This window comes from Streptomyces sp. NPDC022910 (assembly GCF_055561075.1).
Map to the genome: position 1 here is coordinate 57672 of NZ_JBVHHL010000020.1, position 55682 is coordinate 113353.

Annotated in this window: 56 protein-coding genes and 2 pseudogenes (1 of these 58 only partly in view); 39 read left to right on the top strand and 19 right to left on the bottom strand. The window is 70.4% G+C overall.

What is annotated here, in order from left to right:
- Positions 1–50 precede the first annotated feature (50 nt).
- From rpmE to ACZ3TS_RS20515, 17 genes are all read left to right on the top strand, one after another.
- Positions 51–272, top strand: coding sequence for a 50S ribosomal protein L31 (gene rpmE / locus ACZ3TS_RS20435; protein WP_103838593.1), 222 nt, complete (start codon positions 51–53; stop codon positions 270–272).
- 146 nt (positions 273–418) lie between these two features.
- The gene (prfA, locus tag ACZ3TS_RS20440; RefSeq protein WP_467619735.1) at positions 419–1486 is read left to right on the top strand and encodes a peptide chain release factor 1; all 1068 of its coding nucleotides are present in this window, start codon (positions 419–421) and stop codon (positions 1484–1486) included.
- Positions 1487–1512: 26 nt separating this feature from the next.
- Positions 1513–2358 carry a peptide chain release factor N(5)-glutamine methyltransferase gene (gene prmC / locus ACZ3TS_RS20445; RefSeq protein WP_467619736.1) on the top strand — a complete coding sequence of 282 codons (846 nt, stop codon included), beginning with the start codon at positions 1513–1515 and terminating at the stop codon, positions 2356–2358.
- Between the two features lie 55 nt (positions 2359–2413).
- Positions 2414–3061: an L-threonylcarbamoyladenylate synthase gene (locus tag ACZ3TS_RS20450; RefSeq protein WP_467619737.1), complete on the top strand. Its 648-nt coding sequence runs from the start codon at positions 2414–2416 to the stop codon at positions 3059–3061.
- Positions 3058–3726 carry an arsenate reductase/protein-tyrosine-phosphatase family protein gene (locus tag ACZ3TS_RS20455; RefSeq protein ID WP_467619740.1) on the top strand — a complete coding sequence of 223 codons (669 nt, stop codon included), beginning with the start codon at positions 3058–3060 and terminating at the stop codon, positions 3724–3726. Before ACZ3TS_RS20450 ends, ACZ3TS_RS20455 begins: the two co-directional genes overlap by 4 nt.
- Before the next feature lie 299 nt (positions 3727–4025).
- A complete protein-coding gene (locus tag ACZ3TS_RS20460) occupies positions 4026–5267 on the top strand; it encodes a serine hydroxymethyltransferase (RefSeq protein WP_467619741.1) in 1242 nt (413 codons plus the stop codon).
- Positions 5268–5394: 127 nt separating this feature from the next.
- On the top strand, positions 5395–6753 hold the full coding sequence (locus ACZ3TS_RS20465; RefSeq protein ID WP_467619742.1) for an MraY family glycosyltransferase: 1359 nt from the start codon (positions 5395–5397) through the stop codon (positions 6751–6753).
- Positions 6754–7051: 298 nt separating this feature from the next.
- On the top strand, positions 7052–7489 hold the full coding sequence (locus ACZ3TS_RS20470) for a hypothetical protein (protein WP_467619745.1): 438 nt from the start codon (positions 7052–7054) through the stop codon (positions 7487–7489).
- 273 nt (positions 7490–7762) lie between these two features.
- The gene (atpB, locus tag ACZ3TS_RS20475; protein WP_467619879.1) at positions 7763–8533 is read left to right on the top strand and encodes a F0F1 ATP synthase subunit A; all 771 of its coding nucleotides are present in this window, start codon (positions 7763–7765) and stop codon (positions 8531–8533) included.
- Between the two features lie 77 nt (positions 8534–8610).
- The gene (atpE, locus tag ACZ3TS_RS20480; RefSeq protein WP_046591560.1) at positions 8611–8850 is read left to right on the top strand and encodes an ATP synthase F0 subunit C; all 240 of its coding nucleotides are present in this window, start codon (positions 8611–8613) and stop codon (positions 8848–8850) included.
- Between the two features lie 39 nt (positions 8851–8889).
- Positions 8890–9438 carry a F0F1 ATP synthase subunit B gene (locus tag ACZ3TS_RS20485; RefSeq protein ID WP_467619747.1) on the top strand — a complete coding sequence of 183 codons (549 nt, stop codon included), beginning with the start codon at positions 8890–8892 and terminating at the stop codon, positions 9436–9438.
- Positions 9435–10250: a F0F1 ATP synthase subunit delta gene (locus tag ACZ3TS_RS20490; protein WP_467619749.1), complete on the top strand. Its 816-nt coding sequence runs from the start codon at positions 9435–9437 to the stop codon at positions 10248–10250. The genes ACZ3TS_RS20485 and ACZ3TS_RS20490 overlap by 4 nt, the downstream gene beginning before the upstream one ends.
- A gap of 115 nt (positions 10251–10365) precedes the next feature.
- The gene (atpA, locus tag ACZ3TS_RS20495) at positions 10366–11958 is read left to right on the top strand and encodes a F0F1 ATP synthase subunit alpha (RefSeq protein WP_467619751.1); all 1593 of its coding nucleotides are present in this window, start codon (positions 10366–10368) and stop codon (positions 11956–11958) included.
- Positions 11959–11979: 21 nt separating this feature from the next.
- A complete protein-coding gene (locus tag ACZ3TS_RS20500) occupies positions 11980–12897 on the top strand; it encodes a F0F1 ATP synthase subunit gamma (RefSeq protein WP_467619753.1) in 918 nt (305 codons plus the stop codon).
- On the top strand, positions 12897–14333 hold the full coding sequence (gene atpD / locus ACZ3TS_RS20505; RefSeq protein ID WP_467619754.1) for a F0F1 ATP synthase subunit beta: 1437 nt from the start codon (positions 12897–12899) through the stop codon (positions 14331–14333). The genes ACZ3TS_RS20500 and atpD overlap by 1 nt, the downstream gene beginning before the upstream one ends.
- Positions 14334–14465: 132 nt before the next feature.
- Positions 14466–14840 (top strand): F0F1 ATP synthase subunit epsilon, encoded by a 375-nt coding sequence (locus ACZ3TS_RS20510; RefSeq protein ID WP_467619756.1) that lies wholly within the window; start codon positions 14466–14468, stop codon positions 14838–14840.
- Between the two features lie 128 nt (positions 14841–14968).
- Positions 14969–15415: a DUF2550 domain-containing protein gene (locus ACZ3TS_RS20515; protein ID WP_467619757.1), complete on the top strand. Its 447-nt coding sequence runs from the start codon at positions 14969–14971 to the stop codon at positions 15413–15415.
- 25 nt (positions 15416–15440) lie between these two features.
- Here the strand turns inward: ACZ3TS_RS20515 and ACZ3TS_RS20520 are convergent, their stop codons facing one another.
- Positions 15441–17264, bottom strand: coding sequence for a glycosyl hydrolase family 18 protein (locus ACZ3TS_RS20520; protein ID WP_467619760.1), 1824 nt, complete (start codon positions 17262–17264; stop codon positions 15441–15443).
- 259 nt (positions 17265–17523) lie between these two features.
- Here ACZ3TS_RS20520 and ACZ3TS_RS20525 point away from each other — a divergent pair, with 259 nt between their 5' ends.
- The 4 genes from ACZ3TS_RS20525 to ACZ3TS_RS20540 are packed head-to-tail and all read left to right on the top strand — an operon-like array spanning position 17524 to position 20341.
- On the top strand, positions 17524–18219 hold the full coding sequence (locus ACZ3TS_RS20525; RefSeq protein ID WP_467619762.1) for a response regulator transcription factor: 696 nt from the start codon (positions 17524–17526) through the stop codon (positions 18217–18219).
- Positions 18216–19679 (top strand): sensor histidine kinase, encoded by a 1464-nt coding sequence (locus ACZ3TS_RS20530; RefSeq protein WP_467619764.1) that lies wholly within the window; start codon positions 18216–18218, stop codon positions 19677–19679. The genes ACZ3TS_RS20525 and ACZ3TS_RS20530 overlap by 4 nt, the downstream gene beginning before the upstream one ends.
- 51 nt (positions 19680–19730) lie before the next feature.
- The gene (locus ACZ3TS_RS20535; RefSeq protein ID WP_467619766.1) at positions 19731–20132 is read left to right on the top strand and encodes a hypothetical protein; all 402 of its coding nucleotides are present in this window, start codon (positions 19731–19733) and stop codon (positions 20130–20132) included.
- Positions 20132–20341, top strand: coding sequence for a hypothetical protein (locus ACZ3TS_RS20540; protein ID WP_467619767.1), 210 nt, complete (start codon positions 20132–20134; stop codon positions 20339–20341). The genes ACZ3TS_RS20535 and ACZ3TS_RS20540 overlap by 1 nt, the downstream gene beginning before the upstream one ends.
- A gap of 126 nt (positions 20342–20467) precedes the next feature.
- On the opposite strand, the gene ACZ3TS_RS20545 is transcribed toward ACZ3TS_RS20540, so the two are convergent.
- Together ACZ3TS_RS20545 and ACZ3TS_RS20550 are read right to left on the bottom strand one after the other, a co-directional pair.
- Entirely contained in the window at positions 20468–21040 is a 573-nt protein-coding gene (locus tag ACZ3TS_RS20545) for a cob(I)yrinic acid a,c-diamide adenosyltransferase (RefSeq protein WP_467619769.1), read from the bottom strand.
- Positions 21041–21053: 13 nt separating this feature from the next.
- Positions 21054–21500, bottom strand: a pseudogene (locus tag ACZ3TS_RS20550) (ABC transporter permease); the annotation flags it as partial.
- On the opposite strand from ACZ3TS_RS20550, the pseudogene ACZ3TS_RS20555 reads away from it, so the two are divergent.
- The 4 genes and pseudogenes from ACZ3TS_RS20555 to ACZ3TS_RS20570 form a co-directional block, all read left to right on the top strand.
- Positions 21498–21882: pseudogene (locus tag ACZ3TS_RS20555) on the top strand (TetR/AcrR family transcriptional regulator); the annotation flags it as partial. The pseudogenes ACZ3TS_RS20550 and ACZ3TS_RS20555 overlap by 3 nt on opposite strands.
- A gap of 145 nt (positions 21883–22027) precedes the next feature.
- Entirely contained in the window at positions 22028–22876 is an 849-nt protein-coding gene (locus ACZ3TS_RS20560) for a 3-hydroxyacyl-CoA dehydrogenase family protein (RefSeq protein ID WP_467619771.1), read from the top strand.
- Between the two features lie 144 nt (positions 22877–23020).
- Complete coding sequence (locus ACZ3TS_RS20565; RefSeq protein ID WP_467619773.1) at positions 23021–23344, top strand: STAS domain-containing protein; 324 nt, start codon at positions 23021–23023, stop codon at positions 23342–23344.
- Between the two features lie 242 nt (positions 23345–23586).
- Positions 23587–26133, top strand: a complete 2547-nt coding sequence (locus ACZ3TS_RS20570; protein WP_467619774.1) for an ATP-binding protein — start codon at positions 23587–23589, stop codon at positions 26131–26133.
- Positions 26134–26207: 74 nt separating this feature from the next.
- Here ACZ3TS_RS20570 and nucS read toward each other — a convergent pair whose 3' ends face one another.
- Positions 26208–26879 carry an endonuclease NucS gene (gene nucS, locus ACZ3TS_RS20575; RefSeq protein ID WP_467619775.1) on the bottom strand — a complete coding sequence of 224 codons (672 nt, stop codon included), beginning with the start codon at positions 26877–26879 and terminating at the stop codon, positions 26208–26210.
- A 529-nt stretch (positions 26880–27408) separates the two neighbouring features.
- Here nucS and ACZ3TS_RS20580 point away from each other — a divergent pair.
- Positions 27409–27801 (top strand): SCO5389 family protein, encoded by a 393-nt coding sequence (locus ACZ3TS_RS20580; RefSeq protein WP_467619777.1) that lies wholly within the window; start codon positions 27409–27411, stop codon positions 27799–27801.
- 107 nt (positions 27802–27908) lie between these two features.
- Here the strand turns inward: ACZ3TS_RS20580 and ACZ3TS_RS20585 are convergent, their stop codons facing one another.
- Positions 27909–28937 carry an LLM class flavin-dependent oxidoreductase gene (locus ACZ3TS_RS20585; protein ID WP_467619779.1) on the bottom strand — a complete coding sequence of 343 codons (1029 nt, stop codon included), beginning with the start codon at positions 28935–28937 and terminating at the stop codon, positions 27909–27911.
- A gap of 221 nt (positions 28938–29158) precedes the next feature.
- Here ACZ3TS_RS20585 and ACZ3TS_RS20590 point away from each other — a divergent pair, with 221 nt between their 5' ends.
- The gene (locus ACZ3TS_RS20590) at positions 29159–29488 is read left to right on the top strand and encodes an ATP/GTP-binding protein (RefSeq protein ID WP_467619781.1); all 330 of its coding nucleotides are present in this window, start codon (positions 29159–29161) and stop codon (positions 29486–29488) included.
- A 7-nt stretch (positions 29489–29495) separates the two neighbouring features.
- On the opposite strand, the gene ACZ3TS_RS20595 is transcribed toward ACZ3TS_RS20590, so the two are convergent.
- The 7 genes from ACZ3TS_RS20595 to mce form a co-directional block, all read right to left on the bottom strand.
- Entirely contained in the window at positions 29496–30365 is an 870-nt protein-coding gene (locus tag ACZ3TS_RS20595) for an ABC transporter permease (RefSeq protein ID WP_467619783.1), read from the bottom strand.
- Entirely contained in the window at positions 30362–31624 is a 1263-nt protein-coding gene (locus ACZ3TS_RS20600) for an ABC transporter ATP-binding protein (protein WP_467619785.1), read from the bottom strand. Before ACZ3TS_RS20600 ends, ACZ3TS_RS20595 begins: the two co-directional genes overlap by 4 nt.
- Positions 31625–31810: 186 nt before the next feature.
- Complete coding sequence (locus ACZ3TS_RS20605) at positions 31811–32581, bottom strand: ABC transporter permease (protein WP_467619787.1); 771 nt, start codon at positions 32579–32581, stop codon at positions 31811–31813.
- A 3-nt stretch (positions 32582–32584) separates the two neighbouring features.
- Entirely contained in the window at positions 32585–33562 is a 978-nt protein-coding gene (locus ACZ3TS_RS20610) for an ABC transporter ATP-binding protein (protein ID WP_467619789.1), read from the bottom strand.
- Between the two features lie 84 nt (positions 33563–33646).
- Positions 33647–34582, bottom strand: a complete 936-nt coding sequence (locus tag ACZ3TS_RS20615) for a cellulose-binding protein (RefSeq protein WP_467619792.1) — start codon at positions 34580–34582, stop codon at positions 33647–33649.
- 181 nt (positions 34583–34763) lie between these two features.
- Positions 34764–38612 (bottom strand): polarized growth protein Scy, encoded by a 3849-nt coding sequence (gene scy, locus ACZ3TS_RS20620; protein ID WP_467619794.1) that lies wholly within the window; start codon positions 38610–38612, stop codon positions 34764–34766.
- A gap of 257 nt (positions 38613–38869) precedes the next feature.
- Complete coding sequence (mce, locus tag ACZ3TS_RS20625; protein WP_467619796.1) at positions 38870–39310, bottom strand: methylmalonyl-CoA epimerase; 441 nt, start codon at positions 39308–39310, stop codon at positions 38870–38872.
- Between the two features lie 148 nt (positions 39311–39458).
- On the opposite strand from mce, the gene ACZ3TS_RS20630 reads away from it, so the two are divergent.
- The 3 genes from ACZ3TS_RS20630 to ACZ3TS_RS20640 all read left to right on the top strand — a co-directional run bounded on the left by ACZ3TS_RS20630 (position 39459) and on the right by ACZ3TS_RS20640 (position 43164).
- Positions 39459–40661: an acetyl-CoA C-acetyltransferase gene (locus tag ACZ3TS_RS20630; RefSeq protein WP_467619798.1), complete on the top strand. Its 1203-nt coding sequence runs from the start codon at positions 39459–39461 to the stop codon at positions 40659–40661.
- 77 nt (positions 40662–40738) lie between these two features.
- Positions 40739–41695 carry a methylmalonyl Co-A mutase-associated GTPase MeaB gene (meaB, locus tag ACZ3TS_RS20635; RefSeq protein ID WP_467619801.1) on the top strand — a complete coding sequence of 319 codons (957 nt, stop codon included), beginning with the start codon at positions 40739–40741 and terminating at the stop codon, positions 41693–41695.
- 182 nt (positions 41696–41877) lie between these two features.
- Positions 41878–43164 carry an MFS transporter gene (locus tag ACZ3TS_RS20640; protein WP_467619803.1) on the top strand — a complete coding sequence of 429 codons (1287 nt, stop codon included), beginning with the start codon at positions 41878–41880 and terminating at the stop codon, positions 43162–43164.
- A 30-nt stretch (positions 43165–43194) separates the two neighbouring features.
- Here ACZ3TS_RS20640 and ACZ3TS_RS20645 read toward each other — a convergent pair whose 3' ends face one another.
- The 4 genes from ACZ3TS_RS20645 to ACZ3TS_RS20660 all read right to left on the bottom strand — a co-directional run bounded on the left by ACZ3TS_RS20645 (position 43195) and on the right by ACZ3TS_RS20660 (position 45839).
- Positions 43195–43671 carry a MarR family winged helix-turn-helix transcriptional regulator gene (locus ACZ3TS_RS20645; protein WP_467619805.1) on the bottom strand — a complete coding sequence of 159 codons (477 nt, stop codon included), beginning with the start codon at positions 43669–43671 and terminating at the stop codon, positions 43195–43197.
- Between the two features lie 92 nt (positions 43672–43763).
- Positions 43764–44558: an AIM24 family protein gene (locus ACZ3TS_RS20650; RefSeq protein WP_467619807.1), complete on the bottom strand. Its 795-nt coding sequence runs from the start codon at positions 44556–44558 to the stop codon at positions 43764–43766.
- Positions 44555–45205 (bottom strand): AIM24 family protein, encoded by a 651-nt coding sequence (locus tag ACZ3TS_RS20655; protein WP_467619809.1) that lies wholly within the window; start codon positions 45203–45205, stop codon positions 44555–44557. Before ACZ3TS_RS20655 ends, ACZ3TS_RS20650 begins: the two co-directional genes overlap by 4 nt.
- 1 nt (position 45206) lies before the next feature.
- A complete protein-coding gene (locus ACZ3TS_RS20660) occupies positions 45207–45839 on the bottom strand; it encodes an AIM24 family protein (protein WP_467619881.1) in 633 nt (210 codons plus the stop codon).
- A 250-nt stretch (positions 45840–46089) separates the two neighbouring features.
- Between ACZ3TS_RS20660 and ACZ3TS_RS20665 the strand changes: the two genes are divergently transcribed.
- From ACZ3TS_RS20665 to ACZ3TS_RS20685, 5 genes are all read left to right on the top strand, one after another.
- Positions 46090–46434, top strand: a complete 345-nt coding sequence (locus ACZ3TS_RS20665; RefSeq protein WP_467619811.1) for a DUF3817 domain-containing protein — start codon at positions 46090–46092, stop codon at positions 46432–46434.
- Positions 46431–46727 (top strand): MTH1187 family thiamine-binding protein, encoded by a 297-nt coding sequence (locus ACZ3TS_RS20670; protein ID WP_467619814.1) that lies wholly within the window; start codon positions 46431–46433, stop codon positions 46725–46727. The genes ACZ3TS_RS20665 and ACZ3TS_RS20670 overlap by 4 nt, the downstream gene beginning before the upstream one ends.
- Before the next feature lie 147 nt (positions 46728–46874).
- Entirely contained in the window at positions 46875–47627 is a 753-nt protein-coding gene (locus tag ACZ3TS_RS20675) for a hypothetical protein (protein WP_467619816.1), read from the top strand.
- Complete coding sequence (locus tag ACZ3TS_RS20680) at positions 47624–48304, top strand: DUF4166 domain-containing protein (protein ID WP_467619818.1); 681 nt, start codon at positions 47624–47626, stop codon at positions 48302–48304. The genes ACZ3TS_RS20675 and ACZ3TS_RS20680 overlap by 4 nt, the downstream gene beginning before the upstream one ends.
- A complete protein-coding gene (locus ACZ3TS_RS20685; protein WP_467619820.1) occupies positions 48301–48933 on the top strand; it encodes a TetR/AcrR family transcriptional regulator in 633 nt (210 codons plus the stop codon). Before ACZ3TS_RS20680 ends, ACZ3TS_RS20685 begins: the two co-directional genes overlap by 4 nt.
- 562 nt (positions 48934–49495) lie before the next feature.
- On the opposite strand, the gene ACZ3TS_RS20690 is transcribed toward ACZ3TS_RS20685, so the two are convergent.
- A complete protein-coding gene (locus ACZ3TS_RS20690; RefSeq protein ID WP_467619822.1) occupies positions 49496–49927 on the bottom strand; it encodes an SRPBCC family protein in 432 nt (143 codons plus the stop codon).
- Between the two features lie 123 nt (positions 49928–50050).
- On the opposite strand from ACZ3TS_RS20690, the gene ACZ3TS_RS20695 reads away from it, so the two are divergent.
- The 3 genes from ACZ3TS_RS20695 (at position 50051) to ACZ3TS_RS20705 (ending at position 52792) form a co-directional block, all read left to right on the top strand.
- A complete protein-coding gene (locus ACZ3TS_RS20695) occupies positions 50051–50560 on the top strand; it encodes a MarR family winged helix-turn-helix transcriptional regulator (protein ID WP_467619824.1) in 510 nt (169 codons plus the stop codon).
- A 65-nt stretch (positions 50561–50625) separates the two neighbouring features.
- Positions 50626–50964 carry a DUF3817 domain-containing protein gene (locus ACZ3TS_RS20700; RefSeq protein WP_467619827.1) on the top strand — a complete coding sequence of 113 codons (339 nt, stop codon included), beginning with the start codon at positions 50626–50628 and terminating at the stop codon, positions 50962–50964.
- 127 nt (positions 50965–51091) lie between these two features.
- Entirely contained in the window at positions 51092–52792 is a 1701-nt protein-coding gene (locus ACZ3TS_RS20705) for an acyl-CoA mutase large subunit family protein (RefSeq protein ID WP_467619829.1), read from the top strand.
- A gap of 72 nt (positions 52793–52864) precedes the next feature.
- On the opposite strand, the gene ACZ3TS_RS20710 is transcribed toward ACZ3TS_RS20705, so the two are convergent.
- Entirely contained in the window at positions 52865–54016 is a 1152-nt protein-coding gene (locus ACZ3TS_RS20710) for a DUF3103 family protein (RefSeq protein WP_467619831.1), read from the bottom strand.
- A 217-nt stretch (positions 54017–54233) separates the two neighbouring features.
- Positions 54234–54848, bottom strand: coding sequence for a TetR/AcrR family transcriptional regulator (locus ACZ3TS_RS20715; RefSeq protein ID WP_467619833.1), 615 nt, complete (start codon positions 54846–54848; stop codon positions 54234–54236).
- A gap of 265 nt (positions 54849–55113) precedes the next feature.
- Between ACZ3TS_RS20715 and ACZ3TS_RS20720 the strand changes: the two genes are divergently transcribed.
- Positions 55114–55682, top strand: the 5' portion of a protein-coding gene (locus ACZ3TS_RS20720) for a tetratricopeptide repeat protein (protein WP_467619835.1). Its footprint extends 406 nt past the window's final position; 569 of the gene's 975 nt are visible here — the first part of the coding sequence; the start codon lies at positions 55114–55116; the stop codon falls past the right edge of the window.

The window sequence follows — 55682 nt, forward strand, 5'->3', positions numbered from 1 at the left end:
CCGCATCCCGCGGCTGCGACCCGGCGCCCTCCCGGAATCTAGGAGACACCTTGAAGCGCGACATCCACCCCGCGTACGTCGAGACGCAGGTCAGCTGCACCTGCGGCGCGTCGTTCACCACCCGTAGCACGATCGAGTCCGGCACCATCCGGGCCGAGGTCTGCTCCGAGTGCCACCCGTTCTACACGGGCAAGCAGAAGATCCTCGACACCGGTGGCCGTGTGGCCCGCTTCGAGGCCCGCTTCGGCAAGGCTGCCGCTGCCAAGAAGTAGCGAGCCCACAGCGCCGGTCTCCGGTGCTCCCGTTTTCACGCACGAAGCGGGGGCGCCGGGACCGGCGCTTTGCGGTGCAGCCACCAATCGTCGTACTACGTCCCCCACGCCCCGGTCGGGCGGGGGACATCCCATGGGAGCCGGAGATGTTCGAGGCCGTCGAGGAACTGGTCGGTGAGCACGCCGACCTGGAGAAGAAGCTCGCGGATCCGTCGGTCCACGCCGACCAGGCGAATGCGCGCAAGCTCAACAAGCGCTACGCCGAGCTGACTCCGATCGTCGCCACGTACCGCTCCTGGAAGCAGGCCGGCGACGACGTCGGAACCGCCCGCGAACTGGCGGCCGACGACCCGGACTTCGCCGCCGAGGTCAAGGACCTGGAGAAGCAGCGCGAGGAACTGACCGAGAAGCTGCGCTTCCTGCTCATCCCGCGCGACCCCAGCGACGACAAGGACGTCATCCTGGAGATCAAGGCGGGTGCCGGCGGTGACGAGTCGGCGCTCTTCGCCGGCGACCTGCTGCGCATGTACCTGCGCTACGCCGAGCGCATCGGATGGAAGACCGAGATCATCGACTCCACCGAGTCCGAGCTCGGCGGCTACAAGGACGTCCAGGTCGCCGTGAAGACCCGGGGGCAGAGCGAACCGGGCCAGGGTGTGTGGGCTCGCCTGAAGTACGAGGGCGGCGTGCACCGCGTGCAGCGGGTGCCCGCGACCGAGTCCCAGGGCCGTATCCACACCTCCGCGGCCGGTGTGCTGGTCACGCCGGAGGCGGAAGAGGTCGACGTGGAGATCAACCCGAACGACCTCCGCATCGACGTCTACCGCTCCTCCGGTCCGGGTGGCCAGTCCGTCAACACGACCGACTCCGCCGTGCGCATCACGCACATCCCGACGGGTGTCGTCGCCTCCTGCCAGAACGAGAAGAGCCAGTTGCAGAACAAGCAGCAGGCGATGCGTATCCTGCGCTCCAGGCTGCTCGCCATGGCGCAGGAGGAGGCGGAGAAGGAGGCCGCCGACGCCCGCCGCAGCCAGGTCCGCACCGTCGACCGCTCCGAGAAGATCCGCACGTACAACTTCCCGGAGAACCGCATCTCGGACCACCGCGTCGGCTTCAAGGCGTACAACCTGGATCAGGTCCTGGACGGCGACCTCGACGCGGTGATCCAGGCCTGCGTCGACGCGGACTCGGCCGCCAAGCTCGCGGCCGCGTAAGGCACGTACACAACCGGAGGACCAGCGTGAACCTGCTGCTCGCGGAGGTGGCCCAGGCCACCCAGCGGCTGGCCGACGCCGGCGTGCCCTCGCCGCGCAACGACGCGGAGGAGCTCGCCGCGTTCGTGCACGGCGTCAAGCGGGGCGAGCTGCACTCCGTGAAGGACGCGGACTTCGACGCCCGCTACTGGGAGGTCATCGCCCGTCGCGAGGCCCGCGAGCCGCTCCAGCACATCACCGGGCTCGCCTACTTCCGGTACCTGGAGCTCCAGGTCGGGCCGGGGGTCTTCGTCCCGCGCCCGGAGACCGAGTCGGTCGTCGGCTGGGCCATAGACGCGGTGCGCGCGATGGACGTCGTCGAGCCGCTGATCGTGGACCTGTGCACCGGCTCGGGGGCCATCGCGCTCGCCCTGGCCCAGGAGGTGCCGCGCTCCCGCGTGCACGCCGTGGAGCTGTCCGAGGACGCCCTCCAGTGGACCCGAAAGAACATGGAGGGATCCAGGGTCGACCTGCGCCAGGGCAACGCCCTGGACGCGTTCCACGACCTCGACGGCCAGGTCGACCTCGTGATCTCCAACCCGCCGTACATCCCGCTCACCGAATGGGAGTACGTCGCGCCCGAGGCCCGGGACTACGACCCGGAGCTGGCCCTGTTCTCCGGCGAGGACGGCCTCGACCTCATCCGCGGCCTGGAGCGCACCGCGCACCGGCTGCTGCGCCCCGGCGGCGTCGTCGTCATCGAGCACGCCGACACCCAGGGCGGCCAGGTTCCGTGGATCTTCACCGAGGAGCGGGGCTGGGCCGACGCGGCCGACCACCCCGACCTCAACAACCGCCCGCGCTTCGCGACCGCCCGCAGGGCGCTGCCGTGAGCACCCCGAAGACTCTCTTTCCGCAGCAGTACGTGTACGAGGAGGCCAGCTGAAGATGGCACGGCGATACGACACCAACGACGTGACCGACCGCGCGACCGGTCTGCGTGAAGCCGCGTCCGCCGTCCGCCGTGGCGAACTCGTGGTGCTGCCGACCGACACCGTGTACGGCATCGGCGCCGACGCGTTCTCCTCGGAGGCCGTGGCCGACCTGCTCCAGGCCAAGGGCCGGGGTCGCAACATGCCCACGCCCGTCCTCATCGGCTCCCCGAACACGCTGCACGGCCTCGTCACGGACTTCTCCGAGATGGCCTGGGAGCTGGTCGACGCGTTCTGGCCGGGCGCCCTCACGCTCGTCGCACGGCACCAGCCGTCCCTGCAGTGGGACCTGGGGGACACCCGTGGCACCGTGGCCGTGCGCATGCCGCTGCACCCGGTCGCCATCGAGCTGCTGACCGAGGTCGGCCCCATGGCAGTCTCCTCCGCGAACCTGACCGGCCACCCGGCGCCGGAGAACTGCGAGGCCGCGCAGGAGATGCTCGGCGACTCGGTCTCCGTCTACCTGGACGGCGGCCCGACCCCCGGCAACGTCCCGTCCTCGATCGTCGACGTCACGGGCAAGGTGCCGGTGCTGCTCCGGGCCGGAGCTCTGTCCGCCGACGAGCTGCGCAAGGTCGTACCCGACCTCGAGGTGGCGAATTGACAGCCCCTGACGCGGGGCGTGGCATAGGCAACGGGGACGAGACGGGGACCTTTGGACTGCCCCGCGACACTTTCCGCATCCTCCACGTCAGCACCGGCAACGTGTGCCGCTCGCCGATCACCGAGCGGCTGACCCGCCATGCCCTGGCGGACCGGCTCGGCGACCCGCTGTGGGGTGGGCTGATCGTGGAGAGCGCGGGCACCTGGGGCCACGAGGGCGCGCCCATGGAGGCGAATGCGGAGACGGTCCTGGCCGACTTCGGCGCGGACGCCTCCGGCTTCGTGGGCCGGGAACTCCTGGACGAGCACGTCATCCGCGCCGACCTGGTCCTGACCGCGACTCGGGACCATCGTGCCCAGGTCATCTCCATGGGCCACTCGGCGGGCCTGCGCACCTTCACGCTGAAGGAGTTCACCCGCCTCGTCCGCGCGATAGACCCCGCCACGCTGCCTCCGCTGGAGGACGGCGTGGTCGCCCGCGCCCGCGCCCTGGTCCGTGCGGCGGCGGCTCTGCGCGGCTGGCTCCTGGCCCCGACGGCCGAGGCGGACGAGGTCTACGACCCCTACGGGGCGCCGCTCACGTTCTTCCGGTCGGTCGGGGACGAGATCCACCAGGCGGTGGACCCGGTGGTGACGGCACTGACGGGCGTTCCCGCCCGGGCCTGATCGTGGACCTTGGCCCGACGGGCAAGGGCGCCACGGAGAGGCCCGCTGTGCCGAGGCGAACGCGGTCGCCCGCTCGACTCCGGACAGGCGCCGACGGGTGTGCCCGCGCGGGTCCGGTTCACGCAGGTCTCCCCTTGTCCCAGTGATGTCGCTGGTCCACCGGAGGGACGGCCTGGTGGCGTGGGGCCGCCCACGGACCGTCTCGTCACGCCCACGGGCGTACCTGTGCACGTGACGACCGGCGTCTCGGGGGTCCCGGGCCTACATTGGACGTACGTTCCCGACGCCCGGAGCCCACCATGGCGGTCACGCACACCCTTGAGGCCGACGTCCTGCGTCGGCAGGACCCCGAAGTGGCCGAGATCCTCCTCGGGGAACTCGCCCGGCAGTCGACGACGCTCCAGCTCATCGCCGCCGAGAACTTCACCTCGCCCGCGGTGCTCGCCGCCCTCGGCTCCCCGCTCGCCAACAAGTACGCCGAGGGGTATCCCGGCGCCCGGTACCACGGCGGGTGCGAGATCGCCGACGTCGCCGAGCGCATCGCCGTGGAGCGGGCCAAGGCGCTGTTCGGGACCGAGCACGCCAATGTGCAGTCGCACTCGGGATCGTCCGCGATGCTCGCCGCGTACGCCGCCCTGCTCAGGCCGGGCGACACCGTGCTCGCCCTGGGGCTGCCGCACGGCGGACACCTCACGCACGGCTCGCCCGCCAACTTCTCCGGCCGATGGTTCGACTTCGTCGGCTACGGCGTGGAGGCGGACTCCGGGCTCATCGACCACGAGCAGGTGCGCGCCCTCGCCCGTACGCACCGCCCCAAAGCCATCGTCTGCGGGTCCATCGCCTATCCGCGCCACATCGACTACGCCTTCTTCCGGGACGTCGCCGACGAGGTGGGCGCGTACCTCATCGCGGACGCCGCCCATCCGATCGGGCTGGTCGCCGGGGGAGCGGCGCCCAGCCCGGTGCCGTACGCCGACGTCGTCTGCGCCACCACGCACAAGGTGCTGCGCGGCCCGCGCGGCGGCATGATCCTGTGCGGCAGCGAACTGGCCGAGCGTGTCGACCGGGCGGTCTTCCCGTTCACCCAGGGCGGCGCCCAGATGCACGCCATCGCGGCCAAGGCCGTCGCGTTCGGGGAGGCGTCGACGGAGCCCTTCGCCGTGTACGCCCATCAGGTGGTGGCCAACGCCCGGCGGCTCGCGGCGGCCCTGGGCGCCGAGGGACTGGCGATCACCACCGGCGGCACCGACACCCATCTGCTGACCGTGGATCCCGCCCCGCTCGGTGTGGACGGCCGTACCGCACGGGGACGGCTCGCGGCGGCCGGCATGATCCTGGACACCTGTGCGCTGCCCCACGGCGACGCCCGCGGCCTGCGTCTCGGCACCGCCGCCCTGACGACGCAGGGCATGGGCGAGGCCGAGATGACGTACATCGCGGAGCTGTTCGCGTCGGTGCTGCGCGACGAGGCGGACGCGAAAAAAGTGCGTGAAGAAGTGCGGGAGCTGACCGGTAGATTTCCGCCGTATCCCGGCCGGTAGGGGGTAGGCGCAGCCGAGTACACAGCCACGCGTGCAACCATCGTCGCTACCCGTTTGTCCTCAACCATATGCACGCGAAGCTAGGGTGTGGGGCTGAGGATGTTCAGCGAGACCTGTGGGGAAGCCCGTGCGTGAATACCTGCTGACGCTCTGCATCACGGCCGCGGTGACGTATCTGCTGACAGGGCCGGTACGCAAGTTCGCGATCGTGGCCGGAGCCATGCCGGAGATCCGGGCCCGTGACGTGCACCGGGAACCGACTCCCCGGCTCGGCGGTATCGCCATGTTCTTCGGCCTGTGCGCCGGCCTGCTGGTCGCCGACCACCTCAAGAACCTCAACGAGGTCTTCGCCAAGTCGAACGAGCCGCGGGCGCTGCTGTCGGGGGCCGCGCTCATCTGGCTGATCGGCGTGCTGGACGACAAGTTCGAGATCGACGCCCTGATCAAGCTGGGTGGCCAGATGATCGCCGCGGGCGTGATGGTCATGCAGGGTCTGACGATCCTGTGGCTGCCCGTCCCGGGCGTGGGCACCGTCTCGCTCACCCAGTGGCAGGGCACCCTGCTGACCGTGGCACTGGTCGTCATCACGATCAACGCGGTCAACTTCGTCGACGGCCTCGACGGCCTCGCCGCCGGCATGGTGTGCATCGCGTCGGCCGCGTTCTTCATGTACGCGTACCGGATCTGGTACGGCTACGGGCTGGAGGCCGCGGCTCCGGCGACCCTGTTCGCGGCCATCCTGATGGGCATGTGCCTGGGCTTCCTGCCGCACAACATGCATCCCGCGCGGATCTTCATGGGCGACTCGGGGTCGATGCTGATCGGGCTCGTGCTCGCCGCCGGGGCCATCTCGATCACCGGGCAGGTGGACCCGGACGCGATGAACCTCTTCTCGGGTTCGGAGCGCGCGACGGTCCACCAGACCGTTCCCGTCTACATTCCGCTGCTGCTCCCGCTGACGATCATCGCCGTCCCGGCCGCCGATCTCGTCCTCGCGATCGTGCGCCGCACCTGGCGCGGCCAGTCGCCGTTCGCGGCCGACCGCGGGCATCTGCACCACCGGCTCCTGGAGATCGGCCACTCGCACAGCCGGGCCGTGCTGATCATGTACTTCTGGTCGGCGCTCATCGCCTTCGGCGCCCTGGGGTACTCCGTGAACTCGGCGTCCCTGTGGATCGTGCTCGGCATCGTGGTGCTGAGTGCGGTCGGCCTCATCCTGCTTCTGCTGCCGAGGTTCACTCCGCGCGCCCCGCGCTGGGCGGAGGCCTTCGTGCCCCCGCGCTACCGCCGTCGCCGCCGCGCCGCCCTGGCCCCGGCGGCGGTCGCCGGGTACGAGGCGGAGGGCCTGCCGGACCCCGAGCGGGAGCACCGCACCCCGGTCGGCGTGGGCGTATCAAGGGTCTCGGGGGTCTCAGGAGTCAACGGCGCCACGGCCATCGGCCCCCGTGCCGGCCTGGACCGTCGCAAGGCCGAGTCGTCGCGCTGATGCCCAAGGTAAGAATCTGACTAACGCGTTGCCAACGCATGACGGTGCAAAGAGCCTCAATACCAGACAAGCCGCCGTGGCATCCGCGCAGACGCGCAGGTTCACTCTCATGTGTGACAGTGGGCACACCACCTAGGTAAAGACCGCATCAAATAGTTTGTGATACCGTTCACGAGAGCCCCGGGACAGAGCCGAAGGATCCAGTGCGATGGACCCTCGGCGTGAGGACCCCACTCGGCCCGGGACTACGCTCGTCCATGACGACACCCTGCCCCCTTCAGTAAGCGGAGTTGCCGCCATGCCGTCCAATGACGCCCGGAACCTTCTGCAGACCGCTGTGCCCACCGCGGCCGTCGGCGTGATCGCCGTAGCCGTGAGCGGTGTGGTCGCAGGGGGCAAGGGGGCGCTCGGCGCGGCTGTCGGCGTGGTGCTGGCCGTCCTCTTCATGGGGATCGGCCTGTACGTCCTGCAGTGGACGGCAAAAACGCTCCCGCACCTGTTCCAGGCCATGGGGCTGATGCTCTATGTCGCCCAGCTCCTGCTGCTCTTGATCTTCGTGGGCCTCTTCAAGGACACCTCTCTCTTCAACGCGAAGGCGTTCGCGCTCGCGCTCGTCGTCGCGACCGTCGTGTGGATGGCCGCGCAGGCTCGTGCGCACATCAAGGCCAAGATGTTCTACGTCGACCCGGACTCCCGGAAGAGCGAGACGTCGGAGAAGGCGGGCTCTACGTCGTGAGGGGTAGGGCCGGGATAAAGACGTGTGAGAGATCCTGCTATCGTCCGGTGCCAACTGCGGCATCGCGGGCGCGGGCACCTGAGCTGACGCCTGCTCAATCGCGAGGCTCGATGCCCCCCAGCCGCCCCTACATCCGTAACACCAGTCCGGTGCCGATCCGCGGCTGCGCGCCGCGCCGACACAACGAGGTTGCCGTACCCATGCGTCACGCCGAAGGAGCCCGTGGTGAGTGCTGACCAGACCCAGCTCGCCTTTGACTGGAGTTGTCGGATCCTGTCCGACAACGGGTGTGGCTTTCCGGCTCCGGGCCTGCACTCGTTCCTCTTCGAGCCGATCGCCACGGTCGGCGGGTTCGAGTTCAACAAGGTGATGCTGCTCGCCTTCATCGCCACCGCCGTCGTCGTCGGCTTCTTCTGGGCGGCCTTCGGCAAGGCCAAGGTGATCCCGGGCAAGCTCCAGCTGGTGGGCGAGGCCGGCTACGACTTCGTGCGCCGCGGCATCGTCTACGAGACGCTCGGCAAGCGCGAGGGCGAGAAGTACGTCCCGCTCATGGTCTCGCTGTTCTTCTTCATCTGGATCATGAACATCTGGTCCGTGATCCCGCTCGCCCAGTTCCCGGTGTCGTCGATCATCGCGTACCCGGCGGTGCTCGCCGCGGTCGTCTACATCGTCTGGCTCTCGCTCACCTTCAGGAAGCACGGCTTCGTGGGCGGTCTGAAGAACCTCACCGGTTACGACAAGTCGCTCGGCCCGGTGCTGCCGCTCGTCGTGGTCATCGAGTTCTTCTCGAACGTCCTGGTCCGTCCGTTCACGCACGCGGTCCGACTGTTCGCCAACATGTTCGCCGGCCACCTGCTGCTGGCGATGTTCACGGTCGCCTCCTGGTACCTGCTGAACAGCTACATGATCCCGGCCGCGGGCGTCTCGTTCGTCATGACCGTGATCATGATCCTCTTCGAGCTCTTCGTACAGGTCGTCCAGGCGTACGTGTTCGTGCTGCTGGCCTGCTCCTACGTTCAGGGCGCTCTCGCCGAGCACCACTGACCGCTCCGCTCCACCCCAGCCCCAAGTCGTCCGGTGGCCAACCCCCACCGGTCCGTAAAAGAGAAGGAAGAAACGGCATGTCCGCTGCCATCGACCTCGCCGCCGGCGTCTCCGGTTCCCTCGGCTCCATCGGTTACGGCCTCGCCGCCATCGGCCCCGGTATCGGTATCGGCATCATCTTCGGTAACGGCACCCAGGCTCTGGCCCGTCAGCCCGAGGCGGCCGGTCTGATCCGAGCCAACCAGATCCTCGGCTTCGCCTTCTGTGAGGCGCTCGCCCTCATCGGCATCGTTATGCCGTTCGTGTTCGGTCAGTAATCACCTACTCACCGACACGTATAGACGAAAGGCACTGATGTGATCGCCAACCTGGTTCAGCTGGCGGCTGAGGAGAAGCAGAACCCCCTCCTCCCGCCGGGCCCTGAGCTGCTCGTCGGCACCATCGCCTTCGCCATCGTGTTCTTCTTCTTCTGGAAGAAGGCGCTTCCGAACATCAACAAGGTTCTCGAGGAGCGCCGCGCGGCGATCGAAGGCGGCATCGAAGAGGCCGACGCCATGAAGGTCGAGGCCCAGAGCGTGCTTGAGCAGTACAAGGCTCAGCTCGCCGAAGCCCGGCACGAGGCCGCGCGGCTGCGCCAGGAGGCGCAGGAGCAGGGCGCCGCTCTCATCGCCGAGATGCGCGCGGAAGGCCAGCGGCAGCGCGAGGAGATCGTCGTCGCCGGTCACACGCAGATCGAGGCCGACCGCAAGGCCGCGGCGCAGGCTCTGCGCCAGGACGTCGGCCGGCTGGCGACCGAGCTCGCCGGCAAGCTCGTCGGCGAGTCCCTCGACGACCACGCCCGGCAGAGCCGCGTCATCGACCGCTTCCTCGATGAGCTCGAGGAGAAGGCCGAGGCCGCGCGATGAACGGAGCGAGCCGCGAGGCCCTGGCTGCCGCACGCGAGCGTCTGGACGCGCTGACGGACTCGACGTCCGTGGACGCGGCGCAGCTCGCCGACGAGCTGGCCGCCGTCACCGCGCTGCTCCACCGCGAGTCGTCGCTGCGTCGGGTCCTGACCGACCCGGCGCAGCCCGGCGAGGCCAAGGCCGAACTGGTCCAGCGCCTGCTCGGAGCCCAGGTCGGCGGGCCGGCCGTGGACCTGGTGTCCGGCACGGTGCGTTCCCGCTGGTCGCAGCCGCGTGACCTGGTGGACGCGCTGGAGGAACTGGCGAGCCTCGCCGACCTCACCGCCGCCGAGAAGGCGGACGCGCTCGACGACGTCGAGGACGAGCTGTTCCGGTTCAGCCGGATCGTCTCCTCGAACACCGAGCTGCGCGCCGCGCTGACCGACCGCGCCGCGAGCGTCTCGGCCAAGATCGAGCTGCTGCACCGGCTCCTCGGCGGCCGCGCCAACGTGACGACCGAGCGTCTGGTGACGCGTCTTGTGACCGCGCCGCGGGGACGTAGCCTGGAAGCGGGACTCGAGTCCCTGTCCAAGCTCGCGGCCGCGCGCCGTGACCGCGTGGTCGCCGTCGTCACTTCGGCGGTTCCGCTGAGCGACACCCAGAAGCGGCGCCTCGGTGCCGCACTGGCCAAGCTCTACGGCCGCCAGATGCACCTGAACCTCGACGTGGACCCCGAGGTCCTCGGCGGGATCCGGGTGCAGGTCGGTGACGAGGTCATCAACGGTTCGCTCGCGGACCGCCTGGAGGACGCCCGCCGTCGCATGGCGAGCTAGCAGCAACTCCATACGCAGTACTACGGCCCGAGTTGGGCCGTGCAGAGGATTCCTGGGGGTCGCCCCCAGACCCCCACAGAAACTTCGGGCCCAACAAGGAGAGCAGGGAACCCAGATGGCGGAGCTCACGATCCGGCCGGAGGAGATCCGGGACGCACTGGAGAACTTCGTCCAGTCGTACAAGCCGGACGCGGCCTCGCGCGAGGAGGTCGGTACGGTCACCCTTGCCGGCGACGGCATCGCGAAGGTCGAGGGTCTGCCCTCGGCCATGGCCAACGAACTGCTGAAGTTCGAGGACGGCACCCTCGGCCTCGCCCTCAACCTCGAGGAGCGCGAGATCGGTGCCATCGTCCTCGGTGAGTTCAGCGGCATCGAGGAGGGCCAGCCGGTGCAGCGCACCGGTGAGGTTCTCTCGGTCGCGGTCGGCGAGGGCTACCTCGGCCGTGTCGTCGACCCGCTCGGCAACCCGATCGACGGCCTCGGCGAGATCGAGACCGACGGCCGCCGCGCCCTCGAGCTGCAGGCCCCCACGGTCATGCAGCGCAAGTCGGTGCACGAGCCGATGGAGACGGGCTACAAGGCCGTCGACGCGATGACCCCGATCGGCCGTGGTCAGCGCCAGCTGATCATCGGTGACCGTCAGACCGGCAAGACCGCCCTGGCCGTCGACACGATCATCAACCAGCGCGACAACTGGCGCTCGGGCGACCCGAAGAAGCAGGTCCGCTGCATCTACGTCGCCATCGGCCAGAAGGGCTCCACCATCGCGTCGGTGCGCCGCGCGCTGGAGGAGAACGGCGCGCTGGAGTACACGACCATCGTCGCCGCCCCGGCATCCGACCCGGCCGGCTTCAAGTACCTGGCGCCCTACACTGGTTCGGCCATCGGCCAGCACTGGATGTACCAGGGCAAGCACGTCCTGATCATCTTCGACGACCTGTCGAAGCAGGCCGACGCCTACCGCGCCGTGTCCCTGCTGCTGCGCCGTCCGCCGGGCCGCGAGGCCTACCCGGGTGACGTCTTCTACCTGCACTCCCGTCTGCTGGAGCGCTGCGCCAAGCTCTCCGACGACATGGGTGCCGGTTCGATGACCGGTCTGCCGATCGTCGAGACCAAGGCCAACGACGTCTCGGCGTTCATCCCGACCAACGTCATCTCCATCACCGACGGCCAGTGCTTCCTGGAGTCCGACCTGTTCAACGCCGGTCAGCGTCCGGCCCTGAACGTCGGTATCTCGGTCTCCCGCGTCGGTGGCTCCGCCCAGCACAAGGCCATGCGCCAGGTCTCCGGCCGTCTGCGCGTCGACCTCGCCCAGTTCCGCGAGCTGGAGGCGTTCGCCGCCTTCGGTTCCGACCTGGACGCCGCGTCGAAGGCCCAGCTGGAGCGCGGTCAGCGCATGGTCGAGCTGCTGAAGCAGAACCAGTACGAGCCGATGGCCACCGAGGATCAGGTCATCTCCATCTGGGCCGGCACCAACGGCCGTATGGACGACGTTCCGGTCGCCGACATCCGGCGCTTCGAGCGGGAGCTCCTGGACTTCCTGCACCGCAAGCACCAGGGCCTCATGACCTCCATCAAGGAGGGCGCCAAGATGCCGGACGAGACGATCCAGGCGATCGACGACGCCGTCGCGGAGTTCAAGAAGCAGTTCGAGACCTCGGACGGCAAGCTGCTCGGCGAGGACACCCCGGCCGTAGCCGCCAAGTGACGTAAGGGAGGGACCTGACTCATGGGAGCCCAGCTCCGGGTCTACAAGCGTCGCATCCGATCCGTCAGCGCGACCAAGAAGATCACGAAGGCGATGGAGATGATCGCCGCCTCGCGCGTCGTCAAGGCGCAGCGCAAGGTGGCGGCCTCCACGCCGTACGCGACCGAGCTCACTCGCGCGGTCACGGCGGTCGGCACCGGCTCGAACACCAAGCACCCGCTGACCACCCAGGCCGAGACGGTCACGCGGTCCGCCGTGCTGCTCCTGACGAGCGACCGCGGTCTGGCCGGCGCCTTCAACTCCAACGCGATCAAGGCGGCGGAGCAGCTGACCGAGCTGCTGGAGCGCGAGGGCAAGCAGGTCGACACGTACATCGTCGGCCGTCGCGGAGTGGCCCACTACAACTTCCGTGAGCGCAAGATCGCGGAGTCGTGGACGGGCTTCACCGACGACCCGACGTACGCGGACGCCAAGAAGGTCGCGGCTCCGCTCATCGAGGCCATCGAGAAGGAGACGGGGGACGGCGGGGTGGACGAACTCCACATCGTCTACACCGAGTTCGTCTCGATGATGACGCAGACGGCGCTCGGCGCCCGTCTGCTGCCGCTCAGCCTCGAGGAAGTGGCGGAGGAGTCGGCAGCCAAGGACGAGATCCACCCGCTGTACGACTTCGAGCCCTCGGCGGAGGACGTCCTCGACGCCCTGCTGCCGCGCTATGTGGAGAGCCGTATCTACAACGCGCTGCTCCAGTCGGCCGCTTCGAAGCACGCCGCCACGCGGCGCGCGATGAAGTCGGCCACCGACAACGCCGGAGAGCTCATCGAGAATCTCACCCGGCTTGCCAACGCGGCCCGCCAGGCCGAAATCACCCAGGAAATCAGCGAGATCGTCGGTGGCGCGAGCGCCCTGGCCGACGCGACCGCGGGGAGTGACTACTAATGACCACCACAGTTGAGACGGCCACGGCGACGGGCCGCGTCGCGCGGGTCATCGGCCCGGTCGTCGACGTGGAGTTCCCCGTCGACGCGATCCCGGACATCTACAACGCCCTTCACGTCGAGGTCCTCGACCCGGCCAACGAGGGGGAGAAGCGGACGCTGACCCTGGAGGTCGCCCAGCACCTGGGTGACGGCGTGGTCCGGACGATCTCCATGCAGCCCACCGACGGTCTGGTCCGCCAGGCTGCGGTGACGGACACCGGCGCGGCGATCTCCGTCCCGGTCGGCGACTTCACCAAGGGCAAGGTGTTCAACACCCTCGGTGAGGTGCTGAACGTCGACGCGGAGTACGACGGCGAGCGTTGGCCGATCCACCGCAAGGCGCCGAACTTCGACGAGCTCGAGTCGAAGACCGAGATGTTCGAGACCGGCGTGAAGGTCATCGACCTGCTGACCCCGTACGTCAAGGGCGGCAAGATCGGTCTGTTCGGCGGCGCCGGTGTCGGCAAGACGGTGCTCATCCAGGAGATGATCTACCGCGTCGCCAACAACCACGACGGTGTCTCCGTGTTCGCCGGTGTCGGTGAGCGCACCCGTGAGGGCAACGACCTCATCGAGGAGATGACCGACTCGGGCGTCATCGACAAGACCGCGCTGGTCTTCGGTCAGATGGACGAGCCCCCGGGCACCCGTCTGCGCGTCGCGCTGGCCGGCCTCACCATGGCCGAGTACTTCCGTGACGTCCAGAAGCAGGACGTGCTGTTCTTCATCGACAACATCTTCCGCTTCACGCAGGCCGGTTCCGAGGTCTCCACCCTGCTCGGCCGTATGCCGTCCGCGGTGGGTTACCAGCCGAACCTGGCCGACGAGATGGGTCTCCTCCAGGAGCGCATCACCTCGACCCGCGGTCACTCGATCACCTCGATGCAGGCGATCTACGTCCCCGCCGACGACCTGACCGACCCGGCCCCGGCCACCACGTTCGCCCACCTCGACGCGACGACGGTTCTCTCCCGTCCGATCTCCGAGAAGGGCATCTACCCGGCCGTGGACCCGCTGGACTCCACGTCCCGCATCCTGGACCCGCGCTACATCGCGCAGGAGCACTACGACGCCGCCATGCGCGTCAAGACGATCCTGCAGAAGTACAAGGACCTCCAGGACATCATCGCGATCCTCGGTATCGACGAGCTCGGCGAGGAGGACAAGCTCGTCGTCCACCGGGCCCGCCGTGTGGAGCGCTTTCTGTCCCAGAACACCCACGTCGCCAAGCAGTTCACCGGCGTCGACGGGTCGGACGTCCCGCTGGAGGAGTCGATCGCGGCCTTCAACGCGATCATCGACGGCGAGTACGACCACTTCCCGGAGCAGGCGTTCTTCATGTGCGGTGGCATCGACGACCTGAAGAAGAACGCGAAGGAGCTGGGCGTCTCCTGACGCCGTGCTCGTGACGGAGAGGGACGAGACCGCGCCCGACCAATGGCCCGCGTCCCGTCCCTCTCTGTACGCCTACTAGAATTCATCCCAACACCCGGCAGACCCGCCGGGTGGTGACCCGAGGAGCCACCCTTGGCTGCTGAGCTGCACGTCGAGCTGGTCGCCGCCGACCGCCAGGTCTGGTCCGGCGAGGCCACCCTGGTCGTCGCGCGCACCACGTCCGGCGACATCGGCGTCATGCCCGGTCACCAGCCGCTGCTCGGTGTGCTGGAGTCGGGCCCGGTGACCATCCGTACGAGTGATGGTGGAACGGTCGTCGCCGCGGTGCACGGCGGTTTCATCTCGTTCGCGGACAACAAGCTGTCGCTGCTGGCCGAGATCGCCGAGCTGTCGGACGAGATCGACGTCCAGCGCGCGGAGCGGGCGCTCGAGCGTGCGAAGGCGGAGGCCGACGCCTCCGCGGAGCGTCGCGCGGACGTCCGACTGCGTGCGGCGGCGGCGAGCTGACCACAGCGCTATGCAATGACGCGACACTCAGCCGCGGCTGGACCGGAGCAATCCGGACCGGTCGCGGCTGAGGCAAATGCGGGTGTTTTTTCCGTTCCGTTACCTAGGAGACGAGGAGGTCGGTGCCGATGGTCCTCGCTCTGACTGTGTGCGGAATTGTCGTCGTACTCGTGGCGGTGGGGCTGTTCGTCTTCGGCCTGCGCCGCAGGCTCATTCAGCGCTCCGGCGGGACCTTCGACTGCAGCCTGCGTTGGGACGTGCCGGAGAAGCCCGACACCAATGGCAAGGGCTGGAGCTATGGAGTCGCCCGCTACAACGGTGACCGCGTCGAGTGGTACCGCGTCTTCTCGTACGCCCCGCGCCCCCGCCGCGTCCTCGAACGCTCCGCGATCGAGGTGGCCGGCCGACGGCTGCCCGAGGGCGAGGAGGAACTGGCGCTGCTCTCCGACGCCGTGATCCTCACCTGTCTGCACCGGGGCACGCGCCTGGAACTCGCGATGAGCGAGGATGCGCTGACCGGTTTCCTCGCGTGGCTTGAGGCAGCTCCGCCCGGACAACGAGTGAATGTGGCATAGCCACATTCACTCGTTGGGAACTTCTTTACGACAGTCCGCTGTTGATTGCGCTCACCAGCTCGCCGTGACTGGTGTCACCGCTGAACTCCCAGAAGAACGCGCCGCCCAGACCCTGGGTCTTGGCCCACGCCATCTTCGTGCCGATGGTGGCCGGGGTGTCGTACGACCACCAGTTGCTGCCGCAGTGCGCGTACGCCGTGCCCGCGACGGTGCCGGTTGCGGGGCAGGACGTCTTGAGCACCTTGTAGTCCTCGATGCCCTGTTCGTACGTGCCGGCCGCCGCGCCCGTGGCCGTGCCGCCAGGGGCGTCCTGGGTGACGCCGGTCCAGCCGCGGCCGTAGAATCCGATGCCGATGAGCAGCTTGCTCGCGGGCACGCCCTTGGCCTTGTACTTGGCGATGGCGTCGGCCGTGGTGAAGCCCTGCGTCGGGATGCCGCTGTACGAGGTGAGCGGAGAGTGCGGGGCGGTCGGGCCCTGGGCCGCCCAGGCGCCGAAGAAGTCGTACGTCATCACGTTGTACCAGTCGACGTACTGGGCCGCGCCCGCGTAGTCCGCGGCGTCGATCTTGCCGCCCGAGGAGCCGTCGGCGGTGACGGCCGAGGTGACCAGATTGTTCGTGCCGAACTTGGCGCGCAGCGCGGACATCAGGTTCTTGTACGCCGCTGCGCCGCTGGTGTCGCAGGACAGACCGCAGGCGTTCGGGTACTCCCAGTCGATGTCGATGCCGTCGAACACGTCGGCCCAGCGCGGGTCCTCGACCAGGTTGTAGCAGGACTGCGCGAACGCGGCCGGGTTGGCCGCCGCCTGGGCGAAGCCGCCGGACCAGGTCCAGCCGCCGAACGACCACAGCACCTTGATGTTCGGGTACTTGGCCTTCAGCTGGCGCAGCTGGTTGAAGTTGCCGCGCAGCGGCTGGTCCCAGGTGTCGGCCACGCCGCTCACCGACTGGTCGGCGGTGAACGCCTTGTCGTAGTCGGCGTAGGAGTCGCCGATCGCGCACTGGCCGTTGGTGACGTTGCCGAAGGCGTAGTTGATGTGCGTGATCTTCGCGGCCGACCCGGACGTCACCAGGTTCTTCACGTTGTAGTTGCGGCCGTAGATGCCCCACTCCGTGAAGTAGCCGAGCCTGACCTTGTTCCCGGTGGGCGGGGGAGTGGTGCCGCCGCCGGTGGTGTGCACGGCGACCGCGCCGCTGACCGGCCCGGTCTGGTCCGCGGTGTCACGGGCCTGGACGGTGTACGAGTAGTCGGTGCCGGCGGTCAGGCCGGTGTCCGTGTACGAGGTCGTCGTCACGGTGGCGACCTTGGTGCCGTCACGCAGGACGTCGTAGTTCTTGATGCCCTTGTCGTCGGTGGCCGCGGTCCAGCCGAGCTGTACCGAGGTGTCGGTGATGTTCGAGGCGGTCGGAGTGCCGGGTGCAGAGGGCGCCGTGTCGCCGGGAACCGTGGTGCCGTCACAACTGCCGCCGTTCAGCTTGCAGGTGGAGGGCGATCCGGAGCCGGCGCCGTTGAAGCCGAAGGAGACGGAGGCGCCCGGGGCGAGAGTGCCGTTGTAGGACTTGTTCTTGGCGGTCCAGTGGGTGCCGGAGGACGTGACGTCCGCGTCCCAGGCGGAGGTGACGGACGTACCGGAGGGGAAGTCCCACTCGATCGTCCAGGAGTTGATGGTGGTGGTCCCGGTGTTCTTGACCGTCCACTTGCCTTCGAAGCCGGTGCCCCAGTCCTGGGTCTTGGCGTAGGTGGCCGTGGCGGTCGTCGCGGCCTGCGCGGGACTCGCCAGGCCGACCAGTCCGGCCAGGGGGAGCAACAGGGTCGCGAACCCTGCCGCGGCTCTCTGTCTGAAGCGCATGCTGCGCCTCCTTGTGGGGTTGTAGGGGGCATGACTGAGCCATCAGGCCCGCAGTGCCGCGAGAATAGAAAGGTCTGGACCATCGGTCAAGAGGTCTGGACCACTGTCCCCGTGGGCGTTCGCAGCCCGCAACTCCTGTGAAGGGGCGGCGGTTTGGGACGGGCTGCGCGGTTCCGCCCGCCCGACAGCCGACTGACGTGCGTCTTCAGGGACGACGGGTCGTACGCTGACCGAACCGTGAGCGGTCCTGGGAGGGCGAATGACAGAGGCGGTGCGCCCCGGCGCGGTGCTCGTCGTGGACGACGACGCGGCCATCCGGCGCTCCCTGGAACGCGGGCTGCGACTCGACGGGTTCCGCGTCCGCACCGCCGGCAGCGGCCCCGAGGCGCTGGCCGCGATCCGCGACGCCCCGCCCGATGTGCTCGTCCTCGACGTGTCGATGCCCGGTATGAGCGGCATCGAGGTGTGCACCTGGCTCCGCGACGACGGTCAGGACCTGCCCGTCCTCATGCTGTCCGCGCTCGACGAGACCGCCGATCGCATCGCCGGGCTCCAGGCGGGCGGTGACGACTACCTCGTCAAACCGTTCGCCCTGCAGGAGCTGGTGCTGCGGCTGCGCGCCCTGCTGCGCCGACGGCCGACGGCGGACCGCGACGTGCTGCGGGTGGCGGACCTGGTGATCGACCCGGCGGCCCGCACCGCCCACCGCGACGGCCGGCGCCTGGAGCTGACCCGGCGCGAGTTCGAACTCCTCGAGGTGCTCGCGCGCAACGCGGGCCTCGTCCTCACCCGCGACCAGCTCCTGGACCGGGTGTGGGGCTACGACTTCGACGTGCGCACCGACGCCGTCGACACCTTCGTCAGCTATCTGCGGCGCAAGCTCGAGACGGACGGCGCCAAGCGGCTGGTGCACACCGTGCGCGGAGTGGGCTTCGTCCTGCGGGACGAGCCATGAGACTTTCGACGCGCATCGGGCTCGCGGTGGGTTGCACCGTGCCGCTCCTCGTGCTGGCATCCGGCTGGCTGCTGCTCCACCTGGTCGCACGCGACCTGCACCGCGCGGAGGACGACCACCTGCGGGAGCGGGCCGCGGCCGCGGCCGCGGACGCCCGCGCCCTGCTGCGGGCCGACGCGGCAGGCCGGCCCAAGGCGGCCGACACCCGGGAACGCCGGCTCTACAGCGCGGCGCTCGACATCGGCATACGCGTCGTCGGACCGGACGCCACCTTCAGCGGCGGCCCGCAGCCCGCCCCCTCCGTGCCGCTGCCCACCGGGACCACCGGACCGGTCACCGTCCGCGCCGGCGGCGACAGCTGGCGGGCGCTGTCCCGTCCGATCCGCACCCCCCGTGCCTCGGGCACGCTGTGGGTCTTCGCGCCGGACACCGCCGACCGCGCCCAACTCCGGCTCGTCCGGCGCCGGGTCCTCGTGACCTCGCTGCTCGCCGCCCCCTTGTGCGGCGTGCTGGCCTGGGCCGTCGCGTCCGGTGCCGCCGCCCCGCTGCGCCGCCTCACCCGCCGTACCGCGGGTCTCGACCCGCGCACCAGCAGCGCCCGGCCGCCCCACGAGCCGACCGGAGTGAGGGAAGTCGACGACTTGGCCGCCACCGTGCGGACGGTGCTCGCCCGCTACGACGAACAGGCCGCTCGCACCGCCCAGGCCCTGGACACAGCGCGTTCCTTCTCGGCGGCGGCCGCGCACGAACTGCGCACCCCGATGATGAGCATGGGCACCAACCTCGACATCCTCGCCGAGCACCCCGATCTCCCCGACCCGGACCGGACCGAGGTCCTGACCGACCTGCGCCGCGAGCACGCCCGCCTCCTCGGCCTGCTGGTGACGCTGCGCGAGCTGGGGCGCGGGGACCTGGTGGAGGCGGAGGCGTTCCGCGCGGTGGACGTGGCGGAGACCTCGGACGCGGCCGTCGCCGAGGCCCGGCGCCGCGATCCCGGGGCACGGATCAGCCTGGACACGGAGCCGGGGCTCACCGTGCACGGCTGGGAGCCCGGACTGCGGCTGCTGCTCGACAACCTGCTCGCCAACGCGCTGGCGCACGGGCGGGACGCGGCGGGAGAGGCGGGTGTGGCGGTCGGCGCGCGGGGGACCGGGACGGAGGTCGTGATCACGGTGGACGACCGCGGTCCGGGTGTCCCGGCCGACGCGCGCGACCGGATCTTCGAGCGGTTCCGGCGGGGGCCGGCCAGTGCCGGATCGGGTCTCGGCCTGACCCTGGTCGCCCAGCAGGCGGCGCTGCACCGGGGGAGCGTCATGGTGACGGACGGCCCGGAGGGCGTCGGGGCACGCTTCGAGGTGCGGCTGCCCCGGGCCGGCGGGGCCCTGCCCGACCGGCGGGACTGGTTGATCGGGACAGCCGGGGCAAACCGGTCACAGAGTTCCCACAAAGACGGCTCCTAGCCTCCGGCGGCGTCGGACGGACGACGGGGCCGTCCGGGAACGGAGGCGGAGATGAACGTACGACGGCGGCGGCGCACCCTGCTCGCGGGGCTGGCCGCGGCGGCGCTGCTGGCGACCGGGACGGGGACGGCCGCGGCCGAGAGCACCCCCGCTCCGGCGCCGACCGGCGACGGTGCCCAGGCGCTGTGCAAGCGGGTGCCGAGGATCGACCGGCGGATCGACCGGGCCCTGAAGCGGCTGGACGCCGGGGTCGGCACCCGCGGCTCGGTCGCCCGGCTGCAGCAGCGCGTGGACAATGCGAAGAAGGCGGGCCACACCGAGATCGCCACGTACCTCAAGGACCGGCTGGCTTCCCGCAAGTCGCTGGTGACGAACCTCCAGCAGCGGCAGAAGGACCTGGCGGCCGTGAAGACCTGGTGCCAGGACAACGGCAACGGGAAGGCGGCGAGCTGATGCGCCGGGCGCGGGTCCTGCCGGCGACGGCGGCCGCGGTGGTCCTCCTCGCGGGGCTCAGCGCGGGCTGCGCGCGCGGCGGCGGCACCCCGGACAAGTCTCCGGCCGCCACTCCCTCGGGCTATGCCGAGATGCAGCAGAAGGTGAGCGCCGCCGAGTCGGCCCTCGCGGCGGCCGACCGGGACGCGGCCGGGAACGCGGACCGCTAGCCGGGCAGCCGGGCCTCGGCCGGCGGCAGCGCCGATCCGGACTCCCGTCCGGCGCCCACGACGAGGGCCGGTCAGCCAGAGGGGGCGCGGCGGGCTACGGCCGCGCCCCCATCGGCGCGCCGTGCCTCAGCGCTCCCCGCCCGGCACCCACAGCACGTCCCCGACCTCCTTGTTCGCCGTGCGGGCCAGGATGAACAGCAGGTCCGAGAGGCGGTTGAGGTAGGTCGCGGTGAGGGCGTTCATCGTGTCGCCGTGTACCTCCAGGGCCCCCCAGGTGGAGCGCTCGGCGCGTCGGGCGACCGTGCAGGCGTGGTGCAGCAGGGCCGCGCCCGGGGTGCCTCCCGGGAGGATGAAGGAGCGCAGCTTCTCCAGCCGCTCGTTGAAGTGGTCGCAGTCCGCCTCCAGCTTGTCGACGTAGAACTGCTCGACCCGCAGCGGTGGGAACTCCGGGTTCTCCACCACCGGCGTCGACAGGTCCGCACCCACGTCGAACAGGTCGTTCTGGACGCGGGTGAGAACCTTGACGATCTCCTCGTCCAGGCCGCCCAGGGCGATCGCCGTGCCGATCACCGCGTTGGCCTCGTTGGCGTCGGCGTAGGCGGCGATGCGCAGGTCGGTCTTCGGGACCCGGCTCATGTCACCGAGGTTGGTGGTGCCCTTGTCGCCGGTCCTGGTGTAGATGCGCGTCAGATTGACCATGTGGCCAGCGTAGTTACGCTCCGGACGTCCGGACGACCCGTGTGCCCACCGTCACGGCCACCACGGCGAGACCGAGCCTCACGAGGGCGTCGTACGGATGTGCGCGGTCGTGCACGAGCCGGTGTAGGCGTCCCGCACCGCGTCCACGTGATGACGGAACGGGACGACGTGGGAGAGCGCGTCCAGTCATGTCGGGGGCGGGTGTCATCGGCAGAAAGGCCCGACAGGAGCGTCGAGGGCATCGACACCGCGTCGACCGTCGGGCGGACTCCTGCGGGGTGCGGACCTTCATCGCCATCGCGTACGACAGCGACCCCAGCGAGACCGTGAGCAGTGCGACGAACACGAAGCCGAGCAGGACGCCGGCCAGCGGGGCCCGCAGACCCGTCGCCGCCGCCATGAGCACCAGCAGCACCGCCTGGAAGACGAGGATGGTGGCGTCCCGCAGTACGCGGCCGAGTCGGCCGTCGCCGCCGTCCTGCATGAACTGCGCGACGAAGTGGGGGTTGTGTCGCCTCGGGCGGTCTGGTGGAGGGGTACGACCGCTGCATAAGCGTCCTGCACGACGCGCCGAGCCTCCGCTCCCGCCTGTGGAGCATGCAGGAGGAGATCCAGGACCGCCTTGAGGCGACTTTGCGCGAGGAGACCGGCACGGACGACGGCGACCCCCTGCCGGGTCTGATGGCGGGACAGATCTGCTGGGTTCTCCAGACGGTGATGGCCGGCATCGGCCGCGAGACGCTCAAGTGCCGCAAGCCGGACGAAGTGTCACGCGAGGTGCTCGTGCGCTCGTGCTTCTCGATGACATGGAGGAGCTGTTGAGCAAGAAGGTGCTCAACTAGGCCACCCGAGCCCCGGAATGACCCGTGCCGGTGTGATGTCCGTCATGTGAGACGTGACGCGCATTACTTACCTGTCACACGGCCCCTCACGAGCGCTAGGGTCCGGCCGAGAGGCATATGAGCAGCGCGTCAGGGGAGTCGCACAGTGGCACGGAAGCTTGCCGTCATCGGAGCCGGACTCATGGGTTCCGGTATTGCCCAGGTATCGGCCCAGGCCGGCTGGGACGTCGTTCTGCGTGACGTCACGGAGGAGGCGCTGACGCGCGGCACCGACGCCATCAAGGCCTCGTACGACAAGTTCGTGAGCAAGGGCAGGCTCGAGGCGCACGACGCCGAGGCAGCGCTCGCCCGCATCACCGCCACCACCGACCTCGACGCCGCCGCCGACGCGGACGTCGTCGTCGAGGCCGTCTTCGAGAAGCTCGAGGTCAAGCACGAGATCTTCCGGACGCTCGACAAGCTCGTCCGTGAGGACGCTGTGCTCGCGTCCAACACCTCCGCCATCCCGATCACCAAGATCGCGGCGGCCACCGAGCGGCCGGAGCGGGTGGTCGGCGTGCACTTCTTCTCGCCGGTGCCGATGATGCAGCTCGTCGAACTCGTCCGCGGGTACAAGACGAGTGACGCGACCCTCGCCACCGCCCGCGAGTTCGCCGAGTCGGTCGGCAAGACCTGCATCGTCGTCAACCGCGACGTCGCCGGCTTTGTGACGACCCGTCTCATCTCGGCACTCGTCGTCGAGGCGACGAAGCTGTACGAGTCGGGCGTGGCCACCGCCGAGGACATCGACCTCGCCTGCAAGCTGGGCTTCGGCCACGCCATGGGGCCGCTGGCCACCGCCGACCTCACGGGCGTCGACATCCTGCTGCACGCCACCAGCAACATCTACACCGAGTCCCAGGACGAGAAGTTCGCTCCGCCGGAGCTGATGCGCCGGATGGTTGACGCCGGTGACTTCGGGCGCAAGAGCGGGCAGGGCTTCTACAAGTACTGAAACCGCACGCACCTCTGGGGTGTCACTCCATGAGGTGAATTCGGTATCGGTTCGCTTACAGACGGCAACCTGATCGTCCTTTGGACAGTCAGAAGTTGCACAACCACAACGCGGAGTACGACGACGCACTCTCGGGGAGCGCATATGCACATCAGGGGCGACCACGCCGGGCTGGTCGTCGGGGGCCGCCTCGACGTCCGCAGCGCGGCGGACGCCCGTACGGTCCTGCACGCGGCCGTCGACGACGGCTTCGGCGACCTGGTCCTCGACCTGTCCGAACTGGACTCCTGGGACGCCACCGGGCTCGGTGTGATCATGGGGGTCCATCGCAGGGCCGGGCGGTGCGGCCGGCGGCTGGTACTGCGTGGTGTGCCGCCGCAGATGCAGCGCCTGCTGGTGGCCACCCGGCTGCACCGGATCCTGGCGATCGAGGGCGGCATCGGAGTGGAGTCACTGCCCCGGGTGTGATCGGGGGCTGTCGTCACGGGAGTGAACGCCGACGAAACGCACGTCGCGCGCAATCCTCACGAGACTGTGACGTCTCGGACGGCACGGTACCCCGGCTTGTCAGAGATACTGTGCGAAGGTTTAGGGTTCGGCTGCCCGCCGCCCGACACCCTCGAGCGGGCACCGGACCAGAAGCGACAGCGCAGTGTGCAGCAAGGCCGGGAGGGGCTCAGGCACGCGACGCTTTTGGGGGGCTAGGACCTATGGACCCGAACACCACGGGACCCGAGGAGTACGGCCACGACGGCGCCGGAGACACGCCGCGCCAGCGCCCGCCGCGGGACCCCATGACGCCGGACTTCGGACAGCCGACACCGTCACTCGCCCGCACCGTCCAGCTCGTCTCGGGCGACTTCCTGCTCACCGTCAATCCCGTCGACGGCAGCGAGATAGAGGTCTGCCCGCCCGGGGAGCGGCCCGCCCTGCCGGTGAAGTACACCGCCGAGGAGCGGGCCGGGCGCGCCCGTGCCGCCCGGCCGCCCGTGCCGCCCGGGCCCACCTCCCGGCAGCTTCCCCTGCTGGAGCGCCAGGACGAGCGTGAGCGGCTGGTGCGGCTCCTCGCCCGCGGCCGCTCGGTGCGGCTCACCGGACCCGCGGGTTCCGGCCGCAGCGCGCTCCTGGACGTCGTCGCCGAGGACTGCGTGGACCTCGCGCCCGACGGCGTCGTCCGGCTCTCCGGCTACCGCCGCACCACGGGCGAGCTCCTGTACGACCTCTTCGCCGCCGTCCACAAGGCGCCCCTGTACCGGCCGGAACGGGAAGAGCTGCTCCGGTACGTCCACGAGATCGGTGCCGTCGTCGTCCTCGACGACCTGGAGTTCGGTGGCAGCGCGCTCGACGAGCTGCTCGACGCGACACCCGAGTGCGCGTTCCTGCTCTCCGCCACGCCCGAGGTGCCCGCGCCCTCGGCCGACTCGCACGTCGAAGAGGTGTTCCTCGGCGGACTCGACCGTGCGGGCGGCCTCGAACTGCTGGAGCGCGCCACGGGCCGCGAACTCACCGAGGAAGAGGCGAACTGGGCGGGCGACCTGTGGTTCGAGTCCGAGGGTTTGCCCCTGCGGTTCGTGCAGGCCGGGGCGCTGCTGCGGCAACATGACCGGCGCCGGGCCGACGAGTTCGGCGTCGACGAGTTCGGCGTCTTCCAGGACGTCCCCGTGGACGCGCCCTTCGACGCGGGGGACGGGCACGACCTTCCGCTGCCCTCGCTGGCCGAGGCTGCCGCGGCCGCCCCGCTGCTCGCCTCCCGGCTGAGCGCCTCGGCGCGCGAGACCCTCAAGTTCGCGGTCGCACTCGGCGGCGAGGTTCCCCACCAGACGCATCTGCCCGCCCTCGTCGACGACACCCATGCGGACGCGGCGCTCGCCGAACTCGTCGGCTGCGCTCTGGTCTCCCCGGTCGGCTCCCGCTACCGGCTCGCGGCCGGGGTGCTCGCCCAGCTGGAGGCCGCCGGGTACGGGACCGGCGCGGAGGAGTACGCGCTCAAGGCCGCACAGCACTACGCCTGGTGGGCCGGACACCCCTCGGTCACGGCGGAACGGGTCTCGGCCGAGGCCGACGCCGTGCTGGCCGCACTGAGCGTCCTGGTGCCGCTCAGCTCCGCCGAGCTCTCGGCCTCGCCCGAGCAGGAGGGATCGGCACCGCCCTTCGAGGACGAGGAGAACCCCGCCGTACGACTGGCCCGGCAGGCCGCGCCCGCGTTCGCCGCGGGGCTGCACTGGGGCGCCTGGGAGCGCGCGCTGCGCTCCGGCGCCGAGGCGTCCCGGCTCGCCGGGGAGGTCGGCGAACAGGCGTACTTCCACCATGAGTTGGGCATCCTCGCGCTCTGCGGCGGACAGCTCGACCGGGCCCGCGCCGAACTGGAGGCTTCCATCGGGCTGCGCGGTGCCCTCGCCGACAAGCGCGGCACGGTCGCCGGGCGGCGCGCCCTCGCCCTGGTCGTCGACCGCTCCGGCGCGACGCCGCCCGGCGGGCGCACCGCGACGGGCGAGGAGGTGTCGGACGCGCGGCACGAGGAGTCGGCCTCGCCGCCCGGTGGCGTACCGGCCGGTTTCGGGCTGTCCGACCCGGCGGGAGACGCGTCGACCCTGGTCACGCATCGCGCCGTGGCCGCGCCCGCGAGCGGGCCCGGGGGCCTGCGGGGCGTGGTGAAGGGCACCCGGCGCAATCTGGTGGCCGCGGGCGCGGGAGCGGTGTTGGCCGCCGTGCTCGGCACGGTCGTGACGCTCGGCATGACCTCGAACAACGACACCAAGACCCCGTCCGAGAACGTCCGCGTGGGCCCCTCGGCGAGCCAGGACGCGGGCGACGACAGCCTCGGCGCGGACAAGGCGGACAAGGACGGTGAAGGCGCCGGTTCGGGCACGGCCGGCACAGCGACACCGACGAATCCCGGCCCGGACGGCACGTACGGCACATCGGACGACCCGACGCCGCGCAGCACGAGCGGGTGGCCGTCGGACACCCCGACGGGTACGAAGGGTTCGACGCCGTCGAAGTCGTCCACGCCAAAGCCGTCGAAGTCGTCTACGCCGAAGCCGTCGACATCCACGTCGCCGAGGCCGTCCAGCAGCCCGACGTCGACGCCGACGGACACCCAGCCCACAGGACAGCCGACGGACTCCCCGACCACCTCCAACTCGGCCAGCGGCCCCGCGTCCTCCAGCGCCCCGGCCACGTCGAGCAGCTCGGCAAGCGCCCCGGAGAGCAGCACCGGCTCGGGCACGCCGAGCAGTTCGGGCCCGCTGATCTGAGATTCCCGCCGGTCCCCGGCTGCACAAGGAGGGCCGGGTCCGTTGTCCGGACCTCGTCGTCGTGGTGCCGCCCGTCAGAACAGCCGCAGCTTGTCGTCCTCGACGCCCCGCAGTGCGTCGTAGTCCAGGACCGTGCAGCCGATGCCGCGGTCCGTGGCGAGCACGCGGGCCTGCGGCTTGATCTCCTGGGCCGCGAAGATGCCGCGGACCGGGGCGAGGTGCGGGTCGCGGTTCAGCAGTTCCAGGTAGCGCGTGAGCTGTTCCACGCCGTCGATCTCGCCACGCCGCTTGATCTCGACGGCCACGGTCCCGCCCTCGGCGTCCCGGCACAGGATGTCCACCGGACCGATCGCCGTCATGTACTCACGCCGGATGAGCGTGTAGCCGTCGCCGAGCGTCTCGATGCGGTCGGCGAGCAGCTCCTGGAGGTGCGCTTCCACGCCGTCCTTGATCAGGCCCGGGTCCACGCCGAGTTCGTGCGTGGAGTCGTGGAGGACTTCCTCCATCGTGATGATCAGTTTCTCGCCCGCCTTGTTGATGACGGTCCAGACACCCCCCTCGTCGCCCGCGCCCTCCTTCAGCGTGCAGGGCGGCGACATCCAGTTGAGGGGCTTGTAGGCCCGGTCGTCCGCGTGGATCGAGACGCTGCCGTCCGCCTTCACCAGGATCAGACGGGGCGCGGAGGGAAGGTGGGCGGTGAGACGGCCCGCGTAGTCGACGGAGCACCGGGCAATGACGAGACGCATGGTCGGCAACGCTACTCGACGCCGCACCCCGGGCGCGATTCGCCCTCGTGACCCGTCCCTGACCCCCAAACCGCCCGGCCGCAGTGCGCGATCTCTCGGCCGTTCCCGTACGCCGTCGCCGACCGTCCCTCGTGTGCCCCTTCGCACGCCCTGTGCGCCCGCGGCGGGCCCTCCCGCGCGTTCTCCCCGCCGGGGCCGACCCGCCCGTCGCCACGGCTCCCGCAAGCCCTCTCGGCCCTTCCCGAGCGGCTCCACACCCGTTCTCCCGGCCGCCGCCCCCGGGGCTTCCGGGCCGCTTTCGAGCGGTCTCCCAGGCCCCTCCCTTTCACCCGGGATGCCCCCGTTCGTCGATGGCTTGTTGTGTGCCTAGTGGGAGTTCGTTCTGTGCGCATTCTCCTGGTGCCGTCACCGTCTGTTGCTTACGGTAGTGAACGGGAGGTCGCGCGGTGTGTACTCAGCGTGTTCGATATCGCGAACTCCCATCCCTGTCCGTCAACCCCTGTTGTCTTGGGGTGCGAGAGGAGAACCCATGTCGCTCGACGTCTCACCGGCCCTACTCGAACAGGCCGAGCGAGGCGAGGTCGACGAAGCCGATTTCGTCGACTGCGTCCGGACCTCCCTGCCCTATGCGTGGGAGATGATCAGCTCCCTGGTGGCCCAGCTGAAGGTGGACGGCGGCGAGTTCGCCGACAACCAGACGCCCCCGCCGGACGAGCAGGCACGTGGACAGCTGCTGCGTGCGCTCGCGAGTGACGCGATACGCGGCGCCCTGCAGCGGCACTTCGGAGTGCGTCTGGCCTTCCAGAACTGCCACCGGGTGGCGGTGTTCCCGCTGGACTCCTCGGTGGACGACACGCTGGCCCGCTTCACCTCGGTCCGCGGTCAACTGCTCAACCAGTCCCCGGAACTGCGCGACTGCTGAGGGCAGGCCACGCCGCACAGCTTGCCGCTCCGTACGCGGGAGGTGCATTTGTACCGGAGCGGCAAGCTCCCACCGGCGGCCCGGGCCACGGGCCGCTCCCGGCGGACTCAGCCGAGGTGAGGGAGCACTTCGGCACCCAGCCTCCGTACGTTCTCCTCGGTCGCCGCGAGGTCGCCCGAGCCCTCGACAAGGAGGGCGAAGCGGGCGATGCCGGTCCGCTCCGCGGTCGCCGTGAGCCGGTCGGCGCACAGCCGCGGGGTGCCCACCGGGTGCAGCGCGCAGAGCAGTTCGGTGTACGCCAGCGGGTCCCGCATCGCGCGTGCCCGGCCGTCGACCGTCACATGCGCGTCGAGTCCCTGTTTCAGCCATCCCGGCATCGCCTTCGTCAGCGTCTCCACCGCGTCGGTGCGCCGGTCGGCGATCTGACAGACGCCGGCGGAGACATGACCGGCGTCGGCGATCGCATCGCCGTCGACCCCCGCCGCGCGCGCGTACTGCCGCCACAGCGCGACCATGTCCGCCTTCTCCTCGTCCCCGACGTGCATGCCGAGCAGCATCGGCAGCCCCCGCTCGCCCGCCAGCCGTACGCTCGCGGGCGAGGTGCAGGCGACGACGACCTCGGGCCCCTCGGCGTCGGTGAGGGACTCCGAGGGCCGTGGGACGACCGGGACTTCGCGGAAGCTGAATCGATCCCCCGCGGCGGCGACGGATGGTTCGCGCAGCCAGCGCACCAGCAGATCGAGTGATTCGGGGAACCCCGTCTCGTACGCCGCCAGGCCCGAGCCGAAGACCTCCAGGTCCACCCACGGCCCGCCGCGCCCCACTCCGAGCGAGAAGCGCCCGCCCGAGGTGACGTGCAGCAGCGCGGCCTGCTCGCCGAGCGCCACCGGGTGGGCAGTGGGCAGGACGCTCACCGCCGTGCCGACCCGGATCCGGCGGGTGCGGCCCAGGAGGAGAGCGGCCAGGGTGATCGCCGACGGGCACGTCCCGTACGGCACGAAGTGGTGCTCGGCCAGCCACACCGTGTCCAGACCCGCCTCCTCGGCGGCTTCGGCCGACCGCACCGCGCGGTGCAGCGCCTCCCCCTGGCCCTGTCCCGGAAACTGGGCTGCCAGTACAAAACTTCCTACGCGCATCGCACTTCCTGCTTTCCTGGCTCCGACGCGGAGCTCCCCCGCCCGGCATAACTGACTGACATGTGCCCAAGTCACGGCTTGACGGAGAGATTTGCGGATTGTCAGCAGAATGGGCCGGTGGGTGGGGGTTTTGTCGAAGATGGTGACGAGCGAGTACCCCTACTCGTGCCGCGTAGGCTGGATACGGCCCGTGCTCCCTGTATAGCCCCGTGAGGTGTTCTGTGTCCCCGCGTCGCAACCGACCGAAGGGCTCCGGCTCGTCCGGCCCGAACGCGGACGACGACAGGTCCCGTTACGGCGGCCGGCAGTCCACCGAGAGCTGGCGGGGCGAGGAGTGGAGCGTGCGCCATGTGGCGGGCTCCGGCGCCGAGGGCAAGACCTACCGCTGCCCCGGCTGCGACCAGCTGATCCCCTTCGGCGTCCCGCACGTGGTGGCCTGGCCCGAGCACGCGGGCGTGGACGACCGCCGGCACTGGCACAAGGCCTGCTGGAACGCGAAGGACCGCCGCACCACGCGGGTGCAGCGGTCCCGTAACGCGCCGAAGTACTGAAGGCGGCCTACACGTCCCGCCTCTCCAGCAGCAGCCAGGCGCCGGCGAAGGCGGCGGCGGTCACGCCCAGGACGATCCACAGCGGGTCCCAGCCGGTCGGGCCGGATTCGCTCAGGGAGGTGGAGTAGAAGACGCTGAGCTGGTTCGGGATCGAGTACTCGAGCAGAGCCTGGCGCACCTTGTCCAGCGACTGCGCGAACATGAACAGCGCGATGACGAGCGGGGCGAGCAGCACGCCGATCATGATCGTGATCGCGCCCGCCGAATGGCGGACGATCGAGCCGACGATGAGCGAGAGCAGCCCGAGCAGCGCGATGTAGAGGGAGACGCCGACCGTTCCTTTGAACCACTCGTCGGCGGAGGGGTCCTTGGCGCCGTGGCCGTGCAGCATGGCCACCTGTGCGAAGGCGACGCAGGAGGCGGCCACCAGCGTGACCACGAAGGCGACCAGGAAGAACACGATCGCCTTCGCGGCGAACACACGGCCGCGACTGGGGCACGCGGTCATCGTGGTGCGGATCATGCCGGTGCCGTACTCCGACGCGGTGGTCAGCACGCCGAGCGTGATGATGCACATGCTGCCGAGGAGGAGCCCGAAGAAGCCGAGGGTCAGCGGGTTCAGATCCTGGCTCTCCGACGTCGAGTTCGCGACCAGCGCACCGGCGGCGAGGCCGATGCCGATCACCAGCAGGACGAACACCCCGAGCGTCCACATCGTGGAGCGCACCGATCTGATCTTGGTCCACTCGGAGGCGAGGGCGTGCCCGAGGTGCGTCCGTACCACCGGGATGGGCGAGGTGTAGGTGGGGAAGCCGGAACCGGGCGCCGCCTGCCAGACGGGTGCGGCCTGCGGCATCGGGGGCTGGGGCGTGCTCATCGGGCGTCCTCGGACTTGGTCAGGTCGGGTGCGGGTGCGGGTGCGGGTGCGGGGGAGGCGGGCGGCTGCTGGGGCGCGGGCGTGGCGGGGTGGGCCGGGGCCCGGTCCTGGGGCACCGGCTGTGCGTACGGGTTCGGCTGCCCAGCGCCAGCAGAGGCGGGCGCCGCAGGAGCGCCGTAGGGGCCCACGGGCACCTGACCGGGCCGTCCCGGCATCGCGAAGGGCTGCCCGCCCTGCTGGGGCGGCGGAGGGGCGTACCAGCCCGGCTGGCCCTGACCGGGTACCGGCATCGGCGGCTGGACGCCGGGCGGCAGCGGCTGCATCAGCCCGGCCTTCTGGTCGATGGTGGAGCGGTAGTCGACGGCGCCCTGCGTCATCCGCATGTACGCCTCCTCCAGCGAGGCCTGGTGCGGCGACAGCTCCCACAGGCGTACGTCGGCGTCGTGTGCGATGTCGCTGATGCGCGGCAGCGGCAGCCCGGTGACGCGCAGCGCGCCGTCCTGCTCGGGCAGTACGTGCCCGCCCGACTCGGTGAGCGCGGCGGTCAGCTTCTCCCGGTGCTGCGGCTCGGTGTCGGGAGTGCGGACGCGCGCGAAGTCCGCCGAGTTGGCGGAGATGAAGTCCTTGATGCTCATGTCGGCGAGCAGTTGACCGCGTCCGATGACGATCAAGTGGTCGGCGGTGAGCGCCATTTCGCTCATGAGGTGGGAGGAGACGAAGACGGTACGTCCCTCGGCGGCGAGGGACTTCATCAGGTTGCGCACCCAGAGGATGCCCTCGGGATCGAGGCCGTTGACCGGTTCGTCGAACAGGAGTACCTGGGGGTCGCCGAGGAGCGCGGCGGCGATGCCGAGCCGCTGGCCCATGCCGAGTGAGAAGCCCTTGGACCGCTTCCTGGCCACGTCCTGCAGACCGACGACGCCGAGCACCTCGTCGACGCGGCGGGCCGGGATGCCGGAGAGCTGGGCGAGGCACAGCAGGTGGTTGCGGGCCGCCCGGCCGCCGTGCACGGCCTTGGCGTCCAGCAGGGCGCCGACCTGGCGGGGGGCGTTGGGAAGCTTGCGGTACGGGTAGCCGCCGATCGTCACCTGCCCGGAGGTGGGGTTGTCCAGGCCGAGGATCATCCGCATGGTCGTCGACTTGCCCGAGCCGTTGGGCCCGAGGAAGCCGGTCACGCTACCCGGTCGCACCTGGAAGGAAAGGTTGTACACGGCGGTCTTGTCGCCGTAGCGTTTCGTCAGGCCGACTGCCTCGATCATGCTCCGCACCCATCGAAAGGTTCAGGACGTCGGGGCCCTCGCTGCCCCCCGTAAGGGTTAGGAGGATATCCGGCCGCTGACGGTTCCACTCAAGAGAATGTAAAAGCCCGCAGGTCATCGGGGTGAATCGGTTCTTACCGGGTGCGGTACGGGTCCTTCCTGGTCAGAGCGTTCGGGCCGCGGCGTTCAGGCGTCCCGCTTCTTCAGCAGGACGTAACCGCCGGTCAGGGCCGCCACCACCCACAGCACCATGATGCCGAGGCCGCCCCAGGGACCGTAGGGGGTGCCGTCTCCGGCCGGGGCCACCACCTGCATGATCCTGCTGCCGGCCTGGTCGGGGAGGAAACGGCCGATCTTCTTGGTCGCCGAGACGTTCCCCAGGATGTTGGAGATCAGGAAGAAGAACGGCATCAGGACGCCGAGGGACAGCATCGGCGAGCGCAGCATCGCGGCCACCCCCATCGTGAACACCGCGATGAGCGTCATGTACAGCCCGCCGCCGATGACCGCGCGCAGCACGCCCGGGTCGTCGATCGACGCGCGGTGCGGGCCGAGCATCGCCTGTCCGAGGAAGAAGGCGACGAAGCTGGTGACCATGCCCACACCGAGAGCGAGCGCGGTCGCGACCGCGATCTTCCCGAACAGGAAGGTGCCGCGCTGCGGGACCGCGGCGAGGGAGGTACGGATCATGCCGGTGCTGTACTCGTTCGACACCACGAGCACCCCGAACACGATCATCGCCAGCTGGCCGAGGCTCATCCCGGCGAAGCTGATGTAGGTCGGGTCGAGGGAGAGCCGGTCCCGCACGCTCATGCTGTCGAACTCCCGCCTGGTCAGGGCGGAGATCAGCATGCCGAGGGCGACGGTGACCACGAGCGCGACGGAGAGTGTCCACACCGTGGACGCCACCGACCGGATCTTGGTCCACTCCGACCTGATGACCTGGGTCGCCGCCATGGTTCAGGCTCCTTTCTGCCAGTTCGCGCCCCACTCCCGGCCCGGGGCCGGCCGTGCCCAGGCGTCGCCGGGGGTGTCGGTGCGCGCGTGGTACTCCACCGCCTGTGCCGTCAGCCGCATGAACGCCTCCTCCAACGAGGCCTGTTGTGGGCTGAGTTCATGCAGCACGATCTGGTGCCGCGCGGCCAGTTCGCCGATCAGCTCGGCCTTGCCTCCGTCCACCTCCAGTGCCCCGCTGCCGGACTCGACGACCGTGATGCCCGCCTCGTGCAGCACGTCGAGCAGCCGCTCGCGCTGCGGGGAGCGGATGCGGACGTACGACCGCGAGTTCTGCGCGATGAAGTCGGACATGGAGGTGTCGGCGAGCAGGCGGCCCTGGCCGATGACCACGAGATGGTCCGCGGTGAGCGCCATCTCGCTCATCAGGTGGCTGGAGACGAACACGGTCCGGCCCTGTGCCGCGAGGGATTTCATCAGGGTGCGGATCCAGTGGATGCCCTCGGGGTCGAGTCCGTTGACCGGTTCGTCGAACATCAGGATCCGTGGGTCGCCGAGGAGCGCGCCCGCGATGCCGAGGCGCTGGCCCATGCCGAGCGAGAAGCCCTTGGCCTTCTTGCGCGCGACGGCGGTCAGACCGACCGTGTCGAGGACCTCGTGGACGCGGGAGGTGGGAATGCCGTTGCCCTGGGCGAGGCACAGAAGGTGGTTGAAGGCGCTTCGGCCGCCGTGTACGGCTTTGGCGTCGAGGAGGGCGCCGATGTACTTCAGCGGGTCCTTGAGCTGGTCGTACCGCTTGCCGTCGATGCGCACGTATCCGGCGGTGGGGTGGTCGAGCCCGAGCACCATGCGCATCGTGGTGGACTTGCCGGCGCCGTTTGGACCGAGGAAGCCCGTGACGACACCCGGTCTCACGGTGAAGGTGAGGTTGTTGACCGCCAGCTTCTCGCCGTACCGCTTGGTCAGCCCCTCGAGCTCGATCATGCGGCCACGTTAGAGGGGCACAAAGCCCCCCGCCACCGGAGTGGCGGAGGGCTTCGCGGATGTTCGGATTCCGTACGCCCCGTGTTACCGGGACTGCTGCGCGGGCACCCCGCGGGAGATCGGCTCGTCCTCGGCCGGCGAGCCCGCGGCGGCGACAGCTGCGCCGGTGAGCGTCGCGAGCATCTCGCGGACGTTCGTGAGCTGGGCGTTGATGGAGTCGCGACGGTTCGTCAGCGCCGCCAGCTCGCGCTCGGATTCCGAGCGGATGCGGTCGGCCTTGGCGTTCGCGTCGGCCACGATGTCCTCGGCCTGGCGCTGGGCCGTCTCGACCGTCTGGCGGGCGCGGCGCTCGGCGTCCGTGCGCAGCTTCTCGGCCTCCAGGCGGAGCTGCTCGGCACGGTGCTCGATCTCGGCGAGGCGCTTCTCCGCCTTGGCCTGACGGGAGGCCAGGTCGCGCTCGGACTGCTCACGCCGCTTGGCGAGGTTCGTCTCGAAGTCGGCGGCGGCCTGCGCGGCCTTGGCGCGGGTCTCCTCGAAGAGGGCGTCCGCCTCCTCGCGCTTGGACTGCGCGTCCTTCTGCGCCTCGGCACGCAGCTGAGAGGCGTCGCTCTTGGCCTTGTCGACGATCCGGGCGCCCTCGTCCTCGGCCTTGGCCTTGCGCTCGGCAGCGAACGATTCTGCGTCGTTGCGCACCTGCTGTGCCGCGGACTCGGCGAGCTCGCGGTGCTGCTCCGCGGCGCGGCGGGCCTCCTCGCGCAGGTCCTTGGCCTCCTCCTCGGCGAGGCGGAGGATCTTCTCGACGCGCGCGCCGAGACCCGCGTACGACGGCTCCGCGTCGGTGACGGCGGCCTGGGCGTTCTGCGTCTCGAGGTGGAGCTCCTCGATGCGCTTTTCCAGGGCGGTGATGCGGGCGAGAGCACTGTCACGGTCGGAGACGAGCTTGGAGATCCGTTCGTCCACCTGAGCGCGGTCGTACCCACGCCGCACAAGCTCGAAGCCGTAGGGGGAAGTGTCGCTCATGGGGTTCCTGTCGAATGAGACCGGTGAGGTGATAGGGGAATCCTAGGGGCCAAAGCGGCGTGTCATCGAGCGGATGCGTGTTTGATCTGGAGAATGACACTCCTTTTGGGTGGCTAACTGTCCCAGGGCTTGCCAGGACCTGTGTGAAACGTCCCGGCAAGCACAGAATCGGCGTTTCTGGCTACCCTTCTGACGCCTTGCCACCCGAACGAGGCGCACCCACGGTCGCTCCCGCCTTGACGCCTCCGTCCTTGCCGCCCGACGGGGCCTCAAAGGATTCCAACGCCTCCAGGACGTCCTGGACACGGGAGATCTCGGCGTTGATGTCCTCGCGCCGGCGCACCAGGATCTCCAGCTCGCGCTTGCCCTCCTCGACGGCCTGCCGGGCCTCGCGGATCGCCTCGGCCTTGATCTTCTCGGCCTCCGAGACCAGCGTGGCCTTCTTCTGCTCGGCTTCCTTCAGCAGCCCCTCGGCCTTCTTGACCGCGGCGATACGGACCTTGCCCGCTTCGGAGCTGGCATCCGAGACGATCTCCTTCGCCTGCGTCCTGGCCTTCTCCAGCTGCTCCTCGGCGGCCTTGATCAGCGCGTCGCACCGCTCGCCCGCCGACTTCATCGCCTCGGCCGACTCGCGCCGCGCCCGCTCGTGCAGTTCCTCGATCTCGGTCGTGATGCGGTCGCGCAGCTCCTCCGCCCGCTCCCGGATCGCGGTCGCGTCCCGGCGCGCGCCGACGAGCAGTTCGTCCGCGTCCGCGCGGGCCCGCTCCACCAGCGAGTTGCCCTCCACCGTCGCCTCGGCGACCAGGCGTTCGGCCTCCGTCCGGGCGGCACCCACCATCGTGTCGGCCTGCGTCTCGGCGTCCGCCGTCGTCTTGTGCGCGCTCTGCTGCGCCTCCGTGAGCAGCTTGTCGGCCTCGGCGGCGGTCTCCGTGATGAGCGTGTCGACCTGCTCGGCCGCCTCGGAGCGCCGCTTGTTGGCGTCCTTGCGGGCCTCGTCCAGGGTGCGCTCGGCCTCCTCACGGGCGGCCGCGGTGACCCGCTCGGCCTCGGCCTCTGCCTCGGTCCTGATCCGCTCGGCCTCGCTGCGCATCCGCTCGGCGTGCTGCTGCGCGGACCCGACCGTCTCGGCGGCCTCGGCGCGCAGCCGCTCCGCCTCGTCGGCCGCGTCCGACAGGCGCTTCTCGGCCTTGGCCGCGGATTCGGCCCGGACCCGTTCGGCCTCGGCGGCGGTCTCCGTGGTGAGCCGCTCGGCCTCCGCCGTCACCTCGGTGATGAGGGTGTCTGCCTGCGTGGCGGCGTCCGACCGGATGCGGTTCGCGTCCTCGCGCGCCTCGGCACGCGTGCGCGCCGCGTGCTGCTCGGCGTCGGCGATCGCGTCCGAGGCCTCGGTCCGCACCCGCTGGGCGTGCTCCGCGACGTCCGAACGAATCCGCTCGGCCTCGGCGATCGCCTCCGAAACCGTCCGCTCCGCGAGGGACTTGGCGGCCTCCGACTCCTCGGCCGCGTCCCGCCGGATGCGGTTCGCGTCCTCGGTGGCCCGCTCGCGCTCCGCGTAGGCGTCGGCGCGGACCCGGTCGGCCTCCTCCTGGGCCTCGGTGCGCGTGCGCTCCGCGGCGTGCTCGGCGGCCGAGCGCAGACCGGTGATCTCCTCCTGTGCCTGCTCGTGTAGCCCGACCACGGAGTCCCGCACCTGCTGGGCGTGCTGCTCGGCGGCGGACACCATCTCGGTGGCGCGCCGGTCGGCCTCCTCGACCAGCCGGACCGCCTCGGCCTGGGCCTCCTCGACCCGGGCCCGTGCCACGGCGAGCAGCTCCTCGCTCTGCTCGCGGGCCCGCTCGCGCTCCTGGTCGGCCTCCTGACGCGCGGAACCGAGGAGCTCCTCGGCCTCGCGGCGCCGGCGGGCGGCCTCCTCCTGCGCGGCGGCGAGCGTCTCCGTGGCCTCGCTGCCCAGCCGTTCGGCCGCGGCCTGCGCCTCGGCCCGCACCCGGTCCGCGGTGTCCTGCGCCTCCGACTTGAGCCGCTCGGCCTCGGCCGCGGCCTCCGAGCGCAGACGTACCGCGATGGCCTCGCCCTCCGCACGGGAGGCGGACGCGTCGGAGGCGGCCTCCGTGCGCAGCCGGTCGGCCTCGGCCTCGGCCTGCGCCTGGAGGGTACGAATGCGCTCGGCGGCCTCGGAACGCAGCCGCTCGGTCTCCTCGACCGCCTCGCGGCGGATCCGCTCGGCCTCCGCTCGGGCGTCCCCGAGGGCCTGCTCGGCGGAGGCGAGCCGCTGCTCGGCCTCGGAATGCAGGCGGGTCAGCTCCTCGGCGGCGTCCGACCGGCGGGCCTCGACCGCCCGCTCGGTCTCCTCGCGCAGGGCACGCGCGGCCCGCTCGGCCTCCTCCTTGATCGCATCCGACAGCTCGACGGCCTCGTCGCGCTGTGTCTCGGCCTCCTTGCGGGTGCGCTCCAGGGTCTCCTCGGCCTGGCGGCGCAGCATCGACGCACGCTCGATGGCCTCGGTCCGCACCTTCTCGCTGTCGGTGGTCGCCGACTGGCGCAGCTCGTCCGCGTCCGCCTTCGCCTTGGCGAGCAGCTCCTCGGCGGTCTTGGCCGCCTCCTCGATCTGCTGGACGGCCTCCCGGCGGGCCTCGGCGCGGATCCTCTCGCCCTCGGCGACCGCCTCGGCGCCAAGCTGCTCGGCCTCGCCACGCAGCCGGCGCGCCTCCTCCTGCAGCTCGACCGTCTTGGCGCGGTACTCCTTGGTGTCGTCCTTCGCGGCGCCCTTGAGCTGCTCGGCGATGTCGTGCGCCTCGGCGCGCAGCCGGTCCGCCTCGGCCTCGGCCTCCCTGCGGATCCGCTCGGCCTCCTCGGCGGCGGCCTTGGTGGTGGCCTTGGCGTCCTCCGACGCCTTGTTCAGGACGTCCTCGGCCGTACGGGCCGTCTTGGCGAGCTGGGAGGCGGTCTCCTCGGCCGTGAGGCTGCGGGCCTTCTCCGAGGCCTCCGCGAGGATCTTCTCAGCCTCTGTACGGGCGTCGGCGACCACTTGCTCGGCCTCGGCCTTGCTGGCCTCCGCTTCCTTGGTGGCCTCGCTGACCAGCCGGGCGACCTGTTCCTTTGCCGTGCGGGTGCGCTGATCGTTGGTCGACGCGGCACTGGCCAGGGCCTTGGCGGCGGCATCCTTCGCCTCGGCGACGACCTTGTCGGCCTCGGCGCGCGCCTCGCGCAGCGCCGCCTCCGCCTCGGCCATCCGCTGCTCGGCCGCCCGGCTGAGCTCGGTCGCCTGGCGGCGGGCGGCGTCCGACTCGCTCGCGGAGGAGGAGCGCAGCTGCTCGGCGTGGTCGGTGGCCTCCTGGGCCTGCGTGGACGCGGCGTTCAGCAGCCGCTCGGCGTCCGTCCGGGCGCGGCGCAGGATCTGGTCGGCCTCGGCACGGGCGGCCTCGGCGTCGCTCTGCAGGCGCTGCCGGGCCTCCGCGGTGATCCGCTCGGCCTCGGCGCGGGCGGCGGCGAGCGACTGCTCGGCCTCGGCGCGCGACTCCTCGGCGAGACGCCGGGCCTGGGACTCGGAGCGGGCGCGCAGCTGCTCGGCCCACGCCACGTTCTCGTTGACGTGCGACTCGACGGTCTGCCGGCGCTCGGCAAGCTCCTGGTCGAGCTGCTGGCGGCGGGCGACCGCCTCCGCGTGCAGCTCGGCCTGGAGGCGGGCGGCCTGCTCGGCGTGCTCCTGGAGGATGCGCTGCGTCTGCGCGCGGGCCTGGCTCAGCTCGCGCTCGGCGTCCGCCCGCAGCTGGTCCGCCTGCATCTGGGCGGTGCGGAGCATCTGCTCGGCCTGGTAGCCGATGTCGGCCCCGTCATAGGCGGGACGGGTCATGAGGGTGCGGCGCGCCTCGTGCAGCTTGGCGCGCAGCACCTCGACCTGGTAGCCGAGGTCCTCGGCGTGCTGGATCGCCTTTTCCCGCTCGGTCTTCAGCCGCTCCATCTCGGCCTCGAACCGAGAGAGGTGGTCGACGTCAGCCGACGGCTCTCGCTCCTGGCGTTCGTAGCCCCGCACTGCGCGGTCCCATCCGTCCCCTGGTCGCAAGCTTCTCCAAACGAGCTCCGTCCATCCGCCGAACGGTGCCCCCGGGGAATGGTGTCAGATCAACGGCGGAGCATGGGCTGCTGCCCCGACGCTCGTCCCCCGAAACCCGGACCCCGGCCCCAGGCCCTGTCGTCGAACAGGGCCCGGCGTCCCGCCGCTCAGGCGGGACCGGTCGCCCTGGTGGAGCGGCGACCTCTCCCAACCCTACCGGCCCTTATGTACGGGAGTCAGTGCTCAGGTGATTCAACAGCCGCGGATGTGACCAGTTCTGTCAGTACGCCGTGGCAATCCTTGGGGTGCAGGAAGGTGATCCGCGACCCCATGGAGCCGCGTCGTGGCTCCTCGTACAGGACGCGGACGCCCTTGTCCTTGACGGCGGCGGCGTCCCCGTCCACATCCGCCGTACCGAAGGCGATGTGGTGCACGCCCTCGCCGTTCTTCGCCAGCCACTTCGCGACGGTGGAGTCCTCGCGGGTGGGTTCGAGGAGCTGGAGGTAGGAGGCGCCTCCGTCGTCCGTGTTGTTGATCTTCAACATGGCCTCGCGCACGCCCTGTTCCTCGTTGACCTCGGTGTGGAACACGGAGAATCCGTAGGTGGAGGTGTAGAACTCAACGGTCTTCTCGAGGTCGAAGCAGGCGATCCCGATGTGGTCGATTCGCGTCAGCATGCTGTTAGTGCAGCGCTCCTGAAGTGGTTACGCAACGTGCGCGCGATCACACCGACGGCTTGATGACGGGGCGGACTACCGCTCAGTACATTCGAAGTAAACCCTCGTTCACTCCTCGGCTGTGCAGGCCGGAAGGGGATCGCAGCTCATGTCTGGAACGAACAGCACGACCTCCGTCATCGTCGCGGGTGCCCGCACCCCGATGGGGCGGCTGCTCGGCTCGCTGAAGTCCTTCTCCGGAGCCGACCTCGGCGGCTTCGCGATCAAGGCCGCCCTCGACCGTGCGGGAATCGGTGGCGACCAGGTGCAGTACGTGATCATGGGCCAGGTGCTGCAGGCCGGGGCGGGGCAGATCCCCGCACGTCAGGCAGCGGTCAAGGCGGGCATCCCGATGAACGTCCCGGCCCTGACGATCAACAAGGTGTGCCTTTCGGGCCTCGACGCGATCGCTCTCGCGGACCAGTTGATCCGTGCGGGTGAGTTCGACGTGATCGTGGCGGGCGGCCAGGAGTCCATGACCAACGCCCCGCACCTGCTGCCGAAGTCCCGCGAGGGCTTCAAGTACGGCGCTGTCCAGATGCTCGACGCGATGGCGTACGACGGCCTGACCGACTCGTTCGAGGGCATCGCCATGGGCGAGTCGACCGAGAAGCACAACACGCGCCTCGGCATCGGCCGCCAGGAGCAGGACGAGATCGCGGCGCTGTCCCACCAGCGCGCCGCGGCCGCCCAGAAGAACGGCATCTTCGAGGCCGAGATCGCGCCGGTGGAGGTACCGCAGCGCAAGGGCGAGCCGCTCGTCTTCAGCGAGGACGAGGGCATCCGCGGCGAGACGACGGCGCAGTCGCTCGCGAAGCTGCGCCCGGCCTTCAGCAAGGACGGCACGATCACGGCCGGCTCCTCCTCGCAGATCTCGGACGGTGCGGCGGCCGTGGTCGTGATGAGCAAGGCCAAGGCGCAGGAGCTGGGCCTGGAGTGGATCGCCGAGATCGGCGCCCACGGGAACGTGGCCGGACCGGACAACTCCCTGCAGTCGCAGCCGTCGAACGCGATCCTGCACGCCCTGAAGAAGGAGGGTCTGGAGGTCTCGGACCTCGATCTGATCGAGATCAACGAGGCGTTCGCGGCCGTCGCCGTGCAGTCAATGAAGGACCTTGGCGTTTCCACCGAAAAGGTGAACGTCCATGGTGGTGCGATCGCCCTGGGTCACCCGATCGGAATGTCCGGCGCCCGGCTCGTCCTTCACCTGGCCCTGGAGCTGAAGCGGCGCGGCGGAGGCGTCGGCGCGGCCGCCCTGTGCGGGGGTGGCGGCCAGGGTGACGCGCTGATCGTGCGGGTACCCAAGGCCTGAGTGCCCTCGAACGACGTCTCCTCGTGAGCCGGAGGGGCGCGCCGGAGGCGAACAAAACGAAACGGAACGGAGCTGTGATGCAGGACGTCTCCTCACTGGTGGCCCAGGCCAGGGAAGGCCGGCCGCGCGCCGTGGCCCGGCTGATCTCCCTGGTGGAGGGGGCGTCCCCGCAGCTCAGGGAGGTCATGGCGGCCCTGGCCCCGCTGACCGGCGGGGCGTACGTGGTGGGCCTCACCGGCTCGCCCGGCGTCGGCAAGTCGACCTCGACGTCGGCGCTCGTGACGGCGTACCGCAAGCAGGGCAAGCGGGTCGGCGTCCTGGCCGTCGACCCGTCCTCGCCCTTCTCGGGCGGCGCGCTGCTCGGCGACCGCGTCCGGATGTCGGAGCACGCGTCGGACCCCGGCGTGTACATCCGCTCGATGGCGACGCGCGGGCATCTGGGCGGCCTCGCCTGGGCCGCTCCGCAGGCCATCCGGGTGCTGGACGCGGCGGGCTGCGACGTGATCCTGGTGGAGACCGTCGGTGTCGGCCAGTCGGAGGTGGAGATCGCCTCCCAGGCCGACACCTCGGTCGTCCTGCTGGCCCCCGGGATGGGCGACGGCATCCAGGCCGCGAAGGCGGGCATCCTGGAGATCGGCGACGTGTACGTCGTCAACAAGGCCGATCGCGACGGCGCGGACGCGACCGCCCGCGAGCTGAACCACATGCTGGGGCTCGGTGAGTCGCGTGCCGCGGGCGACTGGCGCCCGCCGATCGTGAAGACGGTCGCGGCACGCGGCGAGGGCGTCGACGAGGTCGTCGAGGCGCTGGAGAAGCACCGGGCGTGGATGGAGGAGCGGGGGGTGCTCGCGGAGCGACGGCTGGCCCGCGCCGGCCGCGAGGTCGAGACCATCGCGGTGACGGCCCTGCGGGAGAGGATCGGCGACCTGCACGGCGACCGCCGCCTGGGCGCGCTGGCCGAGCGGATCGTGGCGGGGGAGCTGGACCCCTACCGGGCCGCGGACGAACTGGTGGCGGGCCTGACGAACAGCTGACGGGCCGCGCCCGGTGCCGGAAAACCTCTGTCGGGCTTCCGGCACCCGTTGATACCTTGATCCGCATGTTCCTCCTCTTGGCATAGGACCCGCCCCGGTCCGCGATCGGCACACGGCAGTCGGCCGTCGCCGTCGCGGCACTCAGGTGTCCCGTCCATGCCTTCGACCGAGGAACTCATCCCGTGTCTGCGCCTGCTTCCGCGCGGCCTTCGTATGCCGCCGTTCTGCGTGTCCCGCACGCCCGTCGCACGTTCGTCGCCGCGCTGATCGGCCGACTGTCGTACGGGACGGTGTCCGTCGCCGTCATGCTGTCCGTGACCCGGGCGACCGGGTCGTACGCCGTGGCCGGTGCGGTCATGGCGCTCTTCGGGGCCACGACGGTCCTCCTCTCGCCGCCGCGGGCGGCGCTCGTCGACCGGTACGGGGCCCGCCGGGCGCTGCTGCCGATGGCGCTGATCTACACGACGCTGCTCGCGGCACTCGCCGTGGCGAGCTGGCGGCCCGGCGCGCCGCCGCTGCTGCTGGGTGCCCTCTCCGTCGCCGCCGGCGCCTTCCCGCCCCCTCTGGGCCCCACCATGCGGGCCGTGTGGAGCGAACTCGTCGATGACCAGCGGCTGTTGCAGCGCGCGTACGGGCTCGACGGGGTCGCCGAGGAACTGCTGTTCGTGTCCGGGCCACTGCTCGTGGGCGTGGTGGTGCGGTGGGCGCCGCCCGCGGCCGGGGTGGCGCTGAGCGCGCTGCTGGTTGCCGCCGGGACCGTCGCCCTGGTCTCGTCCCCCGCACTGGCCGGTGCGCGCCCCGACACCGCGCGGCCGGAGCGCTCCACTGGATGGTTCCGGGGGGCACGGGGGCTGATGCAGCCCGTGCTCGTGGCCGCCGGCGTCGGGCTGGCGGTCGGCGCGCTCGATCTGCTGGTCCTTGCCTTCGCCGAGCAGCGGCGGTACGGCGACGACGTGGTGGCGTGGGTGCTGGCGGCGCTGTCCGCGGGCAGCGCGGTCGGCGGGCTGCTGAACGGGGCGGTCGACTGGCGGACGAGCGCGCGGGTCCGGCTGCCGCTGCTCGCCGCGGCCCTGGGGCTGACGCTGACCGTGGCGGGCCTGGCCCCCGGCCTCGCCGCCCTCACGGTCACCGTGGCCTGCGCGGGCCTGTTCATCGCCCCGGCCCTCACGACGTCGTATCTGATCGCGGACGAGTCGGCCCCGCCGGGCTTCCGCACGCAGGCCGGGGCCTGGGTCAACACGGCGGTCAACGCCGGTGGTTCGGTGGGCTCGGCGGCGGTGGGGGCGCTGGTGGGACATCTGCCGCTGGGGTGGTGCTTCGTGGTGTCCGGGGCTGCGACGCTGACGGCCGCGGCCGTCAGCGTCGCAGCCCCGGACGGGGGTGCCGCCCGGGAGCGGGAAACTCCCCGGCTCGGGCGAACCCGGAGGTGGGGGAGGGCGGGCTCAGCGACACCAGGCAAGCGCCGCTGAACGAGGCCCGCCTGCTACCGCCGGGCAGGTCTACGGCTTGCCCCGCTGACCCCGCAGGTGCTCCGCGATCGGGCGCAGGGACTTGTGCAGGTGTTCCAGGTCGTCGGGCGACAGCAGATCGATGAAGTGCCGCCGCACGGACGCCACATGGTGGGGCGCGACCTTCTTCATCGTCTCCATGCCGTGGTCCGTGAGGACCGCGTACAGCCCCCGGCGGTCGGACTCGCAGTTCTCGCGCCGTACCAGGTCCGCGTTCTCCATGCGGGTGATCTGGTGCGAGAGGCGGCTCTTGGACTGGAGGGTGGCGGCGGCGAGGTCGCTCATCCGCATGCGGAAGCCCTCCGACTCCGAGAGATTCACCAGGATCTCGTAGTCGTTCATTGTCAGGCCGAACGGCTGCAGGTCCTTTTCGAGCTGATACGTCAACAGCCTGTTGACCTCCAGGTGGGTGCGCCAGGCGCACTGCTCCGCATCGGTCAGCCAGCGCGTGGCCGTCTCGGTCTCCATGAATGAAGTCTACCTAAAAGGTTGAAAGGCGAACTAGTGAGGGTGGTGTGACAGTGCGCACGCGTTCGACGTCACACTCCGCAGACTACCGCTCACAGCCCGAAGCGACGCTGGAGGTCTCCCAGCTGTCCGGGAAGGCGCGGTGTCCCCGGTTGGCCCTGGTGACCGGGTACCCCGGCCCCGCCCGGTACGCCGGGCTCCTGTGGAACCGCTCCCGTGGGCTGCTCGGCCATCAGTGTCTCCGAGGACTGGAGCAGGACCGTGCCCGCCCCGACGAACTCGAACTGATGCTCCTCCCCGGAGGCCCCGCCGAGGCCCGTCATCGCACGTAGACCGCCCCATACGCCCGTCAGGTACCCGTGGTCGTAGTGGTGGCACGGGGACGGGCAGTCGGCCCAGCCGACCAGGGCCTGCGGATCCACCCGGATCGGGGGTTCCATGAACACCACCGGACCGTTGGACGCAGCCACGAACTTTCCGGTTCCGATCAGGGTCAGGAAGCCCGGAATGATCGACTGCTTGAGTGACAGACTTGGCTGAAAAGCGAGCAGGTTGCCCGAGCGAATGGTCAGGTTGCCCTCGTTCAAGTCATACGAATTCACATCGAAGGCCCGGTCGGCGAGGAGCATCTTGCCCGAGCCCTCCGCCACCACCCAGTCGCTCGCGTGCAGTGGCGAATGAAAGGACGTACGGACAATACGGTCGAGTCGCCCGTGGCCGATCCCGTTGAACTCGATCGAGCCGTAGTAGGCGATCATCTTCCCCTTCTGCAGGAACCACTGGCTCCCGCTGAGCTCCACGCAGAAGGTGTACTTGTTCACGTTGTCGTCGGCCGGCAGGGTCATCGGGTCATGGATGACGGGGCCGGCCCCCGGATAGGTGGTCACAGCTTCTCCTCCGACGCCTGCACGTACACCGCACCGCTGCCGCTCAGCTCCAGCTGGAACGCCTCGCCGGAGCCGCGGCCCACCATGTCGCGCCAGCCGAGCGCTGTGGACAGCTTGTTGCGTACGTCGCCGTGGTGCGCGACATACGCCTGGGGGTCGACGTGGACCGGGCGCTGGGGGGTGATCGGCACCTCGAAGACGCCGCCGTGCGCCATCACGGCGACCGCACCGCGACCCGTGAGGGTCGTCGTGAACAGGCCCTGGCCCGTGACCTGGCCGCGCACCATGCCCATGACGCCGCCCTGTGAGCCCATGAACATCGTGCCCTGCTGAAGGGTGCCCTCGAACGCGAGCAGGCGGTCCGCCTCGACGTACAACGTGTCGCCCGTGAGGTTGATCACCTGGATGTGGTGGCCGCCGTGGCCGAACAGCACCGTGCCGTTGCCCTCGACCGTCATCAGCGGGGTCGCCTCGTTCGCGATGCGGCGGCCGATCATCGACATGACCCCGCCCTGGCCGCCCTGGATGTCGGGGGTGAAGGAGACATCGCCCTTGTAGGCGAGCATCGCGCCCCGCTGGCTGTACAGCCGCTGCCCCGGCACGACCATCGCCTCGATCATCTTCGCGTTCACTTCGCGGAAGGCCATGTCAGAGGTCCCCCGCGATCGTGTTGCGCTCGCTGGGCTGGACGTACACCAGTCCGTCCCCCTCGAAGCGGATCTGGAAGGCCTCTCCGCCGCCCTCGCCCAGGAACGTACGGAACGTCACGCCCGACTGGAACGACTGCCGAAGATTGCCCTGGTGCGCGACGTACGCGCCGGGGTCGACGGTCAGCGGGTACTGCCCGCTCACCCGCAGCACCACCGCCGGACCGTCGGACATGATCGCCGCCTGGCCGTGGCCCTCGACGGTCGTCGTGAACAGGCCGTTGCCCTGCGAGGCTCCGCGCAGCCCGGTGAACGTCGTGCCCGTGCGCAGGCCGGCGTCCGTCGCGAGGAGGTTGCTCGACTCGACGTACAGCTTGTCCCCCTGGAGATCGACGAGGTTGATCTCGGAGGCCCGGTCCGCGAACCAGCACGTCCCGTGTCCCTTCACCTCCATCACGGTCATCTGCTCGCCGGTGAGTCTCCGGGTCACCATGCCCCGGATGCCCTCACCGCCGCCGGTGAGCTTCTTGAAGGTCATCTGTCCGTCGTACGCGACCATGGAGCCGTTCTTCGCCTTCACGGCGTCCCCGGTCATGTCGACGGCCAGCACCTTGCTGCCTTGGAGTCGGAACATCGCCACGGGGCGAAGGTAGCGGCCGGGCGGGTGGAGCGGACAGGGTCCCGTGGTGGATCCGGACCCTGACCCGACCCTGAGGGAACAGGCGTATCGGCGGCCCCGCGAGAAACGTGGAACGGGCCGATCGCCGACACCCCGCACCCCCGTTCCGGGTCCGCCGAGTCCTGGATGTCACAATGGGCGGGCCCTTGTGCGCGCGTTCACAAAGCGACTGCGTCGTCAGCGAATCTCCCACCGAAGGTGACCCGTGGACATAAAGACCGCCACCGCCCTCCGCCGGCTCCGCCTGGTCTCGGCCCCCGAGGCCGTCTCCTTCCTGCTGCTGCTCGTTTGCTCGGTGCTCAAGCGCACCACCGACTTCAATGCGGTGCCCGTCATGGGCTCGATCCACGGGGTTCTCTTCATCCTGTACGTGATCTTCTGGGCGGACGCCTGGAACCGTGCCAAGTGGTCCGTGAAGACCGCCGCCGTCTACTTCGTCCTCTCCGTGCTGCCGACCGGCGGCTTCTTCGCCGAGCGCAAGCTGCGCCGCGAGGCCGAGGACGCGGTCATCGCGGCCCGCGCCCGCAAGGAAGGGATCGTGAACGCGTGATCGTCGCCTTCTCCGTGACGCCACTGGGGGTCGGCGACGACGTGGGGGAGTACGTCGCCGACGCCGTCCGGGTCGTACGGGACTCGGGCCTGCCGAACCGTACCGACGCCATGTTCACCTCGATCGAGGGCGAGCGGGACGAGGTCATGCATGTCGTGAAGCGCGCCGTCGCGGCGGTCGAGGAGCGTGCGCCCCGTGTCTCCTTGGTCCTCAAGGCGGACATCCGCCCGGGCGTGACGAACGGCCTCACCTCGAAGGCGGAGACGGTGGAGCGGTACCTGTCCCCCGAGTAACTCCTCGTCCAGCAGCGGAAAACCCCGGCCCTGAGGACCGGGGTTTTCTCGTACCCGGGGCCTGAGCGTTCGCTCAAATATGTTGTAGTGTCAGGCCTGTTGTTTGAGCAGTCGCTCAAATGGCGCCCTTGACCTGGGGGATTCGCAATGGGGCTCTACATAGAGGCGCATATACGCAGCGACCTCGACGAACTGTGGACACGGACGCAGGACCCCGCGCAGCACCGGCGCTGGGACCTGCGCTTCACCGAGATCGACTACCTGCCGTGTGCGGAGGGCGATGCGCAGCGCTTTCGGTACGCGACCCGCGTCCTGCCCTTCCTGACCGTCGCCGGGACCGGGGTGTCGGCGGGTGAGAAGACGCGGCCGGACGGGACGCGCACCTCCGCGCTGCGGTTCTCCTCGCCGCATCCGCTGTCGCTGATCGCCGAGGGGAGCGGCTACTGGCGGTACGTGCCGGACGGCGACGGCGTCCGCTTCCTGACCGGGTACGACTACCGGCCGCGCTGGGGCGCCGTCGGCGCGCTCGCCGACCGGCTGGTCTTCCGGCCCCTCATGGGCTGGGCGACCGCCTGGTCCTTCGACCGCCTCCGCCTCTGGCTGGAACGGGGCATCACACCGGAGCGCGCGCTCGTGAACTGGCTTGTGGAGCTGGCCGTCCGCGCCCTGGTCGTCACCATCGCCTGCACCGGCCTCGGACTGGGCTCGTTCCTGCGCCTCTTCGGACCGTTCGCGGCGGCGATGGCCTACCTGTGCCCGCTGCTGCTGGCCGTGGCCATCTCCCTGGCCCTGGTCACGCCGCCCCTCTCCCGCACGCCGGCCGCCCGCCGCTGTCTGCGCACCCCACCCACGCGGGTCTGCGCGCCGCGTCTCCTCGCCACCCTGGAGCGCCCGTCATGACCTCTGTCTTCCGTGCGGCGATGGGCGCGGACTTCCAGCGGCTGCACCCGGAGCTGCGGCGGCGCTTCTCGGTGGGGCTCGCGAGCGGCGAGGCCTGCATCGGGCGCGGGGTGATGGACCGCATCTGGCACGGCAGAGGATTCGTGAAGCCCTTCCTCGCGCTCGGCGCCACGCGCCACATCCTCGTCCCGCGTCAGGGGCGCGACGTCCCTTTCACCATCGAGAACGTGCCGTACGCCGACACCTTCGGCCGGGAGACGGTGACGTTCGTGCGCACCTTCGACCTCCCCGGCCGCGCGCGCCGCTTCGACGCGCAGATGGTGCTGAGCCCGAAGGGCGACCGGGTCCTCGACTACCTGGGCACGCACCAGCACCTCGCGAGTGAACTGCGCTTCCTGGCCGAGCCGGACGGGTCGCTGCTGATCCGGTCCGGTGAACACCGCTTCCGGGAGGGGCCGGTGGACGTGCGGGTGCCGGAGATGATCGGCGCTCGGGCGGAGGTGCGGGAGTCGTTCGACGAGTCGACGGGACGCTTCCGGATACGGGTGCGGGTGGTGAACCGGTACTTCGGCCCGCTGTTCGGCTACGAGGGATCCTTCACGGCCTCGTACACGGAGGTGCGGGTGTGCGGGGTGCGTCCCGGACTACGGCCGGTCCGGGAGGAGGCGCGGGCGTGAGCGAGGCGACCAGGGTGAAGCTGCTGGAGGGGACGCTGCGGACGCTCACCGAGCAGGGGATCGCCAAGACGTCGGCCCGGACGATCGCGGCGAGCGCCGGCGTCAACCAGGCGCTCGTCTTCTACCACTTCGGCTCCGTGGACGAGTTGCTCGCGGCGGCGTGCCGGTACGGGACGGAGCAGCGGGTGGCCCGGTACCGGGAGCGGCTCGACGGGATCGGCACGCTCGGTGAACTCCTCGCGTTCGGGCGGGAGATGCACGAGGAGGAGAAGGCGGCGGGGCACGTCGCGGTCCTCGGCCAGCTGTTGGCCGGCGCGCAGACCCATCCCCGGCTCGCGCCGGCCACGGCCGGGGGGCTCGATCTGTGGATCGCGGAGATCGAGCGGGTACTGGTGCGGGTGCTGGGCTCGACGCCGCTGGGGGAGTTCGCGGACGCCGGGGGCCTCGCGCGCGCGGTGTCGGCCTCCTTCGTGGGGATCGAGCTGTACGAGGGGGTGGACGCGGAGGGGGCCGGTGCCGCACTGGCCGCCCTGGACCAGCTCGCGTCCCTGCTGGCGGCGCTGGAGGAGCTGGGCCCGGTGGCCCAGCGGGCGGTCCGGCACACGCTGCGCCGGGCGTCACGTACCTAGGCCCTGTCGTCGGACTCTTGCGTGGCTCGCGTCGCCTTGCACGCACTCTCGCCGGCACGCCGAGAGCACGCTGCCCGCTCTCGGCTTCGCTCGAGCGGGAGGCGCCCTCACGCCGCCGCGAGGCTCGCCCTCCGGGCGGACGACGGGAGTTCGACGACAGGACTCAGGGACCTGTCCGATCCATCCACCGGGCCTGCGGGCAGGCCTCGGCCCCCCGCGCCGGAGCCGCCCTCGGCGGACGCGTGGGCACCCGTCGACCGCGCCACTCCCGCCTGGCTCGGGACGCCCTGCACGCACTCTCGCCGCACCGGGCCCAGGCCCAAGTACTTCCGGTGCGAGGGCCGGAGCCCGGCACGTCACACTGCCGCGAGGCTCGCCCTCCGGACGGACGACGGGACTTCGACTTCGACGACAGGACTCAGGGACCTGTCCGCGGCGCGGGGGGCCAGGGCAGGCCCTGGCCCCCCGCGCCGGAGGCTGCCGCCCTCGGCGGACGCGTGGGCAGGTGCCCGTCGCCCGCGCAGGTCCCGGCGGCCTCAGGCGCTCGGTGGTCTCCTGCCGCTCACCGTTGCCGTTCCACGTACTCCCGGAAGTGCTCCAGATCGCTGCGGACGAGCCGTTCGATCGCGTTCGCCTGGGCGAACCCCTTCGGCCCGCCGAACGACTCGCGGATGGTGCCGGGGTCGTACTCGAGCCTCATCTGGACCCGGGTGTGGTTCTTGTCGATCGGCTGCAACGAGAAGGAGCCCGCCAGCTTGGGGTCACGCGTGGTGTGCCACTCCATCACGCGTTCCTTGCCGCGGTCGGAGAGCTCGGCATCGAGCTCCCGGGCCCGGCCGCCCGTCTCGATGTCCAGATGCGCTCGGCCACCCGCCTCCGCACGGGCGTCGCGCACTCCCTCCACGAAGCGCGGATAGTTCTCCACGCGATGGAGGCTGTTCCAGGCGGTGTCGATCGGAACTCCGACGTCTACGTGTTCTTCGAGGGTGCTCATGGCCACCTCCGCGTTCGCTCTGACGCATGGGCTTTCCGCTTCCAGTGTGCGCTCCTGGTGGCCGGCCGACCGAAAAGCGAGACAGGGCTGACCACCATGTGACCGGCGGGTAAGGTCGATGCCGTGCCGAAGCCCCTCAGTCTGTCCTTCGATCCCATCGCCCGCGCCGACGAACACTGGAAGCAGCGGTGGGGAAACGTGCCGTCCATGGCCGCGATCACCTCGATCATGCGGGCGCAGCAGATCCTGCTGGCCGAGGTCGACGCGGTCGTCAAACCGTACGGACTGACCTTCGCGCGGTACGAGGCGCTGGTGCTGCTCACCTTCTCCAAGGCGGGCGAACTGCCCATGTCGAAGATCGGGGAGCGCCTGATGGTGCACCCCACGTCGGTCACCAACACCGTCGACCGCCTGGTCAGGTCCGGTCTCGTCGCCAAGCGGCCCAACCCCAACGACGGCCGCGGCACCCTCGCCTCCATCACCGACAAGGGCCGCGAGGTCTGCGACGCGGCCACCCGCGACCTGATGGCGATGGACTTCGGGCTCCGCGCGTACGACGCGGAGGAGTGCGCCGAGATCTTCGCGATGCTGCGCCCGCTGCGCATCGCCGCGGGGGACTTCGAATCCGAGTAGCACGCGCCCGGACGGCGCCGGGGGCGCCCGAAGATCGCCCCAAACCGGCGGTTACGCTCGTACCCATGAAAAAGAGCGTGCTGACCCGCTACCGCGTGATGGCCTACGTCACCGGTGTACTGCTGGTCCTGCTGACCCTCGGTGTGATCGCCAAGTACGTGCTCGACGTGAACGGCGCCGCGGACTTCACCCGCGTCATCGGCATCGCGCACGGCTGGCTGTACGTCGTCTACCTGGTCTTCGCCTTCGACCTCGGCTCCAAGGCGAAGTGGCCGGTCGGCAAGCAGCTGTGGGTCCTGCTGGCGGGGACGATCCCGACGGCCGCCTTCTTCGTGGAGCGCAAGGTCAGCCACGAACTCGAGGCGAAGCTCATGGACGAGGCGCCCGCGGTCGCCAAGGCCTGAGGCCCGCTTTTCACCGCCGTACGACGGCTGCGTACGGCGGTTTCCCACCCCCGATCACCGGCTCCGCCACCACGCCGCCCGCTCAAGCGGTCGACATTTACTTGGACGTCCTAGTAAATTGGCGGGTATGGACGCTGACGCCATCGAGGAAGGCCGCCGACGCTGGCAGGCCCGCTACGACGCCGCACGCAAGCGCGAGGCCGACTTCACGACGCTCTCCGGCGACCCCGTGGAGCCCGTGTACGGTCCGCGGCCCGCAGACACGTACGAGGGCTTCGAGCGGATCGGCTGGCCGGGTGAGTACCCCTTCACGCGCGGCCTGTACCCGACCGGCTACCGGGGGCGGACGTGGACCATCCGGCAGTTCGCCGGGTTCGGCAACGCCGAGCAGACGAACGAGCGCTACAAGATGATCCTGGACAACGGAGGCGGGGGCCTGAGCGTCGCCTTCGACATGCCGACCCTCATGGGCCGCGACTCCGACGATCCGCGCTCCCTGGGCGAGGTCGGGCACTGCGGGGTGGCGATCGACTCGGCGGCGGACATGGAGGTCCTGTTCAAGGACATCCCGCTGGGTGACGTCACGACCTCGATGACGATCAGCGGCCCGGCCGTCCCCGTCTTCTGCATGTACCTGGTCGCCGCCGAGCGACAGGGCGTCGATCCCGCCGTGCTCAACGGCACGCTGCAGACCGACATCTTCAAGGAGTACATCGCCCAGAAGGAGTGGCTCTTCCAGCCCGAGCCGCACCTGCGCCTCATCGGTGACCTGATGGAGCACTGCGCGGCCGGCATCCCCGCGTACAAGCCGCTGTCCGTCTCCGGTTACCACATCCGGGAGGCGGGTGCGACGGCGGCGCAGGAGCTCGCGTACACGCTGGCGGACGGGTTCGGATACGTGGAACTGGGGCTCAGCCGCGGTCTTGACGTGGATGTCTTCGCCCCAGGTCTGTCCTTCTTCTTCGATGCGCACGTCGATTTCTTCGAGGAGATCGCCAAGTTCCGCGCGGCGCGCCGGATCTGGGCGCGGTGGATGCGCGACGTTTACGGGGCGAAGAGCGAGAAGGCGCAGTGGCTGCGTTTCCACACGCAGACCGCCGGGGTCTCGCTGACCGCGCAGCAGCCGTACAACAACGTGGTGCGTACGGCGGTGGAGGCGCTGGCGGCGGTGCTGGGCGGGACGAACTCGCTGCACACCAACGCCCTCGACGAGACCCTGGCGCTGCCGAGCGAGCAGGCCGCGGAGATCGCGCTGCGGACGCAGCAGGTGCTCATGGAGGAGACCGGGGTCGCGGGCGTCGCCGACCCGCTGGGCGGTTCGTGGTACGTCGAGCAGCTGACGGACCGGATCGAGGCGGACGCGGAACGGATCTTCGACCAGATCAAGGAACGGGGTCTGCTGGCGCATCCGGACGGACAGCACCCGATCGGTCCGATGACCTCCGGGATCCTGCGGGGCATCGAGGACGGCTGGTTCACGGGCGAGATCGCGGAGTCCGCCTTCCGGTACCAGCAGGCGCTGGAGAAGGGCGACAAGAAGGTCGTGGGCGTGAACGTCCACACCGGGTCGGTCACCGGGGATCTGGAGATCCTGCGGGTCAGCCACGAGGTCGAGCGGGAGCAGGTGCGGGTCCTCTCGGCCCGCAGGGCGGCCCGGGACGACGCGGCGGTGCGCTCGGCGCTGGACGGGATGCTGCAGGCGGCTCGCTCCGGCGCGAACATGATCGAGCCCATGCTGGACGCCGTGCGGGCGGAGGCGACGCTCGGAGAGATCTGCGGGGCGCTGCGGGACGAGTGGGGCACGTACACCGAGCCCGTGCACTTCTGAGTCCCGGACGCCAGGGGCCGGCGGGAACCTCGTTCCCGCCGGCCCGTTTTGCCGCCGTCCTGGCCGTGTGCCTCAGAACTCCTGCACGAAGTACGGCTCCACGGCCATCCAGCCGTTGCCCCGTGCGCCGTAGCGGGTGCCGTCGTCGCTCTGGGCCAGGGTGTACCAGGAGTCGACGTAGTCCGGGTCGTCCGTCCACCAGTCGTCCGGGACGGCGTCCAGGACCGCGTTCACCAGCGGGATGTAGGTGCCCTGGTCGGCGATGGTGAGCAGCGCGGTCGCGATCGCCTTGGCGAGGTCGCGGTAGTTGGTGCTGCCGTCGTCCTCCATCATCACGGCGTCGGCCAGGTCGTACTTGTAGTTCGACCAGTTGACCAGGATCTGGTTCGGCCGGTACACCGTGCCGTCGTTGTCGAGGTACGGCATGTCGACCGGGTCGACCCGCACCTTGCCGTCCTGGCCGAAGCCGGTGACCAGAGTGTAGATCTCGGCGTCGCCCTTGATCCAGGGCTCCTCGTCGTCCGAGAGCTCGACCGCGGAGATGCGGGTGGTCCAGAAGCCCGCGGTGGCCGCCAGCGCCCGCGAGCGCGCCGTGGGCGCCTGCTGCTGGGCCGGCGCGGCGGAGTCCAGGCCGTAGCGCGCGAGTTCCTCGTTCAGGACGTCCAGACCGGCGGCCAGCGCCTTGGAGCCGTCGATGTCGACGACGTACACGGGGTGCGCGGGCGGCTTGCCGGCGTCGAGCGTGTGGGCCCGGCCCCGGCTGTCGTAGGCGGTGACGGTGGCGGCGTCGTCGTCCGAGGTGGCCGCGGCCACCCAGGGCACGGTCCCGGCGGTGAGCGCCGCGCGCATGGATCCGTCCCCGAGCCGCAGCCGGAGCAGTGAACCGATCCCGGAGTCCAGGCCCTTGGCTGCGGCGATCCGGCGGTCGGCCGCGGCGAGTGTGGACTTCAGAGAGCCGTCCGCCTTCCCGGCCAGGGCGGTGACGGGCACCTCGTCGGAGGTGAGCGCCGCCTGCTGGACGCGGGCGCGCCAGGCGGAGTCGGTGAGCGAGCCGGCTATCGCCCGCGCGGCGTGGTCCTGCGCCGTGCTGACGACGGATGAGGGGGTGGGGGCCTTCGGAGCCGCCGTGGCCGGCAGCGCGCTCAGGGTCTGGCCGGCGCACAGGGCGACCAGGGATGCCGCGACGGCGCCGACGCCGCGCCGACGGGGGTGACGAGGTCTCACGTGGATCGATCCTCCTGGGGCGAGTGGTCGATGTCTCACTGTCAGGTGGAGCCCGTGAAAGCGAATCTATGCGGGTAGATTCCTGCCGATAAGAATGATGGTGACATGACATGCGGGCAAGGGGTCTGCTTCGCAGGACGGGGTGAACTTTCGGGGGCGCGGGCCGGAAGACGTCCTGTACGCCCCGCCCGGACGGCCGGGAAGGTGCAGTACGGCGTCAGGCGCCGTTCGCCGCGAGCCCGCCGAGCAGCACCGAGGTGAAGCGTGAGGCCCAGTCGGCGTCGACCGATTCGCAGGAGACGAGGGTGCGGTGCACGACGGCGCCCGCGATCACGTCGAAGATCAGGTCGACCTGGGGGGCCGGGTCGCCCTCGTCGGCCGGGATCTCGCCGCGGCTCTGGGCCCGGCGGCGCCCCTCGATCACCAGCCGCTTCTGCCGGTCGACGATCGCCTCGCGGATCCGCTGCCGCAGTGCCTCGTCATGCGTGGCCTCGGCGACCACCGCCATCAGCGCGGTCTTGGTCGCCGGCTGCTCCAGCAGCGCGGCGAACTGCAGCACCACGCCCTCCACGTCGGCCCGCAGACTGCCGAGGTCGGGGAGTTCGAGTTCGTCGAAGAGTTCCGCCACCGCGTCCACCACGAGCTCCTTCTTGCCCGCCCACCGGCGGTAGAGGGTCGTCTTCGCGACCCCCGCCCGGGTCGCCACGTCCCCCAGCGTGAGTTTCGACCAGCCGAGCTCGACGAGGGCCTCCCGTGTCGCCTGCAGGATCGCGGCGTCCGCGGCAGCGCTGCGCGGACGGCCCGTACGGGCGGCGGAAGTGCTGCTCTGCATGTCGGTGACCATATCCGGCCGTGTCCCCGGCCATTTCAGGACGTCGTGTGAAGTGGTGACGGAGATCACCGGCGGACTGGTCACGGCGACCCCCGAGGGCAGTTACGCTACGACTCGTAGCGAAAGCGTGCGCGTGCCTATCGGTGTGACGCGCGCGAGCGACGACCACTGGCGCCGAGTGGGGACCCGGCGCGGATCATCACCGGCCCGGCACGGCTTTCACAGCGCTTTTCACAGCGGCGTACGGAAGGGGGAGGATGTACTCATGCAGCCACGGAACATGTCCATGAGCGGAGTCGTCGACCTCGCCGCGTTGAAGGCGGCCCAGGAGGCCAAGGCGAAGGCGGAGCAGGCGCGCGCCGAAGCGGCCCGGCAGGGCGGAGGAGGGGCGGTCTCCCCGGCCGACCTCGTCATCGACGTCGACGAGGCGGGGTTCGAGCGCGACGTCCTGCAGCGGTCCACCGAAGTGCCGGTCGTCATCGACTTCTGGGCCGAGTGGTGTCAGCCCTGCAAGCAGCTGAGCCCGGTCCTGGAGCGGCTGGCCCGTGAGTACAACGGCCGGTTCGTGCTCGCCAAGATCGACGTCGACGCCAACCAGATGCTGATGCAGCAGTTCGGCATCCAGGGGATCCCGGCCGTCTTCGCCGTCGTCGCCGGGCAGGCGCTGCCCCTCTTCCAGGGTGCCGCCCCCGAGCAGCAGATCCGCGCGACCCTCGACCAGCTCGTCGAGGTCGCCGAGCAGCGCTTCGGGCTGACCGGCCTGACCGTCGACGCCGACGCCGAGCCGGGCGGCGCCCAGGAGGCCCCTCAGGCCCCGGCAGGCCCCCACGACGC

Bases quoted from the DNA above. Each gene is read 5' to 3' on its own strand.
- atpE (WP_046591560.1), top strand. From the start codon at position 8,611: ATGTCCGCTGCCATCGACCTCGCCGCCGGCGTCTCCGGTTCCCTCGGC.
- ACZ3TS_RS20605 (WP_467619787.1), bottom strand. From the start codon at position 32,581: ATGGCGGCGACCCAGGTCATCAGGTCGGAGTGGACCAAGATCCGGTCG.
- ACZ3TS_RS20595 (WP_467619783.1), bottom strand. From the start codon at position 30,365: ATGAGCACGCCCCAGCCCCCGATGCCGCAGGCCGCACCCGTCTGGCAG.
- ACZ3TS_RS20715 (WP_467619833.1), bottom strand. From the start codon at position 54,848: ATGCAGAGCAGCACTTCCGCCGCCCGTACGGGCCGTCCGCGCAGCGCT.
- ACZ3TS_RS20630 (WP_467619798.1), top strand. From the start codon at position 39,459: ATGTCTGGAACGAACAGCACGACCTCCGTCATCGTCGCGGGTGCCCGC.
- ACZ3TS_RS20615 (WP_467619792.1), bottom strand. From the start codon at position 34,582: ATGAGCGACACTTCCCCCTACGGCTTCGAGCTTGTGCGGCGTGGGTAC.
- ACZ3TS_RS20585 (WP_467619779.1), bottom strand. From the start codon at position 28,937: ATGCGCGTAGGAAGTTTTGTACTGGCAGCCCAGTTTCCGGGACAGGGC.
- ACZ3TS_RS20570 (WP_467619774.1), top strand. From the start codon at position 23,587: ATGGACCCGAACACCACGGGACCCGAGGAGTACGGCCACGACGGCGCC.
- ACZ3TS_RS20675 (WP_467619816.1), top strand. From the start codon at position 46,875: ATGGGGCTCTACATAGAGGCGCATATACGCAGCGACCTCGACGAACTG.
- ACZ3TS_RS20460 (WP_467619741.1), top strand. From the start codon at position 4,026: ATGGCGGTCACGCACACCCTTGAGGCCGACGTCCTGCGTCGGCAGGAC.
- ACZ3TS_RS20535 (WP_467619766.1), top strand. From the start codon at position 19,731: ATGAACGTACGACGGCGGCGGCGCACCCTGCTCGCGGGGCTGGCCGCG.
- ACZ3TS_RS20490 (WP_467619749.1), top strand. From the start codon at position 9,435: ATGAACGGAGCGAGCCGCGAGGCCCTGGCTGCCGCACGCGAGCGTCTG.
- ACZ3TS_RS20600 (WP_467619785.1), bottom strand. From the start codon at position 31,624: ATGATCGAGGCAGTCGGCCTGACGAAACGCTACGGCGACAAGACCGCC.
- ACZ3TS_RS20705 (WP_467619829.1), top strand. From the start codon at position 51,092: ATGGACGCTGACGCCATCGAGGAAGGCCGCCGACGCTGGCAGGCCCGC.
- atpA (WP_467619751.1), top strand. From the start codon at position 10,366: ATGGCGGAGCTCACGATCCGGCCGGAGGAGATCCGGGACGCACTGGAG.
- ACZ3TS_RS20540 (WP_467619767.1), top strand. From the start codon at position 20,132: ATGCGCCGGGCGCGGGTCCTGCCGGCGACGGCGGCCGCGGTGGTCCTC.
- ACZ3TS_RS20655 (WP_467619809.1), bottom strand. From the start codon at position 45,205: ATGGCCTTCCGCGAAGTGAACGCGAAGATGATCGAGGCGATGGTCGTG.
- ACZ3TS_RS20545 (WP_467619769.1), bottom strand. From the start codon at position 21,040: ATGGTCAATCTGACGCGCATCTACACCAGGACCGGCGACAAGGGCACC.
- atpD (WP_467619754.1), top strand. From the start codon at position 12,897: ATGACCACCACAGTTGAGACGGCCACGGCGACGGGCCGCGTCGCGCGG.
- ACZ3TS_RS20530 (WP_467619764.1), top strand. From the start codon at position 18,216: ATGAGACTTTCGACGCGCATCGGGCTCGCGGTGGGTTGCACCGTGCCG.
- ACZ3TS_RS20470 (WP_467619745.1), top strand. From the start codon at position 7,052: ATGCCGTCCAATGACGCCCGGAACCTTCTGCAGACCGCTGTGCCCACC.
- ACZ3TS_RS20690 (WP_467619822.1), bottom strand. From the start codon at position 49,927: ATGAGCACCCTCGAAGAACACGTAGACGTCGGAGTTCCGATCGACACC.
- ACZ3TS_RS20680 (WP_467619818.1), top strand. From the start codon at position 47,624: ATGACCTCTGTCTTCCGTGCGGCGATGGGCGCGGACTTCCAGCGGCTG.
- nucS (WP_467619775.1), bottom strand. From the start codon at position 26,879: ATGCGTCTCGTCATTGCCCGGTGCTCCGTCGACTACGCGGGCCGTCTC.
- mce (WP_467619796.1), bottom strand. From the start codon at position 39,310: ATGCTGACGCGAATCGACCACATCGGGATCGCCTGCTTCGACCTCGAG.
- ACZ3TS_RS20610 (WP_467619789.1), bottom strand. From the start codon at position 33,562: ATGATCGAGCTCGAGGGGCTGACCAAGCGGTACGGCGAGAAGCTGGCG.
- ACZ3TS_RS20660 (WP_467619881.1), bottom strand. From the start codon at position 45,839: ATGTTCCGACTCCAAGGCAGCAAGGTGCTGGCCGTCGACATGACCGGG.
- meaB (WP_467619801.1), top strand. From the start codon at position 40,739: ATGCAGGACGTCTCCTCACTGGTGGCCCAGGCCAGGGAAGGCCGGCCG.
- ACZ3TS_RS20450 (WP_467619737.1), top strand. From the start codon at position 2,414: ATGGCACGGCGATACGACACCAACGACGTGACCGACCGCGCGACCGGT.
- ACZ3TS_RS20565 (WP_467619773.1), top strand. From the start codon at position 23,021: ATGCACATCAGGGGCGACCACGCCGGGCTGGTCGTCGGGGGCCGCCTC.
- ACZ3TS_RS20520 (WP_467619760.1), bottom strand. From the start codon at position 17,264: ATGCGCTTCAGACAGAGAGCCGCGGCAGGGTTCGCGACCCTGTTGCTC.
- ACZ3TS_RS20515 (WP_467619757.1), top strand. From the start codon at position 14,969: ATGGTCCTCGCTCTGACTGTGTGCGGAATTGTCGTCGTACTCGTGGCG.
- ACZ3TS_RS20700 (WP_467619827.1), top strand. From the start codon at position 50,626: ATGAAAAAGAGCGTGCTGACCCGCTACCGCGTGATGGCCTACGTCACC.
- ACZ3TS_RS20645 (WP_467619805.1), bottom strand. From the start codon at position 43,671: ATGGAGACCGAGACGGCCACGCGCTGGCTGACCGATGCGGAGCAGTGC.
- ACZ3TS_RS20525 (WP_467619762.1), top strand. From the start codon at position 17,524: ATGACAGAGGCGGTGCGCCCCGGCGCGGTGCTCGTCGTGGACGACGAC.
- ACZ3TS_RS20500 (WP_467619753.1), top strand. From the start codon at position 11,980: ATGGGAGCCCAGCTCCGGGTCTACAAGCGTCGCATCCGATCCGTCAGC.
- ACZ3TS_RS20580 (WP_467619777.1), top strand. From the start codon at position 27,409: ATGTCGCTCGACGTCTCACCGGCCCTACTCGAACAGGCCGAGCGAGGC.
- prfA (WP_467619735.1), top strand. From the start codon at position 419: ATGTTCGAGGCCGTCGAGGAACTGGTCGGTGAGCACGCCGACCTGGAG.